The sequence below is a fragment of the Pontibacter sp. 13R65 genome, assembly GCF_047525655.1.
GTDB lineage: Bacteria > Bacteroidota > Bacteroidia > Cytophagales > Hymenobacteraceae > Pontibacter.
This window is the reverse complement of the sequence record NZ_JBLIQL010000008.1, coordinates 115,343-173,013: the sequence shown is the minus strand read 5'-3', so window position 1 is coordinate 173,013 and position 57,671 is coordinate 115,343. Positions and strand designations below refer to the sequence as shown.

Here is a 57,671-nt window from a genome sequence, read left to right as displayed (position 1 = left end):
TGTCGCTGGGGTGTTTGCTCTTGAGGTCCTTTATGTTTAATTCGTTGTAGAGCGTTCTCATACTTTGCTGCGCCAAATTGAAAGTAAAACTTGAATTTAATATGAAACAGTCTAACAGTTTCGTTGTTGCCTGCTCACTTTAAACTGTTGTAACTAAGGCCTTTGTTTATCGCTAGTTAAGGTTTAATCATAATACTAAACCTATCCAGGGTTTCTGCTGGTAAATCCAGCTGTTCCTATTGCTGTCGGCCAAGATATCGAGCCCTACTGTTAGACCAATAGAAATATTGTTGATTCCTAAGTTCGGTGTTTCAGGATTGTAAATTTTTGCTCAAATGTAAGTAGTTTGTAACTCCTGTACTTTGGAAAAGGCTTTTGAGTTATTCATATGCGTTTTTCTTAGCCAAGCGAATAATTATTCTAATGAAAACAGCCTTCCGGAGGCAAAACTAAGAATTTCAGACTTTGGCCTTGTTCCGTTTTTCACCTGCTCCCCTCTAGCTATCTCTTGTAGTTTGGCTGCTACCTTTTTTAAAAGAACAGGCTATTTTAAATTAAAAGATATGCACATCAACTTACAATAAATAAGAAAGGGAGCTTTAGGTTAAAAACCTCTTGCTCCCTTTCTTATTTATTGTAAGTTGATTACCAGTATATAATGCTTCATGTCTTCCTGTAAAACCTGATAGCCAGTTGCAATTATTCTAATGAAAATGCTCTTCCGGAGCCATATTTAAACAAAGTAGCTACAAAGGCAGCCTTTTTAGTAATAGACTTTAGTTGGCCAATTAAGAAATTAAAAGCTGGCTCTTAATGCGTAAGCCTGGCGCATTTTACTGATCAGGCGTTCAGACTCCTGGAAATTTAAAGTTTGTTGCCCATCAGAAAAGGCTTCTTCGGGTTTCTGGTGTGTTTCATAAATTACGCCATCGGCTCCCGCCATTACGGCAGCCAGCGACATGTCATCTACAAAATCGCGCAACCCAATACCATGCGATGGGTCTACAATTACCGGCAGGTGCGTTTTTGCCTTTAACACCGGAACAGCATTTAGGTCTAATACATTGCGGTAGGCATTTTCATAAGAGCGGATGCCGCGCTCACAGAGCATAATCTTTTCGTTGCCGTTAGAGAAAATGTATTCTGCCGCCTGAAGCAGCTCTTCTAAAGTGCCGGAGATCCCTCTTTTTAGCAGCACTGGTTTCTGCGCCTCGCCTAAGGCATCGAGCAGGTTAAAGTTCTGGCTGTTGCGTGCTCCCACCTGAAACACATCTACATAATCGGCCATTTCTTGAATTTGCGAAACCTGCATGACTTCTGTTATAATTTTGATGCCGTTCTCGCTGCAGATCTGGTGGAACATGCGCAGACCTTCCAGGCCCATGCCCCTGAATGCATAAGGTGAACTTCGTGGTTTAAAAACGCCGCCACGCATGATTTTCACGTTGTTAGCTTTCAGGTGCTCAACCACAAGTTCAATCTGTCGCTCACTCTCGATAGAGCAAGGGCCAGCCATAATACTAAACTGCCCCTCTCCTATTACAACACCATCACCTAAGTCTATTTGCGTAGCAGAGACGCGCCATTTGCGCGAGATGAGTTTATACTCATCCGAAACGCGGTGAATATCTGCTACTCCTGGCAATTGGCCGATCGTACGGATATCGAAGTCCTTTTTGCCGATAGCAACCAGATAATCTCCTTCCTGTGTTTTTACTTCATTGGCTTTGTAACCAATCGCTTTTACCTGCTTCAGAATAGCTTCTTTCAGGTGGTCTGGCAGCCCTTGCTGTAATTGAATGATCATGGTTTAATTTCTGATGCTTTGAACAAATGAGCTGATTTTTTGCTTCAGTTCTCCTTCCTGACCCAGCGCCTTGATAAAGGCACTACCTATAATAGCGCCTCTGGCGTGGTTACAGGCGCTCGAGAATGTCTCGAAGTTATGAATGCCGAAGCCGATCATGCCCGGGTTGCGAAGCCCCATGGTAGACACACGCTGAAAATAATCGGTGTTGGCTACTGCTTTACCTGTGGTGTTACCTGTAGTTGAGGCCGAAGAAACCATGTATACAAAACCGTTGGTGTGGCTGTCTATTTCTCTTATGCGATGCTCCGGAGTCTGTGGCGTTACCAGGAATATTTTACTTAGCCCGTTTTCCTCAAAAATTTCCTTATACTCCCGTACATAATCCGAAAGCGGCAGGTCTGGCAGAATAACACCGTCTATGCCTACTTCCTTTGCCTTCTGGCAAAATCTTTCCACTCCATATTGCATAACAGGATTCAGGTAACCCATGAGCACCAGCGGAATCTGGGTGTGCTGGCGTATGTCCTGTAGTTGCTCAAACAGCTTTGGAATAGTCATGCCATTTTTAAGGGCAATCTCGCTGCTCTGCTGAATGGTGGGGCCATCGGCTAGCGGGTCAGAAAAGGGCATGCCTACTTCTATTAAGTCGACACCGTTTTTCTCCAGTTCCAGAATTATGGAAACAGTATCATTCAGGTTGGGGTAACCGGCAGTAAAGTAAACGGAGAGCAGCCCCTGCTGCTTTTCTGCGAATAGCTTCTTTATTCTATTCTCCATCGAAGTGAAATCTTTTTAAATAAGTTGCTAAATCTTTATCGCCACGACCAGAAAGGTTTAGTACCACAACTTCGTCGGGCTTGGCGTTAATGCGGTCCAGTGCAGCCAGGGCATGAGCACTTTCCAGGGCCGGAATAATGCCCTCGAGCTGCGTTAGCTCAAGCACTGCCTGTAGTGCCTCCTCGTCTGTGATGCTTTTAAAGATGGCGCGACCGGACTGGTGCAGGTGGGCGTGCAGCGGACCTACTCCTGGGTAATCGAGTCCGGCAGAAATAGAATATGGCTCTACCACTTGCCCGTCTTCGGTCTGCATGAGCAGCGTGCGGCTTCCGTGGATTACGCCTTCTTTGCCTAATACAGAAGTGGCTGCCGATTCGCCTGAATCTACTCCCATACCAGCTGCCTCTACGGCCACCAGTTTAACTTCTTCTCTGTCGAGGTAGTGGTAGAAGGCGCCGGCTGCATTGCTGCCACCACCCACACAGGCAACTACATAATCCGGGTAGTCGCGGCCTTCTTTCTCTTGCAGCTGCGCCATCATCTCCTCCGAAATAACAGCCTGAAAACGCGCTACCATGTCGGGGTAAGGGTGCGGGCCAACCACAGAACCTATAATATAATAAGTGTCCTCAGGGTTGTTAATCCAGTCGCGGATAGCCTCGTTTGTTGCGTCTTTCAAGGTGCGGCTACCACTTACAGCTGACACTACTGTGGCACCTAACATCTTCATACGGGCTACATTAGGAGCCTGACGCTCAATGTCTACTTCACCCATATATACTATACACTGCATACCCATAAGGGCACAAACTGTAGCTGTAGCCACTCCATGCTGCCCGGCTCCTGTCTCAGCGATAATTCTTTTCTTACCCAGGCGCTTAGCCAGCAGGATTTGCCCCATGGTATTGTTAATTTTATGGGCACCTGTATGGTTCAGATCCTCGCGCTTCAGGTAAATGCGGGTGTTGTATTTCTCAGAAAGACGTTTGGCAAAGTATAAGGGCGTGGGCCGGCCCACGTAATCTTTGAGCAAGCTTTGCAGTTCTTCCTGAAACGCTGGTTCGTAGATTATCTTAAGATAATTCTGGCGCAGTTCCTCCACATTTGGGTATAGCATCTCGGGCACGTAAGCACCTCCAAATTTGCCGTAAAAACCGTTTTCGTCTATTGAATATTTCATATGGTCTTTCCTCATTAATTAGATATTAATTTTCAGGTGCTGGCCTTGCTTCGTTTCGCTAACCATGGCAACTACATCAGGAGCTATTCCCTTTGCATCACTTCATACTCCTGATTGGGCTTTCTAGCAGTTAATTTCTAATTTTTAAATTCCTTAAATAATTGCCTGAGCTTCTCTACATCTTTTAATCCTGGTTGCAGTTCGAAGCCACTGTTTACATCCAGCGCAAAGGGTTTTTTACTTATGTCTTTTATGTGGCTAATATTTTCAAGATTTAAACCACCGCTTAAAAAGTAGGGCTTGTTGAGGTGGTAGTGCTCCAGCATGCGCCAATCGAACGTTATACCATTGCCACCATACTGCGTGCCTTTGGTGTCGAAAAGGAAATAGTCGCAGCTTTTCTCATATAGGTCGAGCACTTCGAACTTAGAGTTTTCGTCTACCGAAAATGCTTTTACTACCTCTACTCCTGCTTGTTGTAGCTCAGCGCATTGTGCAGGTGTTTCATTCCCATGGAGTTGCACCAGGTTTAGCTGCAGTTCCGTTATCAGTGATTTTATGGTATTAGTCTGCTCATTTACAAATACCCCCACTTTTTTAGTAGTGGCAGGCAACTCCTGTACAAAATGCAGATCGGCGGCAGCTCCGGCAAAACGTTTAGAGCCTTGGTAAAATATAAACCCCAGGAAATCGGGAGCGAGCGCAGCTACCTGCTGCACGTTCTCCGGCTCGCGCATGCCACAAACTTTAATTAGCATAAGGCAACAGGCTTTTGCTCCAGCAGCGATCTGTACTCACGAATAAATGCAGCGGCTGCCTGTTCTGGTCTGCTGTTGGTCATAAACGTTTCGCCGATCAGGAAGCCATTAAAGCCAGCCGCTTTCAGCTCGATCAAGGTTTTTGGATTGCTGATGCCACTCTCCGATATCTTGGTAATACCGGTCGGTATGTGCGGCGCTATGTCGTAGGAAGCCGCTACATCTGTTTTAAAGTCTTTGAGATTCCGGTTGTTTACTCCCACTACCGTCACATTTTCATTTAAAGAAGCGTCCAACTCTTCTTTATCCCGCACTTCGAGTAATACTTCAAGGCCAAGAGAGCGTGCAAAAGCTGCGAGGCTCTTCAGTCTGGCTGGCTCCAAAGCAGCTGCAATAAGTAATATAGCGTCCGCACCAATTGATTTGGCTTCAATTATCTGGTATTCATCTACCGTGAAATCTTTGCGCAAAATGGGGCAGTAATTAAACTTACGGGCTGTCATCAGGTCCTCGTTCTTGCCTCCAAAATAAGGTGTATCGGTTAAGACAGAAAGCGCGGAAGCGCCTGCCTGCATATATCCAATGGAAGTGCGTTCAACCTGTGCGTACGGGTTAATATCTCCTTTTGAGGGTGAGCGGCGTTTAAACTCTGCAATGATGCCACTTTTATCGGGGCGTAGCAGGTAATGGTCCAGAGAAATACAAGGCGTTTCGAAATAGAGGCTCTTCTCGAGCAACTTCACAGGAAATAGCTCTTTTCTCTCAGCTACCTCCTGGTATTTAAAATTGATAATTTCTTCAAGAACGTTCATTCCTTAATAGATTTTAGATGATAGACTTTCGAGGTTAGATTCTTTTAGTTGACTTTGGGCTTAAATAAAATCTAAGACCTTACTATCTAACACTTACTACTTCTGAATTATCTTTTACCAGATTTTTAAACAGAGCATAAGCAGATCCGGATTCAAGTGTTTCTTTTGCTATTCCGGCTGCGTCTTTAAAGCTGAGCTCGGGTTTTGCGCACTGTAAGGCAACACCTGCATTGGCAGCCACCACGGCATTTTGAGCTGCTGTTCCTTCTCCTTTGATTACCTTCAGGAAAATTTCCGCAGATCCGGCTACATCGTTCCCTCCCATAATCTGGTTGTGCTGCAGGGTTGGCAGACCTAAAGCATCGGCATCGAGCAGCAGTTCGCTTTTATCAGATATCAGTTTAAAAGGGCTAGTCAGGGAAACTTCGTCGTAACCATCGAGGGTATGAACAATGCTATACTGTACATCTGTTTGTTGGTACAGGTAGCCATACATGCGGGCCAGCTCCAGGCTGAACACGCCTACCATCTGCCGTTTCGGGAATGCAGGGTTGACCATAGGTCCCAGCATGTTAAAAAATGTCTTTACACCCAGTTCTTTGCGAATGGAGCCGACGCTTTTCATGGCCGGGTGAAACAACGGTGCGTGCAAAAAGCATATGTTATGTTTTTCGATGCTACGCTCTAATTCGCCGTGGTCGGTGGTGAATTTTATTCCCAGTGCCTCCAGCACGTTAGAAGACCCGCAAGCAGAAGACACCCCATAATTTCCATGTTTTGCCACGGCCACCCCATTGGCAGCTACCACAAAAGAGGAAATAGTAGATATATTGAAGGTGTCTTTGCCATCGCCTCCTGTACCACAAAGGTCTATTGGGTTATAAGCGTCAAGGTTAACGCGATTGCACAACTCCAGCAAAGCATCCCGGAAACCCTCCAATTCTTCTACAGTAATACTGCGCATCATATAAACCGTCAGGAAGCTGGAAATCTGATTCTGGTTATACATGCCAGCCGTTATATTCACAAGCACCTCCCGCGCCTGCTCTTTCGTCAGTGTTTTGTGCTCGAATAGATGATTAAGTATTTCTTTCATATTTTTTGAGATTGTAGATGCTAGACTTCTTCCTTTAAGAAAGATAAACATCTAAATTCTAACATCTTGTGGCTAAAATCTAGCATCTAATTTTCTAACCAGTTCCTGATAATTTCTTTGCCGTGCTCAGTAAGTACTGACTCCGGGTGAAACTGCACTCCCCGTACATCATACTCCCGGTGACGCAGCGCCATAATATTGCCGGTTTCGTCTACGGCAGTGGCTTCGAGGCAATCAGGCAGTTGGGCTTCTACTAACCAGGAATGATACCTGCCGGTGTTAAACGAGGCAGGGAGGCTTTGGAACAGGGGTTCTTCTTTGCACGAAACCATGACCTGCGTAGAAACGCCGTGCCATACCTCATTGCTGTTAAACAGCTTACCTCCATATACCTCACCTATTGCCTGATGCCCCAGGCATACACCAAAAAGGCTTTTTGTGGCGCCATAAGTGCGGATAACGTCTTTCAAAATGCCTGCTTCGTCTGGAATGCCAGGCCCGGGCGACAGCATAATTTTGTCGTAGGTGCCAACTTCTTCCAGCGAAATTTTGTCGTTTCGGTGAACGGTTACCTCTGCTCCCAGCTCCTGCAGGATGTGCACCAAATTATAGGTAAACGAGTCGTAATTATCTATTACAAGAACTTTCATATGCGGTTAATTAATCTCCTGGGCAATTTGTAACGCTTTTCGCAGGGCCATTAGTTTATTATCTACCTCTTGCAGCTCATTTTCTGGCGATGAGGCCGCCACGATACCTGCACCAGCCTGATAATATAATTTGTAGTTCTGGCTCAGAAAAGACCTGATCATAATGGCGCTGTTGAAATTGCCATTGAAATCAAGGAAGCCAATGCAGCCGCCATAAAAGGCGCGATTAGTTGTTTCGTAACGGTCTATCAGTTGCATGGCCATGTGCTTGGGAGCACCAGAAAGTGTGCCGGCAGGAAACGTACTGGCCACCATTTGCAGCGAATCGGTGTGTGGGTGCAGCTTGCCAGAAACTTTTGAAACCAGGTGAATCACATGGGAATAGTATTGAACTTCGCGGAAGGTCTCTACCTGCACTTCAGACCCGTTTCTGCTTAGGTCGTTGCGAGCCAGATCTACAAGCATGACGTGCTCTGAATTCTCTTTAGGGTCTGCCAGAAGCTTCTCGGCCAAGGCTGCATCAGCAGCATCGTCGCCGGTTCTGCGGAAAGTACCGGCAATCGGGAAAATACTGGCCTTCCGGTCTTTAATCACCAGCTGAGCCTCTGGCGACGAACCAAATATTTTAAAACTGCCGTAATCGAAATAAAATAAATAAGGAGAAGGGTTTACAGAGCGCAGGGCGCGGTATACATTGAACTCATCGCCTTTGAAAGCCTGGGCAAAGCGCCTGGAAAGCACCAGCTGGAAAACGTCGCCTCTGAAGCAGTGCTGCTTTGCCTTTGCCACGTTCGCCAAAAAACCTTCTCTGCTAATATTGTGTTCTTCTTCGCCAGCTGTGCGGAAAGTAAAACTTGGTATGTTCAGGCTATTCAACAGAGCCTCCAACTGGGCTATACCGTCTTCTTCATCAGGGTTATAATTATGTGAAAATATAAAAGCCTCGTTCGTAAAATGGTTGATGGCGATGATGTAGCGGTAAGCTGCATAATAGAGCTCTGGAATCTGCAGGCGGTCCGGGCGTTGCTTTATCTCCAGATCCTCATAATAACGGACCGCATCGTAGCTCATGTAGCCAAACAAGCCGTTATGAATAAAGCTGAAGCCTACCTGTTCTTCCACTTCAAAGAGGTGCGAAAAGGCAGCTAGCTGAGCTGGCACATTTACTTTCGGCGTTATTTGCGTCTGGCGCTCCGAACCATCCGGAAATTTTTCAGTTATCACCTCATGCTCTACTTTGATACTGGCCATAGGGCCGCAGCAAATATAAGAGAAGCTGTTCTCGGCACCATGATAATCAGAGCTTTCCAACAAAATGCTATTGGGGTACTGGTCTCTCAGCTTCAGGTACACGCTTACGGGCGTGAGAGTATCAGCTAATAGACGCTTGTGTTTAGTAAAAATCTTGAATTTTTTCATGTGCTTATTTGGAAAAGAAAAGGCCTGCTATTCGTGTGAACAGCAGGCCTATAAACCTTTGGGTTGTGCTAAATCTTATGAGTTATGATCCATAGCAAGGCTGTTCACGAAGTTTATGTCCACGTGCCACCACCATGCTGTATGAAGATTCTGATTTACCATGATTTCTTGTTAAGGATATCCTTACTGAAAGCAAATGTATAAGTATACGACTATACTTGCAAAACTTTTCTAAAAAATAATTTTACAAAAAAATAGATATCTGCCTTAACTATCCTTCAACAGCCGACAGTTAAAAATCAAATTATTCTAATGAAAATGGTCTTCCATAGGCACTTGAGTTAAATTTTGCTTAAGGGTTAAAACCTGATTTCTTTGTTCTGCACCAGGTACTCCTCCTGGTCTCCGATTAACTGGATCAGGTGCGAGTAAAAACCTATGCAATCATCAAACACCGACAAAGACAACCTTTCGTTTACGTTATGCACTCGGGTGGCATCATCTGCGGTAACCACCTGGGGAGCAAACCGGTAAATATTCTTGGTGAGGTTGGCATAATGCTGAGCGTCTGTTCCTCCAGGGAAAAGTGCCGGCACAATTAAGGCATCCGGAAACAAAGCGGTAATGGTTTGAGAAAGAGCCTCATAAATCCATCCATTGGTGCTGGCAACAGGCGATGGTGCCGAAAAACTGCCATAAGTGCTTACCTGCACCCGCTTGTCGTTTATGGCCTCTACAATATGCGCCCGCACACTTTCTTCTGTATCTCCGGTAAGTAGGCGAACATTCACAATGGCCGTGGCTACTCTTGGCAGCACATTATCCTTCTCTCCTGCCTGAATTACAGTTGTAGAAGCTTTGGTCCGGATGAGGGCGTCCGTTGCCATATTCTTGGCCAGCTCTTTTTTTATTTTTCCTTTAAATACACCGTAGTGCCTCATGGCGAACTTGGTTTTACCACCTAACTGGTTAGCAAGTATACTGAGTGTTTCTTTTGTAGTAGGTGTAATGCGAGCTTTAAAGGGTTTGTTATTAATATTAACCACTGCTTGGCTTAAAATAGAAACAGGTGTTTCAGCTGGAGGTATAGAAGAGTGTCCGCCATCGCCATTTACTGTCAGCTTAAGGTTAAGACCACCTTTAGAGGCTGTGCCAATAAATGCGATCGGATCACTTATACCCGGAAACATTCCCTTTGTAACGGCTAGACCTTCATCAAAAACAGCTTCCAATTCGCCATAGCGCTCTTTCAAAATGGCGCTCATACCACCCGCTCCTTCTGTTCCGCCAATTTCTTCATCGTGCCCAAAAGCCAGCAAGATAGTCCGCTCTGGCATAAAACCATTAAGCAAGAGTTGTTCTACTGCCTCCATAATAGCCACAACCCTATATTTATCATCTAATGTGCCGCGGCCCCAGATATAGCCATCCGCTACTTTACCAGAATAAGCTTCCTGCTCCCACTCGCCTTCCGTTATTTCCTCCACCGGTACTACATCCAGGTGAGCGCTAAGCAATATCGGTTTCAGAGCAGGGTTTGTTCCTTTCCAGGTATAGAGCAGGCTGTATTGGTTTACTACTTCTTTTACGAGCCGCTCATGAAGTTCTGTAAAAACCGTTTCGAAGTATTTGTGCAGAGCTATAAACTCATCAGCAAATGCTAAGGGATCATCAGTATCGGAAACTGTTTTAAATTGTATTGCTCCCGACAACTTTTCGACTGCCTGCGGGTATTTAGGTGCAGCTCTTACTACAGAAGAGTCAGATATGGTGCCAGCACGCAAGCCAATACTTTTACTTTGTAAAGGCAAAAGAAAGCACAGCAGCATGAAAAGAATTGGGTGTGGAAAAACTTGTTTTTTCATTGGGAATGAATATAACAAAAAATTGGCTAAAGTGAAATCAGAAGATAGGAAAGCAAAAATTAGAAAATAAAGGTCTTTAAAAAATCCAAAACCTTGCGTTAGTATCAGGGATTTAGTTGAAACCCATGTCCATAGTCTTATTTTGCAGTAGCCTGTTTTAACAAAATTGAATTATTTAAGTTCCAATGACTAAAATTATTGTTTTTTCTGTTTTTTTAGCGTTATGGTTATTACTTTTACCTCCATCGTATTTAATGAAAGCTCTGTAAAAGCTGATGAGAAACGAATTATTATTTAGAGAACCATATATTGCCATAGAATATAACGAGATTGATGACTGGATTTATGTCAACTGGCGTGGATTTGTCAATTATGAAACCGTTACGGCCGGATGTGAAAAAATATTATTTTTCATGAAAGAGCGTGGCTGCTCTAAAGTTTTGAATGACAATACCAACGTAGAAGGGATTTGGTCTACTGCATCTAAATGGGTTGGCCAGGATTGGTTTCCACGTATGAAAAATGCCGGACTTCTCTATTTTGCCTGGGTGTATTCTGCCAGCACCTTTAGCAGGCTCTCCACAGATAAAGCACTTAAAAACACTGAAGATTTAAAGTACATTCAAACTTTTGATAGCCTGGATGCGGCCTGCGACTGGTTGCGCTCCGTGTAATCCTCTATTAAGTTAGAACAAAAGAGGCTGCTCCACAAATTGGAGCAGCCTCTTTTGTTTCAGAAGTAATAGGCTTTATAGTGAGCCTTTCGTGCTGGGAATAGAATTGTCTGTAGGGTTACGCTGCACCGCCATTTTAATGGCTTTGGCAAATGCTTTGTAAATTGCTTCTATTTTATGGTGCTCATTTTGGCCTTCGGCTTTAATATTCAGGTTAGACTTGGAGGTATCGCTAAACGATTTGAAAAAATGGAAAAACATTTCAGTTGGCATGTCTCCTACCATTTCACGCTTAAAGTCCGCATCCCACATAATCCAGGGGCGGCCACTAAAGTCGATGGCAACCTGAGCCAGCACATCGTCCATAGGGAGCAGAAAGCCATACCGATTGATGCCTTTTTTCTCGCCAAGCGCCTGCAGAAAGGCCTCACCCAGGGCTAACCCTGTGTCTTCTATGGTATGGTGTTCGTCTATGTGTAAATCTCCGTTTACTTTTACCGCCAAATCCACTTTGCCGTGTTTGGCCAATTGCTCCAACATGTGGTCGAAAAACCCAAGGCCAGTGTGGATGTCCATTTTACCGGTTCCATCCAGGTTCAGATCTATAGAAATATCTGTTTCGGAAGTTTGCCGGCGAATGCTAGCCCTACGCTCCGGTAATTTTAGGTAAAGGTAAATATCATCCCAGTTGTTGGTGCTGAAGTCTGCTTCTCCAGCGGGTTCTTCTCCAATAAAAATGGATTTGGCTCCCAGGTTTTTGGCTAATGTGATGTCTGTTAGTCTGTCTCCTATCACAAATGAGTTGGCAAGGTCGTACTCACCTTTCAGGTAATGCTTCATCATTCCAACACCTGGCTTCCGTGTATCAAGCCCTTCGTGCTCAAAGCTTCGGTCTATCAGCACCTCCGAAAAAAGAATCCCTTCACTCTCCAGGATCTCCATCATTTTATTTTGGTAGGGCCAGAAGGTTTCCTCCGGATAAGAATCAGTACCCAGGCCGTCCTGGTTAGTCACCATCACAAATTCATAATCCAGCTCCTGATACAACTTTACCAGGTTAGAGATAACTTTAGGAATAAAGGCAAATTTCTCAAAAGAATCTACCTGAAAGTCCGTTTTAGGCTCAACCAATATGGTGCCGTCACGATCTATAAAAAGTGCTTTTTTCATTTTTTAGGAGATGCTAGTTAATGATTTTGTGATGTTGACTTTCGATCTATTGGAAAAAACCCAAGATCCTATTTACATCATTTATCTATTACCCGCGCGCTGAATTAATTTCTAAATGTATAATCTAACCACTATAATCTAAAAGAAGCAATTGTTTCCAGCAGCTTCTGGTTTTCTTCCAAAGTGCCAACCGATATACGAAGGCAACCTTCACAACCTGGCAAACTAGACCTGTTTCGTACCACTATGCCATTTTCTACCAAATAGTTATACAGGCCATTGGCATCTGTTACTTTAACCAATAGAAAATTAGCGTCAGATGGATAAACATGTAAGACAGCCTCCAGACGAGGCAGCGCGTGTTGCAAAAGCTCCCGTTCCTGCACAATTTCCTCAATCATGTAACGGAGGTCTTCTGATTTTTCAAGCGCCGCCAGTGCCAGCTCCTGCGTCGCCTCGTTTATGTTATATGGCGGTTTAATTTTGTCGAGCAGCTGAATCAGTTGTTCAGAGGCAAAAGCCAAGCCGAGGCGCAGACCAGCCATGCCCCATGCTTTGGAGAAAGTCTGCAGCACCAGCAGGTTCGGGAATTCATCTAAACGGGCTGTCCAGCTAGGGCTGTCACAAAAATCAATATAGGCCTCATCTACTACCACTACTCCGCTAAAACCTTTTAATATGGCTTCGATGCTCTCCGGGTTTATAAGGTTAGCAGTGGGATTATTGGGTGAGCAGATAAAGATCAGCTTGGTGTTGGGTTTTACCTGTGCCAGCACCTCTTCTACAGGCACCTGAAAATCAGCGGTAAGTTGCACGGCGTCTAATTGCACGTCGTTCAGGTTTGCTGATACTTCATACATGCCATAAGTAGGCGGAAGATGCAGCATAACATCCTGACCAGGCGTACACAGCATGCGGAACAGCAAGTCTATGGCCTCGTCGCTGCCGTTGCCTAAGAAGATCTGGCTTGGCCTTACCTCCTTTAGCTGGGCAATTTTCTGCTTCAGCTTCTTTTGGTGCGGATCAGGGTAGCGGTTATAATTATTCCCAGCCAGACTGCCAATATTGTTCTCATTAGCATCAATAAATATACTGGCAGCTCCTTTAAATTCATCGCGAGCCGAAGAATAAGCTTTCATCTTCAGCACATTTGGCCGAACAAGCGACTCCAGGTTAAACATGGTTTATCTCCTTTAATCTTATACTTACTGCATTTTTGTGTGCCTGCAAGCCTTCTGCTTCTGCCATTACTTCTATGGTTGATCCTATATTTTGCAAACCGGCAGGCGTAATGTATTGAAAAGTGATCTTTTTGACGAAACTATCTAAGGAAACGCCACTATAGGCACGGGCATAACCGTTTGTAGGTAAGGTATGGTTAGTGCCGGAGGCATAATCACCGGCAGATTCGGGGCTGTAGTTGCCCAGGAAAACAGAACCTGCGTTTGTTATCAGATCCAAAACCTCATCAAAATTTCTAATAGAGAGGATCAGGTGCTCTGGCGCGTAAAGATTTGAAAAAGCCAGCATATCATCTACTGAGTGAAGCACAATGCCTATGCTATTAGATAATGCTTTGTCAGCAAACCCCTTGCGTGGTAAAATATCGAGTTGTGCTTTCAGCTCCACCTCTACCTGATCGAGCAAAGCAGCCGATGTTGTAAGCAGTACAACTTGCGAATCACCACCGTGTTCAGCCTGCGACAATAGGTCAGCGGCCACAAAAGCAGGGTTGGCGGATTCATCGGCAATAACTAAAACTTCGGATGGTCCGGCTGGTAAATCTATTGCTACACCGTATTTGTTTACCAGTTGCTTGGCCACGGTTACGTATTGGTTACCCGGGCCAAAAATTTTATCCACGGCGGGTACACTTTCTGTTCCGAATGCCATGGCGGCAATCGCCTGAGCGCCTCCGGCCTTTACCACTTTAGTAATGCCCAAAACATTGGCCACATAAAGTATGGCCGGGTGTATAGAGCCATCAGCTGAAGGAGGTGTGCAAAGCACTATTTCGCGACAACCCGCTATGCGTGCTGGTACCCCTAGCATCAGCAAGGTAGAGAACAAAGGGGCGGTGCCTCCCGGTATATAAAGCCCTACTTTTTCGATAGCAACACTTTTCCTCCAGCAGGTAACACCTGGCATTGTTTCTGTTTGCTTAACTGGCTCTGCCTGTGCCGTATGGAAGAGTTGTATGTTGCTGTAGGCTTGTAAGATAGCTTCTTTTAATTCAATAGAAACTTTTGAATCTGATGCTTTTATTTCTTCGGCTGAGACCAGAAGGTTTTCTATAGTTACCTTATCGAATTTCTCCGCTAGCTCCCGTAAAGCAGCATCACCTTTTTCCTGTACGAGGTTAAATGTCTCTTTAATGCCGGGCTCCAGTTCTTCCAGGTTTTTGGTTGGTCTTGTAGTAAGATCAGCCCATGCATTCTGTGCCGGGTTTAAAATCTTTCGCATCATACAATCATTTTTTCGATCGGCACCACCAGTATTCCCTGCGCTCCTGCTTCTTTTAACTTCTCTATAATTTCCCAGAAATCATCTTCGTTCACCACCGAGTGTAGAGAACTCCAACCCTCTTCGGCCAGTGGCATTACGGTAGGGGCCTTAATGCCAGGCAGCAATTGGCTTACCGACTCCACCTGGTCGTTTGGCACGTTAAGTACTATATACTTGGCTCTTTGCGCCCGCTGTACGGCGTGTACTCTAAACAGCAACTTCTCTAGTATCTGCTTCTTCTCTTCGTTTAAGTTACTGTTGGCAATCAGCACAGCCTGAGAGCTAAACACGCGTTCTACTTCGCGTAAGCCATTGCTGATAAGCGTACTGCCTGAACTTACAATATCGCAAATGGCCTCTGCCAAACCAATGCTTGGTGCTATCTCTACAGAGCCGCTAATGGTGTGAATCTGTGCCTTAACTCCATGCTTGTCGAGGTATGTCTGCAGCAGGTTCGGATAAGAGGTGGCGATGTTTTTTCCTTCCAGGTCGGCAATGGAGCTATATTCATCAGCTTTTGGAACTGCTAGCGATAAGCGGCATTTGGAGAAGCCGAGTTTCTCTACAGTAAGTTCCTCTTTACCTTCCTCTACTAATACGTTCTCGCCTACAATGCCTATGTCGGCTACTCCATCGGCTACGTAGCCCGGAATATCGTCGTCGCGGAGAAAAAGTATTTCTAATGGAAAGTTAGTAGACTCGGTTTTCAGTTTTAAAGAGCTGCTGATAAAAGAGATTCCACATTCACGGATCAGGTTGAGCGAATCGTCGCTAAGCCTGCCAGACTTTTGGATAGCTATTCGAAGCATTTTTTTGAGAGAATTTTAAGTACAAAAATAAAAACCACCTTGCTTTCTGCAAAGTAGAATAACGGCTTAAAAGCCTGAAGGGGCGATATATTGACTTTATTCCTCTTACGAGGAATGATGGAAGTGATGATGAAACGCAACGGAACCACAAGCAGCAGGCGCTGCGGCATGTATAAGGGCTATATAGGTAGTGGTGTTGCTCATATGCGCTGCAAAAGTAACAGGAAATTTGAGAAATGAAAATAATTTTATTCTTCTATTGCATTTTTCAACATAAAGGTAATCATGCCATAATGTTTTGGCAATAATTACCAGGGTTTGTTTGTGCCTCACTAACCGCTAGTTTAAAGGCTTTTAGTTAATATTTGCCGATAGATTATATGTTAGAATATGTAATTTATTGATTATTATTCTTTTATAAGTTCTGCTTCAGGCACCACTACTGTCGGAACACGATTTTGAAAATTTATTTCCATAACTTTGCTTTATAGTTTCTTAAGTAAATTTATCTGGCATAATTTTTTCAGTTTGTTGAAAGAGAACTCAGTGGATTGATTAGAAAATGACAAAGCACCTCTTAAGCCTATTTATTCTGTTTCTTTCTGTTTTAGGAAGTGTACCAGCTACTGCCCAGTTAAAACTTCCACAGGCAAGTCCGGAGGCATTTGTAAAGCAAACGATAGGTTTAACTGAAATTTCTATTCAATATCATTCTCCCAGCGTGCGAGGACGTAAAATATTCGGAAATTTGGTTCCTTACGGTCAGCTGTGGCGTGCAGGTGCCAACGAAGCAACTCTCATTAAGTTTGCCGATGATGTGTACCTCAACCACGAGCGTGTCCCCGCCGGCACCTACTCCTTCTTTATATTACCCGAAAACGAGACAGATTGGAATATTGTGCTGAACAAAGACACCACTCTTTGGGGATTGGAAGGGTACAGCGAATTAAATGATGTTGCCTATCTGCGTGTAACACCCCAGAAAGTTGATCACTTTGAAACCATGCAATTTCAATTTTCTGATATTGGAGTCAACAAAGGGAAACTGCACATGGTATGGGAGAACTCCAAAGTTACTTTAGAGATTGAAACAGAAGTAGAAAAGAAAGCACTTGCTAATATCAGGCAAGCATTAAAAGAAGCCAATTCTGATGACTGGTTTATATGGGCTCAAAGTGCCGAATATATGATACCCCGGAAAGAGCATCATGAAGAGGCCCTGAAGTGGATTAACAAATCCATTTCAGTCAAAGAAAACTTCTACAACAATTGGGTGAAGGCACGGCTTTATGCTCAAAACCAGGAATTTCAGGAGGCTGCTAACCTCACCGCCAAAGCCATGCAATTAGGTAATACTGAGCCAGAAGCGTATAAAGTATATGCCAAAGAAATAGAGGCGGCCTATACAATCTGGAAAAAAAGGCGGTTTTAAAAACGGGTTCTTACCATTCTTTTTACCACTACCTTTTCCTCTTAACAAGAATATTCTATCCATTAGCCTTTGTGCCAAAAACCTATTTTGTGCTCCGAAAGGTCCTTTTTATTAGAATAATTGAGTGGTGGGTAGCTGATTGGTAATGGCTGATGAATAATAGCCTTACCTACCTCGCTGCGTATTCAGTTATTGCAAAAGTATGGCAGAAGCAGAAGGAATAAAGCGATTACTTAAGAAAGCCGGGCTCCCTAATAGCTTCTGGTATCTAAAAACTTCAAAATACCTCTGGAAGGCCTTTTTCATTAGCGGAATTTTCGCTTCATCCAAAAATTAACGCTACTGCAGCAGCTACACTTCTTAGAATTTGTATCTTTCGTTTTCTGATACAACCGCAACTACATGTACTAATCTTTATGAAAAAACTAATTCTCACAGGGCTTACTGCTGCAATTCTCTTTTCCTGCTCCAGTCAGAAGACCGAGACAGCTACAACCACCATTGGAGCAGATATAACTAACCTACAAGAGGAGGCTCAACTGTTTCTGGATGAATACTCCGCTACTTACCAGCAATTGTATACGGCCTCTGCTGAAGCCGAGTGGGCTTCAAACATTAAAATAGTGGAAGGTGACTCCACCAATGCGATAGCGACCCGAAAAGCCAACGAGGCCTTCGCAGCCTTTACGGGTAGTACTGAAAACATAAAACAGGCACGTCAACTGCTGGAGCAAAAAGAAGAACTCAGCGGGCTGCAGATAAAGCAGCTGGAGCAAGTGCTATATGCAGCAGCCAACAATCCGCAAACAGTCCCGGAAATAGTGAAAGCACGCATAAAGGCAGAAACGGATCAAACTGAAAAGCTCTATGGTTTCGACTACAAATTGATTGGAAATTCAGTAACGACCAATGACCTGGATAAGGTTCTCCGGACCGAAAAAAATGTAAAGAAGCGTTTAATAGCCTGGCAGTCCAGCAAGGAAGTTGGCAAAGGCTTGCGCGAAGGTATTCTCAACCTTAGAGATTTGCGCAATCAAACCGTTCAAAGCCTGGGCTACGACGACTATTTTACTTACCAGGCCTCTGACTATGACTTAAGCAGAGAAGAAATGATGGAGCTGATGCAGCAGCTGAATGCAGAGCTTCTGCCTCTTTACAGGGAACTACACACCTATGCCCGCTATGAGCTGGCCAAGCAGTACGGTGTTAAAGATGTTCCGGATATGCTGCCGGCCCACTGGCTCCCGAACCGATGGGGACAAGATTGGAGCGCTATGGTAGAAGTAAAAGGCCTCGACCTGGATGGTGCCTTAAAACTGAAAGGCGACAAATGGCTGGTTGAGCAGGCGGAGCGGTTCTACACCAGCCTCGGTTTCCCTAGTTTACCGACTTCTTTTTACGAAAAATCTAGCCTGTATCCATTGCCTGCTTCGGCCAACTACAAAAAGAACAACCATGCCTCTGCCTGGCACATGGACCTCGAGAAAGATGTGCGAAGCCTGATGAGTGTGGAGCCCAATGCCGATTGGTACGAAACTACTCACCACGAATTAGGCCACATCTACTATTACATGACCTACACAAACCCTGATGTGCCGGTGCTGTTGCGAGCCGGTGCGAACAGGGCCTACCACGAGGCCGTTGGTAGCTTAATGGGTCTGGCAGCTATGCAAAAGCCTTTTCTGGCTGAACTAAACCTGGTTGATGCGAATACTAAAACAGATGAGATCCAAACCCTGCTCAAAGAAGCGCTAAGTTATGTCGTGTTTATTCCTTTTGCCTCAGGAGTTATGAGTGAGTGGGAACACGACTTTTATGCTAAAAATCTTCCGGCGGAAGAATTAAATAAACGTTGGTGGGAGCTGACCCGCAAATATCAAGGTATGGTGCCTCCATCAGAAAGAGACGAGACGTTCACCGATGCCACCACCAAAACGCACATCAATGACGATGCGGCCCAATATTATGATTACGCCTTATCCTACGTCATATTATTTCAGTTACACGATCACATAGCCAAAAACATTCTGAAGCAGGATCCGCACGCTACCAACTATTACGGCAGCAAAGAAGTAGGTGCGTTTTTAAAGAGCATCATGTACCCGGGTGCCAGTGCAGACTGGCGCCAAATGCTAAAAGATAAAACAGGTGAAGAACTTAGCGCGAGAGCCATGGTAGCTTATTTCCAACCGCTAATGGATTACCTGAAAGAGCAGAACAAAGGCCGGAAATATACGATGTAGCAGAGTTTATAACATAAAATAAAAGGAGCATAAGTTAAACCTTGTGCTCCTTTTATTTTAATTCTATTTCTACTAAAATAAGGTTTCTTTGAGTTGGTTTATTTTACTAATGATGAATCTACAATTTTATTATTGATTGAAACTCTTAATTGCCAAACAAGTCAGATGACAGGTACCTGTCGCCCCTGTCGCAGATAATGCAAACTATGACGCCTTCTTCCAGAGATTCCATTAGTTTTAAGGCGGCAGCCACAGCACCTCCACTACTCATGCCTGCAAAAACGCCTTCTTCGCGCGCCAACCTACGTGTCATAGCAGTAGCTTCAGCCTGCGATACATCAATTACACTATCTACTCGTTCCCGCTCAAATATTTTAGGTAAATATTCATCCGGCCACCTTCTGATACCTGGAATTTGAGACCCCTCCAGAGGCTGCGTTCCTACTATCTGTACTTGTTCGTTTTGCTCCTTCAGGTACCGCGAAACACCCATTATGGTACCTGTCGTACCCATAGAAGATACAAAGTGTGTGATGGTCCCTTGGGTTTCGCTCCAGATCTCGGGACCGGTGGAGTTATAGTGGGCAAGGTAATTATCTGGGTTAGCAAATTGATTCAGCATAAGGTAACCTCCTTCTTCTACCCTGGCATGCACATAATCTATGGCAGCTTCCATAGATCCTTCGGCAGGAGTTAATATAACCTTTGCGCCAAAAGCTTCCATTGTTAGAACCCGCTCTCGTGTGGCATTGGCAGGCATTACCAATTCTATTTCAACACCGAAGATGCGGGCAATCATTGCCAAAGCAATTCCAGTATTGCCACTGGTTGCTTCTATAAGTTTCATGCCTGGCTTTAGTTCTCCACGGTCAAGGGCTCCTTTAATCATGCCATAAGCAGCCCTGTCTTTTACACTGCCACCAGGATTGTTTCCTTCCAACTTAGCCAAAAGTTTAACCTTAGGCTTTGGTGATATTGTTTTAAGTTCTATCAGAGGCGTATTGCCAATAAAATCTAATAAAGTGGCCATGTCTGGTTGGTTAGTTGCGGATATTTATGCCCAAATTAAACACTGGGATAAACTACAGTTTTAGATCTAAAAATGACTGAAGCAGGCAGTGCTGCTTTTCTCTAGTAAGGCGGCTGTTCTGCGGGTATTTTAACGATACAGAATCAGGTTGCTTCTGAAGTCACTTACCTCTACACCATTTACCATCACTCCTTCAATGGCAGTGGTAGCAGGGCAACACTCACTGGAAGAATTAGCAGTTGCCTTCACTTCTATTTGATCCCGCTGCCCTAGTGCTTCTACGTAATAGACTGAAACGTTCGGCACCAAGGGTAATACAGCTTTTTCCGATTCGAACCTTATCGGAATTCTTTCCCTGGAACCGTCCTCAAAATAAAACGCCTCTATTTCGGCATTCGTAATTTGCGGATCACGTCCAAAAATCAAATCGTTACCATTTTCGCCTGATCTAACGGAAAAAGATATAAATTCCTCTGTTAAGCAGTCTATGTCATCGCATGAATCCGAGCAGGCAAATAACACAAGACTGAAAAATAGCAGGTAAATGTTTTTTAAATAGTTTCTCATTTTATTCATACAACGGTGTCAGTCGTCTATTAGAGGGGCCAAAATAACAAACCTTTGGCATATTAGCAGTATGCTGCTCCTATTTTAGCGTTTTAAGTACCCCAATCATGTCTGATGATTTCCCTTCACTTTTTCAGCTCGCTTCATCCATATAATAAAGAGATAAATATAGCATTCCTCTTTGGCCCTGATATTACGGTAGGTTCCGTTTATACGGAGACATAAAGCAATAAGCAGGTCTCATCTCCTTGTAGCTTGTACGGCAATTTTTGAAGCAGGTGAGCAAAGCTCGCTACACTGTCGCTTATCAGGATGTTTCTAACACCAATGCCTTACTGGATAATGCTTTTATTTATTTTGAGGATCTTCTTAGGGCATCGAAAGGCGAGCTTTGCAGAGAATTAGGAGTGGATGCACTAGTATCTGGTAAAACAACGATGTCGAAATCAATGTCTGACGGGGCCGCCATTGCTGTAGGTTTACTATTAGGTATGGGGTTCTACCAACTCTGGGAGCACTTCTATAACAGTACATGAAGGCAAAAGAGGAAACTTATGTGGAAATATGGCTATACAGCCACCATCAGCGTAGGCAGCAGCAGACAATCTCTTTCGAACGCTCTTATGAAGTACTCATCAAAAAACTTCCCATACAAAAAATCTTTAATTTAAACCATAGCAGGTAACTTCAGTTCACATTTCCTATCTTGATAAAGCAAAAAAGCCTGTGTCAAGACAGGCTTTTTTAAAACGACCGGCCACAGCATGAGCTATGGCCGGATTTATTTTATACACTGTATACTTTCCTTATTTGCGTACCCGGCGAAAAGTTTCGCTAAAGCGAAAAACTTAAAACAGCCTTAAAAGTTAAAAAGCAAACCCTACTGAGGCTTTGATCACGCTATTGTAGGTTTTAAAAGTAGCAGCATTGTCTACAGGACTTAGTCCAAAGTCATACCCGGCACTCAGGTTAAACCCGCTGTTAAAGCGGTAACCTACCCCACCAGATAAAGCAAAATCAATTTCGCGCATGCCGCTTTTCATGTCCCACTCTGTATTGATTAAATTAACACCAAGAGCACCAGCTCTTGCACGCATTTTGTTCGAAAGTAAATAAGATACTTGCGGACCAGCAAAAATATGGAAGCCATCTCCTACATATACTTTAGCCAGAATGGGTAAGTCCAGGTATTCTGCTTTGTTTGTGAGGGTGCCACGAACATTAAGAAAATCAGTCAGTTCAAAAGGCAAGGTCCCAGTTAGTCTGGTGCCCTTTTGTGAGTACTGAAGACCTGGTTCTATTTCAAACCCTGGTGCTATAGGTATGGTGACAAAAACTCCGGCGTGAAACCCTTCCCGCATCTGCTGCGAGACGGCGCCATCGGTAAAATCCAAAATATTGTTAGCGCTTTTTACACTTTCTCCTTGCCAGTTAGCAAGGTTTAAACCAGCTTTAATTCCAAAGCGAACCGGGCTTTGTTGCTGCGCGAGCACATCTGATGCCGAAAAGCCAAGCACCAGGGCCACTAATATGAATATCTTCTTCATTTTTCCTCTCCATTAAATATTACAATTATCTTGTAACCGCGCAGTTGTGAATATCTTAAACAAAACCGTGCCAGAAATATACAGCAGAGATGCAGGCAGGATCAATAACATGTGTAACTGGCTGATTAATAAATATTTATATATTTGTGTATTTTTTCTTCTTTTGTTTAAGGAGAACCTGCTCCTTTTTATTTGAAGTATTATGGTTGGCAATGAAGCTGGCAGGATTACCTTTGCAACCTATATACAAAAAGTAAAAGCATTACAAAACGCATGACAGACAAAAAACAGGTACAGCTGAAGAGGCTGGCAATCCACCGGGTTGGGAATAAGGCGAAAGAGGAAGGCGTTATCATATCGAAAGATTTAATTGACCTGCGGGATGAGGAGCTAAATAACCTGCTGTTAGGCTATTTCCTGTCTCCTTTTAAACAAGAGGAGTTTTTTAGGTTTACGCATAGCTCGGACCTTACCCTTAATGAAATGTTTGCCTACGCCACCCTTATATTCGGCAAGCCTGAAAGTTTTCATGAATACTCTGTCCACATACTGCATCACCTTTATGAGCAGTCGGATCATCCGAAGGTGAAGAGCGGAGAATTATATATCGCACATTTTTCCGGGTGCGGTATAGACGAGACAACTGTAGACGCAATCGGCATTTTTAAATCGGAGAACAAAGATACCTTTCTAACTTTCAAGGACGAGGAGGAGGATCTGGCAATGCATTACCACTCTGGTGTGAATATCAAGAGTGTAGACAAAGGCTGTATGATTTTTAATATCGAAGCCGAAGATGGTTACCGGGTAAAACTGGTTGATGCCAACAGCACCGATGCCGTCTTCTGGAAAGAAGATTTTTTGAATGTAACAGAGGTCAAAGACACCAATTTTACCACCAAAACTTACCTAAACCTTTGTAAAGATTTTTCGGAGGAGGTTTTTGCTCAGAAAGACAGCAAAAAAGAGCAGATCGATTTTATAAATCGCTCAGTAGACTATTTTTCGAAAAACGAAACCTTTGACCTGGAGGAGTTTACAAGCAGCGTTATAGACGAACCAGAGTCAGCGGAGCGTTTTAAAAATTATTCTCAAAGCTTTGCCGAAGAGCGTGGCATTCAACACTTCGATGACTTTACTATAAATAAAGCTACTGTGCGAAATATGAAACGCAAGTTTAAGAATTTTATTAAGCTAGACACGCAAATAGAGATTAAGCTAAGTGGTTACAATCCGGAGCAGAGTGAGCAATACATGGAACGAGGATTTGACGATGATAGAGGCATGCATTTTTATAAGGTTTACTTCCATAGTGAGTCCTAATGCAGATAAAGGAAACCACAAAGAGTAAGCATTTGTTTTGGTGCAAGGCTTCTGCAAGACCGGAATGATTCTTGTTTAGCCAATCAGAAGAACAGACATTATATGAAATACTTCCTATTATCAATCCTATTAGCGGTTGCGGCACCTGGTGCCTATTCCCAAACTGGTGGTTCAATACCAAAAACTACTCAGGCAGGAACAAAAACGCTGGAACAGCGCGCGCAGGAAATTACAGCCAGCATGGCAAAGCACCTGGGGCTATTACCGGAGCAGGTTAAAAAGGTGGGTAACATTAACCTGACCAGTATGCAACACGCCGAGGCTGCCAAAAAGCAATATAAGGATAACCCTAAAATGCTGATGCAGCAGATGGACATGATTGCACAAACCAGGCTCTCCCAAATAAAAGAAGCCCTTACTCCAATGCAGTTTGCGCAATATCAGCAGCGACGCGAAGAGAAAATGGGTGTTCCAAAAGAGGCCCAGAGCCTTCCTTCCTCCGGACAACCTGGCGGGTATCAGGATCAGCATTAGTTGAGTAGATATATACTTTACCAACAGGCAACGCAAATACAGAGGCTAAACAGAATTACTCTAATCAAAAAGGCCTTCTAGTGGCATTTCTGAGTTTACAATAGTAAGGGGCATATTTATAAAAAAGACAGAGGCAGGATCTATTTTCCCGTCTCTGCCTTTTTTATTCTATTCCTATTAACCGCTAATTGCGGCAAGACTTAATTGTTAAGTACTACAACTTAACTTCTTTAAAGCAAATTCTATTCTGCCACCACTACTTTTTGCAGTAGACTAGGTGCAGTTTCTTTTATTTGACTTTGGCTTATGGCTGCGCTTGTTTCTTTTTTCTGAGCCTCCAGGCGCTGATGGTCTGTTACGATAGCTCCTGGTGGTTTAAAGAGTATCTGGAAAATTTCTTTAGAATTTCGCGCATGTTTCAGGTCCTGCCAGATAGCTTGGTATTCATGAAAAACAAGGTACACGGGGTTGTACGAGGTAACTTGTGTGGTAAGTCCATATATAGGCTCCTCCTCTTCTGCCTGGAAGGTGCCAAAGAGCCTATCCCAGATAATGAGCGTTGAACCATAATTTTTGTCGATATATTTCGGATTGGAGCCATGGTGAGCCCTGTGGTGCGAAGGTGTAACAAAAAGGTACTCAATGGGTGCTGGCATCTTGCGAATTAGCTCCGTATGGATCCAGAACTGGTACAATACTGCTATTTGATGGCAAACAAAAAAAGTAAAAGGGTCGATGCCTAGCAGCGGCACAGGAATAAAAAACACGAACTTGATCTGGTTGGTCCAGCCGGTGCGGAAAGAAACAGAAAAGTTCATCTTCTGGGAAGAGTGATGGGTAACATGTGTTGCCCACCAAAACCTTTGCTCATGCGCAATGCGGTGCGCCCAATACCTGCAGAAATCCACGGCTATAAAACAAACTATATACCCCCACCAAACCCGCGGCATGGCCCAGGGCACCATGTTGTAAATGTACATGGCAATGGAGAACAGGAAAATCTTGAGTGTTCCTCCTATTACTGCGTTTACACCTCCAATAGTAAGTGCTGCAAGAAAATCTTTGTTATGGTAATAGTTTTTCTTTTTGTAAATGCCCACCAGCCATTCTGCCACCACCGAAATGATAATAAGTGGAGCGGCATAGTGCATGATGGTTAAATCATTCAGCCCCTCTAGTTGATCAAACGTAATTATCTCCTTGTTCATTAAATATAGATTTCGCTATTTTTACTTCTTTAGTCAAACGGGGATATGCCCAAAGGGTTAAACAAGCAGCGTATTTAGGTAAAAATAGATCGCCACTGGCAGCTTTGAATTAAATCTACTCTCAAAAAGTGCCTATAGTTACAATTTTAGGTGTGGTTTAGCGAATCTTTGTAATTATCCTCTTGGTTTTTTTCGTTTATTGATGAATAGTTAATTTTGTTAAAAGAAGAAAGATGAACATCAGAAAGAAAGTAAAAGCTATTCTTCCGCTGGAGGCAGGCCGGTTTGTAGCCCTTGATGTTTTTGTTAAGGCAGCCGAAAAAGAAAAATGGAGTGAGCAGGAAGTACAGTATGTAATAGATGAGGTTGTTGAAGCTGCTAATGACGCGGAAGGTCTGGAAGTTCTGCAATCCTACACTGTTTAGGAGATTGCTTAGCAAAAGCAAGGCCGACCCATATCAGAATATCAGGTCGGCCTTGCCTCGTTTTTATCTTGATTGTGAAGCTAGAGAATTAATTAGTGAGAATTAACATAGGTAGATCGTTATTTCTTGATGTAACGGAGCTTATTTTTCCGTTTAACCCTCTGCCTCATTAGAGGCAATAAATTTTGAAATTTGAACATTGTTCCACTTTCCAATTATTTCGTCTTTGCGCCCTACCAAGATATCGATTCTATTACGAAGGCGCCTGTGCATGGTATCACGCACAATATAGAGGCCATCTAGTTCTTCAGAAATACCCGAAACAACAAGCGAGTCTCCATAATTAATTTCTCCTCCCCAACGGGTGTGCAAGTCCCTGGATACTGCTATCCATCGATGTTTCTTAGGATTTTTCTCATTGATTTTGGAGCCGTCTGCGGTAATAAAGGGGGTTTCGTCGGTTTGACCTGGCTCTGGAAAGTAAACAGTGGCGGTTACTGTAAGTGGTTCAGCACTCGAAACAGGTTCTTGTTCCTGTTTCTGTTCCTGATTTATTTCGGGATTCGGAATGGCAAAAATTGTAGTTTGTTTATTTTTGTCAGGCTGAGGTGTCTCTGCTTTGCTGACTGAAAATTCTTCATCCAAAACCAAGAAAATGGAGAGTGCTACAGCTAGTAATTTGTACCTTATCATAAGCATTCTTTTTGTTATACATCGGTTTTCTAATAGTAAATGGCTTTAACGTTAGTTTAGGAAGATGGTTGTCGGACCATGTTTTAATAGCAGCAAAGCCCTTATATTGGATGAAACTGATTTTTAATGCTTTTTAATTTGAAAAGCTTAAATAATACTAAGAAAAATCTAATAAAAATTTTTAGATAAAAGCATCATAAATAATTTCTTCCATGATCCTGTTCTAGACCCCGGGAAGACTTAATAATTCAAAATTGTTTAAACATAAATGGCTTTATTAGCATCTTAATGGAGAAAAATTTAAATTATTTTATTTGAAAATGCCGCTTACTTTTGTTTTTACCTAATGAGGAATTTGCACTTATTTTAGTAGGGGATTCGGTGCTGAGGAATTTTTAAGGTAGGAGAAGGAGCAATATAGGATGCTCAAAAGTGAGACTATTTTTAATAGTAAAATTACAGGGCAAATACTCTAAAACTTTAGTTAAAAGAGCCTTAAAGAAAAAAGGCCAGCTAGGAAACTCCTCATTTTTCTCTTGAATATTGGAAAGTCAAAAAAATAGTTATGGTGTGAAAGTTATTCTATAAAACTGTGTTCTGATTTTTATTTGTCTTCAGATAAATTTCACGTTCATGTTTAAAAGCAATGTGCCCTTGTTTTCTCCTCTTCCAGGTTTAATTGCTTCAGGAGTTTTGTCTAGTATGGAAGTACTTATCGTAAATGACATAAACCAGAAATATTGCCAAACTTACTCCTCCTACCCACAAAAGTCCAGACTTCAGACTGTCGCTGTTTTCGCCTAGCCAGGCTAATAAAACTGTTAACGGTATAATACCAGCCAACGTGGCACCCATAAACTTCAGGTATCCCATTCGGGCCAGGCCAGCTACAAAACTAACTGCATCATTAGAGAGTATGGGTGAGATTCTCGCTATTACCACGGCCCATATGCCATATTCGTCAACAAAGCCTGCTACTTTACGCTCCGCTTTGTGGCCAATTAGTCTGCTCACTCCTGCCTCGCCCAAGCTTTGGCCAATTAGGTAACCCACGGTTGCCGCTACCGAAACCGCTGTGACAGCCAGTATTGAGCCCCAGAAAGGCCCGTATGCTATAATTGCAACCAGCATAAGAGCCACTACATTTACCACCAACAAGAACATTTGAGCCACCATAGCTCCTATAAGAAAAAAGGGTCCCCAGAACCCGAACTGGCTTACCCATTCCGAAATCTTTTTTTCGTCTCCGCTGGTTAATACTTCCCAGGCTCTTTTTGTCTCTTGCTGAAAGCCAGGAAAAATAAAATAACACGCCACCAGTGCCAATATAATAGCACCTGTAAGGTAAAGAGGCCACTTACTTTGCTTGATATCAGTAGTGCTAGGGATGGTTTGTTCTTCTCTCATTTTTGACAGAACTAGTTGTTTGAACACTAGACGTAAAAAAAGAGTCTGAAGTTGGCGTCTCTACCATGCCGGATTGTTGGTTCAATACATACTTGTGGTAGTATCTGGCGTCAGGTGCAGGTAAACTAATGCTATAATGCACCCTAACACTGGCTGGGGCTGCCTGGTAGGTGCCACTAAGATGTTGCTGCTGCAATAATTGCTGGTTTGGTGTGAGCGGTTCGGGTTCTTCTTCGCTTACCTCCTGTTGTACCGGGTTACCACTTCCAAAAACTAGTGTTGCCACCAATCCTGCCAGTATGCCCCCAATATGGCCCTCCCAGGAGATGCGCTCCTCGTTCGGGAACAGGCCATACAAAAAGCCACTGTATAAAAACAGTATGGCTAAAGACACAGCCAGAGCACCTCGGTCGCGCCGGATCATGCCCAGGAAAAACAGGTAACCAACCATGGCATACACCACACCACTTGCTCCAATATGGTAAGATGACCTGCCAATAAACCAGGTTAGCAAGCCACTACCTGCATAACATAAAGAAATTACCTGCAGCGCCACCCTACTGTGCAGAAATATTATAAAACCAGACAGTAACACCAACGGGAACGAATTTGAAAGCAGGTGCGGCACCCCGCTGTGTATCAGCGGACTAGTTACTACGCCAATTAACCCGAAAAACCTACGGGGTAGCACGCCAAGCCAAACCAAGTTTGCCTCAGTCAGGAACTCCATCAATTTAATTAGCCAGAGTAGCGCCACAAACAGCGCACCGGGCAGAAAACTGTTGGCAAAGCGATCACTTTCCTCCTGTAATGATTTCATATGGGCTAAAGATAGTGGGCTATTTACGTATGTCACAGTCCTAGGTGAGTTAAAGTTTAATTTTCTTCGCTTAGATCCTAAAGCCATTCACAGGCCAAAAAGGACTCGACTGTAAAGAAAAAAACTAATTCACACACCTTCAACCCTGCAGGAAGGTGATACTAAATGCAATTTTTTGGATAAAGTGTTTATGCAGGATAGCCATATAAGTTGCATTAAATGAAGTGTTTAAACCCTATATCGATTTTCATATAAAACACCTCCGAAAGGCCATTTTCATTTAAATAATTTGTATTTGGCAAGCCCCGTTAGTAGCAGCCGGGAACTAATGGCATTTATAAGGAAAGTCAAGAACCCTTGGCATTAAACCGGCTCTCTGTTTTACGGATCTTGTTCGTCCAATAATTTTTTTAATAACTGATGGAGGTTACCTAAAAGTTTAAAGCAGCCAAAAACCTACTGTAGCAATAATGCTCGCTACAGCATAGTCTTGTAATTGGTGCAGCAAAAGTTGCCTTGCCAGCAAGAGTATCGACGAATATTTGAAAGAAGCCAGCTTTATCTTATTTTAGGATAATGAATTATTCGTTGCTCACCAAAATAGCGGCCCCCGCAGGCCTTTTGCTCCTGGCCCCCCTGATGTTTAGGCTAAACCTAACACGGTTTACAGCTAGTGGTGGGCCTGTTTCTGCTGCGCAGAGGGTTTGGTGGGCCTATCTGGTGTATGTGTATTTGTTTCTGTCGCCGTTGCTGGCATTTGATCTTGCTCTCCCCGCCTTAACCCTTACCTGCATCCGGTACTTCAGTATTCTTATTTATTTCAGGGCTGCACTACAGTGTTTTTTTATTTTCAGACTCAAAAAGTGGTCGCCTTTGCTCGGCTTTTGTTATAATATTTTTTGCCTTTTCCAGTTAAGCTACATTTTGGCTGAATATTCGGGCAGTTCTGTGCCTGAACAAAGCCCTTACCATTCCTCCAGCCTTTTTCTGCTACTGCTCGTGAATTGCCTGGTGGTAGACAGTGTGTATGCTCTTCTTAAATTTCGGGTCGGTTACCTTGATACCCGACTGCTTAAAGCCCTTAATTCCTTATCGCTGGCGGGTTTGTTCCTCCTGCTGCTAAGCTTCTATTTAATTTAAACAATCTGGCCTGCTCAAATCCCAACATCAGGTTTAGACGCGCGTATGAGAGAGAAGGTCGCTTTAATTGTACGTCCTGCCTTTTCTTTTCCAGTTGCGCCCCGGATCTCTTTCCTCCACGTAACCTGTAGCCTTCTTGCTTAAGCTACAGGTTAAAACATATCGATGTAATGACCTTATAGTAAGATGTTTACCTGTTTTGTTTAACAAGTTTGAGGCTTTTAAATATGAGTGTCCGACTTATAACCAGCCTGATTTATTTCTCACTTGTAGCGTTACAAACCGTTCCTGGCTTTGCTACCCAAATACTACTACCCATGGATGGTGCTCAAAAAGATCATCTGAAATCATACGGGGTCGCTTTCTGGGTGCTGGAGCAGCAACAGGAAGTAGACTGGCTTCTTAATTACCGAGGAGGAAGCTTCGCCTTTCGACATGCCGATCCTTATGAGAAAGAACTTTTGGCTCGGGGGGTTACGTATCAGGTGCTGTCTGATGCCGAGTACCACCACATTGTAGCTGAATTAGCGCACCCAGAAGTTAATATGGATGTGATGAAGCTGGAAAAGGTGCCTAAAATTGCGGTGTATTCTCCTCCTATGGCAGAATTTGGCGACGACGCCGTGACATTGGTCTTAACCTATGCCGAAATTCCGTACGACCTGGTTTTCGACGAAGAAGTGCTGGAGCAGAAACTGCTGGAATATGACTGGCTCCACCTGCACCACGAAGATTTTACAGGGCAGTATGGCCGATCTATTGGCCGACGAAGAGGCAGAGATAAATACCTGATGGAACAACAGGAGGCACAGCGGCTGGTAAACAAGTACGGGTACGAAAAGGTATCGCAAATGAAATTAGGAGTTGCCACCCGCATTAAAGAATTTGTTTCTGCTGGAGGTTTTATGTTTGCCATGTGTTCCGCCACCGACACCTACGACATTGCTCTGGCAGCTGAAGGAGTGGACATTGTAGACGAGCTCTACGATGGAGATGGCATAGACCCACAGGCGCAGGAGAAGCTGGACTTCAGCAAAACTTTTGCGTTCCACAACTTTATAATAAGCCAGAACAGTTATGACCGGGGTTTCTCAAATATCGATAATCAACGTTGGGAGCGGAACCTGGAGGAGGAAAACGATTTTTTTTCCATCTTTACCTTCTCCGCAAAATGGGACCCCATCCCAACCATGCTCACGCAAAATCATGTAAAAACTATAAAAGGCTTTATGGGCCAGACAACTGCCTTCAAAAAAGAATGTGTAAAGCCAGAGGTTAACATCATGGGCGAAACGCAGGAGGCAAATGAGGTGCGGTATATGAACGGAACAGTCGGAAAAGGAACCTGGACATTTTACGGCGGCCATGATCCGGAGGCTTACCAGGCTAGAGGCAGCCATTTTCCTACAGATCTCAGCCTCTACCCCAACTCCCCCGGCTATCGCCTGATCCTGAACAATATTTTGTTTCCTGCCGCCAAAAAGAAAAAGCCCAAAACCTAGCCCTTACTAGCCCTTAAGTAGATAGAAAAAGAAACATGAGAAATTGCCTCTGGAAGGTGAATTTTATTAGAAGAATTCAAGTTACAAAATGCTTAATGATTGATAACATGCAGATTTGTAATTAATTTCAATAACTTAAAATACACAAGGTTACACATAATGTATTAAACAAAAAGTTTACCATAATTTTATCAGAAATGATCTACAGTGGCAGAAAAAATGCCTTTTCCTATCCCGGTACGGTTTTGTTTTCATTTAATTATCTTTGGAAATTGTCAGACTCTGCTGCCGCTATGATGTACAAGGAAAAACGTACGCCTCTCTACCTCCTTATCTTTACTTGCCTGCTCCTGCCCTCGTGCATTATTCAGCGAATAGACCGTACGCCCTTCCAACAAGCACCTTATTACCAGCAAACGTTAGAGCAACTGCAAGCGGCCCCTCCCACTATTTCCGAGGAGGATACACTGGAGGTGGGTTGGGCCAAAGTAAATATAACTCCACCACTTAAAACGCCACTAGCTGGCTATGGTAAAAGGCGTGGAATGAAGTATACTGCCATTCACGATTCTGTGTACGTTCGTACTTTTGCCTTCCGAAATGGCAGCAACCAAGCCTACTTTGTAGCTCTGGATATGTTAATCACACCAATGGCAGTAGCGGCCGCTCTTGAAAAAGAGTACCCGCGGCTAGGACTGAAACCGGAGCAAGTGTACCTTTCCGCCACCCATACCCATACCAGCTTTGGCGGTTGGGGTAAAAAGCTCATGGGGAGGTTAATGGCTGGTAAATACAAAAAGCAAGTTGTAGAAAACACCGTGAGTCATATTTTGCAAAGTATGAAGCTGGCACAGGCGCGACAGGAACCTACCCGCTTTAGCTACGAAGAGGTCTCTGTTTCCAGCTTGGTCGGAAACCGGCTTACAGGTAATCCAGCCGTGCTCGATACAACCCTTCGGTTCCTTCAATTTAAGCAAAAGGGTGGCGCAACAGCTGTATTATGTACTTTCTCGGCGCATCCAACTATTCTTCCTTCCATGCAGCCCATCTTATCCCGAGATTATCCTGGCCCATTAGTAGACTCTTTAGAAACAAAGGTAGATTTTGCCGCCTTCTCAGCCGGCGCTGTAGCCAGCCACCAAACCAGAGCACCTTACGGCGATACTTTTAACAGCACGGCGGCAGTAGGAAAGAAACTAGCAGGTAAAATTCTCAGCCGCTTGAATTTTGCCTGCACCACTTATCACACAAGGCTGGCTTTTGCCAGAGTGCCCTTGCATCTTCCTAAACCACAGTGGCGCTCAAGCACTACACACCGTTTTGCACCCGCATTGTTTAATATTGTATTCGGGAATTACCCCGCCTTTGTAAACAGCCTTCAAATTGGTCCAGTGGTGCTACTAGGAGTTCCTGCTGATTATTCCGGAGAGTATATGGAAACGTTAGAAGCTACCGCACAAGAGCAAAACCAGCAGGTGCTGCTCACCGGCTTTAATGGCGGCTACCTCGGCTACCTTACTCCGGAAGAACATTACGACGTAAAAAAGTACGAAACCCGAGTGATGAACTTTTATGGACCTTTTAGCGGCACCTTCCTCACCGACATTCTATTACGGCTATTGCAGCAGCATAAGCAGGCTATGCCAGCACAACCTTAAGGCATATTAAGCACCTGAATGTTTCTAATGAAAAAGGCCTTCCAGAGCAATATTTTTGGTCTATGATCCAAGGTTTGGTGCATTAGCAATAAGCTGCTGCATAATTTGAAGCACTGAAGGACGTTAGGATCAGTGGGTAAACATGTTTTACCTTTGTATCCTTAATCAACTCTTTCACTTGAACCTATCCTGATGAAGAAACACTTATCTTACTTGGTATCTATTTTAGTCACGGCGGCCTTTGTGTCCTCCTGTAAAGATTGCACCGATCCTGTTATTACGCCTTTAGAGCAGACAGACGTAGAGTGGTTAGCTTACAACGAACTTGATTCGGTGCACTTTAAGACCGAGAAAAATGAGATAGTAACCTTTAAGAAAGTAACAGCAAGAGCCGATAATATAGTTGGAGAAGGATCGCAGGTTGGTGATGACTGCATAGCAAGCATGGACACGCAGGCACTAATTATGCTTTCTTCTGAGTCTGGTCAACACCCGGTAATAGGAACTTCTGTTCTCCGACGCCCGAACAAACTGTTTGTTAGAATAATGGTATCGCCTCAGGATTCCGGATTTGAGATCAATCAGGATTTTCCTACTTATCCTTCTCTGCAGGTAGGCGATTTCGTGCATCAGGATGTCTATGAATTAAAGCAGGACAGTACACGAGCCTTAAGTATCAAGCAATTGCTTTATAACAAAAACAGAGGCATTTTGCGCGTGGAGTACTACAATGGCAGGTATTACGAGGTAATATAAAATCCTATTGCTGAGTAATTTAAATATACTATTTGGCACTTTCAATTTAAAAGCCTCTGGTCTGACCATATATGGTCAGACCAGAGGCTTTTCTCTTAAGCTTTAAACTTTCACTTTTTCTCTGGATTCGGTATTGAGCTCTGTTAACACCTCCAAAGCTTTATTCACGTGTTCCAGTGGCTTCGTGCTCGAGTCAAAAACATAGCGCACCACTCCTTTCTTATCGATGATGTAGGTAGCACGCCCCGGCATAATTCCGAGAAAACGTGGTACACCGTACAAATTCCGTACGCTGCCGCCTTTGTCGCTGAGGAGCACAAATGGCAGGTGATGCGATTTTTCAAAACGTTGGTGGGTATCTAAACTATCGGAACTGACTCCTACCACCTCAGCTCCATGCTCCCTGAATACCTCGTACTGGTCCCGGAACTTGCAAGCCTGCTTGGTACAAACTGCTGTATTATCTTTTGGATAAAAATAAAGGACAACGTTTTTTCCCTTCAAAGTCTCACAAAGTCTGAAAAAGCCACCATCCTGACGCTGCAATTCGAAATCAGGGGCTTTATCGCCAACTTTCACTATCTCACTCATGTTTAATCTTCCGTCTGAAGTATAAAATCCGAAACGATATGTTGCAAATAATTTACAAACTTAAGTACAAACATTTAAAAAAGTAAACAAGTGCCCTATTTGTTTTATTAATTAGTCAATGACCTAAAGTTGCTTAAAATCTGGCTGTCGTTGGAGCTGATTAGAGTTACATTCTCCTGTGTAATATTGAAAAGAATCTATATTTTGAAATATTATTAATTTATGATCTGGCTTTGTTGTTACTATTTTTAATTTGGTAATCAGGAACCAAACATTACGAAAAGATGGACACGAAAATAGGGACTTTTGCAGTTGTGAGGGCAGCATTTTGAATGGAAAAAGCTAATTATAAGGTTTTTGCAGGCATAGGTGTTTCTGCCTTGGCTTACCTGGCTATCGGTTATTTCACACTGTATCTATCGTACCCGCACATGATGGTATGGTATGGAGTAACCTTTTTTGCATACCTGTTTCTGGTGCAGCAAAAGATGAACATCTGGTTAGGCATAGCAGCAGCAGTTGGGTTCAGGCTTTTATTACTTTTAGCAGCGGCCTCTCCAGGTACCGGCGAGGCCGGATATTGGTGGCACCTGCCGCAAAACCTTACCAACCTGCTACTGTTGCGGGTGGTATGGATCCTCTGCGACTTAGCCACCATGCTATTACTCCTTCGGCTTCTCCGTAAAATGGGGCTTCCAGCTAAAAATGTTCTGTATTACGGTCTCAATCCACTGGTATTGCTGGAGGTGTCGCTGCGTTTGCACCTTTACACCTTGTTTGTTCTTTTTCTAATTCTGTCTTTGTACTTTTTATATTACCAGCGCATATTCTTTTCTGGAGCGGCATTTGGTTTAGCAATTGGACTGATGGGGTTACCATTCCTCTTTCTGCCCCTTTTTGCTAGGAGAATTGGACTTAGGCGATTTGTTATTTTCCTAGGCGCCTTCGCATGTGTTGTTTGGAGTGTCTTCTATTTAACAAGTTCGCAACCTGATTTACAGTATTTGGCTTTGGGCATTATCCATTCTTTGCAGCAAGCACCTTTCAATGCCAGTTTTTACATACTGCTCCGCGGGCTTTTCCTAGCCCTTGCCGGTTATGTAGAAGCTGGTTTGCTAACTTACCTGGTGTTGGGTTTAATTGCTGCAGTGGCCCTTTTTCTGGCCTTTTTCCGTAACCCGAATTCAGTTCGAAGAATGGCAGGTTACATGGCGGTAGTATACACTTTTTACCTGCTATTGAGTCCGGCGGTATATGGCTGGCAGCTGTTGCCTCTGCTGGCGCTCACCAGCCTCAGTCATTTCAGGTATGCGGTGGCATGGTCTGGATTAGCTTTTTTAAGTTATGACCCCGGCTTTCAGAGCCAGAGCTTTGCATTATTGGCAGTAGAATATGCTGTTGTAATAGCCTGGCTGGTTGTAGAACTTTATTTTTACCGGCAGCGGCACATGTTGCACAATCTTCAAAAACAGAAGCTAGGATAAAAATGGCTGCTTTTACCAGTGAAGCGCTGCAGCTTATGTTGCTTCTTTTACTCTCCTATATCAAGTAGTGGTTGAAGTAAAAAATCGTTCAGGGGTTTAACTGTTCGAAAGGCATCCAGAACAGTATCCATAAAGTTGGAGCTGAGAACTTCCTGGTCAGTTAGCATTTTCACAGCATTCCAGCTTTTGAAACGAAGGTAGGTAATCGCCGGATTGTCTTTATCGTACCCTTTTGGGGTGGTTTTAAGTTGCTCTCCCGACAACTCCGGAAAATGCTTTTTGAAGTCGATGCTCTCTACAATTCCCTTAAAAGTGTCGAGGTTATAATCGATTTCTTGCCGTACTGCTTTTAAGTCCTCTGCCGGAGGCATCCATAAACCACCTGCCACAAAAGATTGATTGTTAGCCGCCAGGTGCAGGTAGTAACCAGGTTTAGTAGACTTGCGACCACCTTCTGCAATGAACGCTCCAAAATGATCTTTATAAGGTCGCTTGTCATGAGAGAAGCGCACGTCGCGGTAAATCCTGAAAACCAAATCTTTGCCTTGCTGACCATAAGCTATTGGTTCAAATACTTGCATATTCTCCAGCAGCTCCTCCAAAAATAAAATAAAGTCTTTTCGGGCAGCCTCGTAAGCAGGTTTATGTTCGGCAAACCATTCGCGGCTATTGTACTCCTTGAGTGAGCTTAAAAATTCGAGGGTGTTTTTTTGTATTGTAGCAGCCATTTAAGTTGTATTCTCCAATTTTTACTGCTGCTTTACGACAACCTTGCTTAATGTGTGGCAACAGCAGCAGTTTTTATGTGTGCAGATTTATAAAGTAATTATTGTAATAATATTGCCCTTCCGGAGGTAAAAAGAACGCTGAAGATGCATAGCAGTTCTTAACTATTAAAAGCACTACTTCAACAGGTCTGGAGGCAGAAGCTTCATTGTTTTTACTAATCAACAAGGTGATCTGTCTTTCCTAATTAATACAAGCTATTTAGCCAGATTTTAGCTGTACCCCAGTAGTTTGTAAACTAAAAAACCAGCTATTTCATGAATTAGCAAATGCCAGTCAGAAAAGGCCAGGATGCTAGGAATAAACAATTCATCTGGAGTGAAGCGAGGATCATCAGCAAAAAAATCGGTGGAATAAGGTGTTGTTTGAAGGCCTGCTTTCTCAAAGCAACCTACAGATCGCCTCATATGATAAGCAGAAGTAACCAGCAGAAGCTTTTGAAGCTCAGGGTGCTGCTGTAGCAAATTGGCCGTATTGGCAGCATTCTCGCGTGTATTACGGCTTCTTGTTTCAAGTATAATATGTTCAGGAGACACACCGGAAAGCACTAGCAAGGCCTGCAGATGCTCTGCCTCCGATTCGCCTGCTTCACCCGATACAGTAGCACTTCCTCCTGATAAAATAAAATACTTGACTTTACCCAGACGGTATAGCTGCAACGGATGTAAAAAACGATCTGCCCCTCTCCTGGTGTGCACCCTATCAGTTATGCTTGCGGAACTGGTGGTAATTCCGCCCAAAATGATGGCCGCATCGTACTGTTCCACCTCGTCCACTGGCAAGGCATCAACCTCCCAGGCACGCCAAGCCATATTTGATAAAAAAGGATTAGAAAACAGCAGCAACAACGATACGGAAGCCAAGAGGCAACCTCTGCTCCATCTCACTGATTTCAGAAACAATGCCAACAGCAGCAGGAACAGTACCCACAATAAAGGCATCAGGAAATAATGCAGTAGTTTCGAAAACAGGAAAAACATGCAGAACAAGTCAGAAATTATACCAGAGCAGCTTGGCTCACAAGTTTGTTACTGGCAAACAAGCCAAAGCAATTACGTGCAACCAGTTTTGTTACCGCAGCAAGTTAAAGAGGTAATCTAAGAAATAACAACAACACCTGATTTTTTATGCTCAGCACTGCATTTGGTTGACAGGAGAAAGTAGGAAGCCGCTAGCTGTTTGTTTGGCGATCTAATGCATGATCTTTTCACCATATGGATTCTCCCTAAGTCCAAACTGCTTATTTCAGCCTCTGGGAGGGCAATTTCATTTAAATAATTTGAAAATTTCATGGTGAAATAATCAATAGCACCACCTCCAGTTTTAGAAGTACATTCTGCTTGTAAGGGCTAATCATGTGAAGGGGCTTACTGATTTAACACCCTAGAAGAACCGCCTGATGACCCAGAGAATCAGAGAGAACAGGATACTAAATAGTAACATACTGGTGATAGGAGCAAAAAAACGAAAATTCTTCCGCTCCACATTTATGTCGCCTGGTAATTGGCCAAACCAATTGAATTTATCACCTGCAAGCCAGATAACAAGTCCTATTACTACGATTACCACTCCAATAAGCACAACTGCTTTTCCTACTGATGGCATATAAGTGAATATTTTAAAAACCAATACGAAGGCCTACAGAAAGATTAATAATGTCGTGTGGCCGCAACCCTTTTTCCTTTATAAGCGAGGTTAGTACCAGATCGTATGTTCCAATTTCGCTATAGAGACTAATTGCTTTTACCTGTTTTGTCTGGTCTTTAAAACGAAAATCAAAGGAGGGTCCGGCATAACCCAAAATCCTTAACCTGGTTGACCACCAATAATATCCATCAGGATATATCTCGTCCCACTTTAAGCTATACTGGTCTCCAAAATGGTAACTTAGGCCAATGCCTACACGAAGCGGTGTTATTGTATGACCGCCTTTTACAGATATCCGAAAAGGTTGGTAAAAGGGTTTCAGAGTAAGCAGGTATTGATTTTGGTCTCCCTGATATTTTGGTACAAATCCTGCCAGAAGTTCGGCTGCTACTCTCCTGTTGTAGCTAGTGTAATGAGGGCCTACAGCCACCATGCCCATGTTGCCGGCAAACTGAATAACCGCTCCATCGGGTATATACCAGGCCGATCTGAATCTTTCGCGGCTGTAGTCATCCTGGTCCTGCGCATGGGAAGCAGAAGCTCCTATGAGGAAATAAAGCAGTATGAATAGAATATGTTTACGCATTTGGCTTCTGCCTAAAAGGTGATGCGGTCTAATTTAAAGGTATTATCAGTTACCTCCAGCACCAGGTACTCTCGCTGGTTGGTAGCCCCTACGTTCACATGATCTACGCCATCTTCCTCTAATTTATAGTAATCAAATGAATGGTTATGCCCATGAATTGATAAACTGACCTCATATTTATTAAGGAGGCGTTGGTACTCGTCCTTGTTTTGCTCTCCAAATTCATAGCTAGTTGGTGGAATATGCGACACGACAAAAATATGGTTGTAGGCTGGTCTATCCTGTAACTGCTCCTCCAGCCAAACCAAGTCAGGAGCTTTTTTTTCAAACTCCAGGTAATTGGTGTTTAAGAATATGAACTTAGCACTGGCTACTGTAAAGCTAAAGTCAAAGTCGCCGAACATGGCTTTATAAACCTGCTGGCCATTGCCCACCGCATCGTGGTTGCCCACAACGGCTACGTAGGGTACCTTTAGCCGGTCAAGGCTTTTATGAATCCAACGAAACTCCTGTAGTAGACCATAATCCGTAATATCGCCTCCATGAAGCACAAATGCTATATCATCTCGTCTGTTCATATGATTTACCATGTCGTCGTTATCGGCATAGAAGCCCTGCGTATCGGCAGTAAGTGCAATTCGAAGAGTGTCGGAGGCAGTAAAGGGAAGTGACTGTATGCGGGCAATGTTTCTTTCATTTATTTTCCGTTCTTCCGGCGCAAGGCGGACCTCATAGGGGCTGTACTCAAAAATATCGCAACTGGCCAGGGTCAGGAGCAGAACAGGCAGCAAAAACCAATTTGCTGCGCCATTAGGGTACTTATTTTTCATAGTGTGGATGCAGGCGTGGTAAGTAGTATATTCAATATACTCTGATCATAATTATTAAGTTTCTGTTCAAAAATAACACTAAAATGGTTGGCGTGAAACTTGAATTTGCGCCATAAAACCTCAGTCAGGAATTTTTAAAACCTTAGCCTTACCTGAACCTGGCCTTCTATCTAATTCCAGTTATCAAATTTCCTCCACTTCTGTACCATTATTTCCTTTCGTGTTTGACTTAGGTTTACACTCGGAAATCAGAACTTTTAAAATTAAATTTGTATGTTCTGTAAAGCCTAAATACCGGAAATTTGAAAGTTTGTATAGCTGAAAAACCAAGTGTTGCCCGAGAGATTGCCCAGGTTATAGGTGCAAAAGCCAGAAAAGACGGATACTTTGAGGGCAATGGCTACCAGGTTACCTGGACCTTTGGGCATTTCTGCCAGCTCCGCGAACCCGATGATTATCGGCCTGAATGGAAACGTTGGAGCCTGTACGACCTGCCCATGCTGCCTGAGCGGTATGGCATTAAGCTCATGAAAGACAAAGGCATAGAGCAACAATTTAAAGTAATAAAGAAACTGCTGGAGCAGGCCGACGAAGTAATAAACTGTGGTGACGCTGGTCAAGAAGGTGAAGTGATTCAGCGTTGGGTACTTACTGAAGCAAAATACCGCAAGCCTTTTAAGCGTTTGTGGATTTCGTCCCTGACCGAGGATGCCATTCGGGAAGGTTTTGCGCGGCTCCGGGAAGGAACAGAGTTTGATCTGTTGTACCAGGCCGGCAAGAGCCGCGCCATCGGAGATTGGTTGCTCGGATTGAATGCCACACGCCTGTTTACACTTAAATATGCGCAAGGCAGGCAAACCCTTTCTATTGGCCGGGTTCAGACGCCAACATTGGCCATGCTCGTGAACCGGCACCACGAAATCCAGAATTTTGTGCCACAGCCTTACTGGGAGCTGAAAACGATTTACCGCGATACTACCTTCTCCAGCACCAACGGCCGATTTCAAAAGGAAGAGGAGGCACAGCAAATTTTGGCCGCAATACAGGAGGAAGAACTAACTATTACAGACGTTGAAATTAAGAAAGGAACGGAAAGCCCTCCCAAACTTTTTGACCTGACCTCTCTGCAAATTGAATGTAACAATAAACTTGGTCTCTCTGCCGACGAAACACTGAAGACAGTGCAAAGCCTTTATGAGAAGAAGGTAGTTTCGTACCCTCGTGTCGATACTGTCTTTCTTCCAGACGATATTTATCCTAAAATACCTGGGATCTTACAAGGACTCTCAGATTACCGAAACGAAGTGGCGCCCCTTCTGTCTTCTAAAATCAGAAAATCGAAGAAGGTATTTAACAATAATAAAGTGACCGACCACCACGCCATTATACCAACAGGTGCAGCGGCAGGAACCCTTTACGACAGAGAAGCTAAGGTTTACGATATCATTACCCGCCGCTTTTTAGCTGCCTTTTACCCTGATTGTATTGTGAGCAATACCACAGTGTTAGCTGACTCGGCTGGTTATGCCTTTAGGGTAAAAGGAAAGCAAATTCTAGAGCCGGGATGGCGTGTTATTTATGGTGCCGACGATACTAAGCCGGAACCCCTTGCCAAAGAGGGCGAGGCTAAGGAAGAAGAAGAGACAGCCGGTGTGCTTCCTCACTTCGAAAAAGGAGAGCATGGTCCGCACGCGCCCCTGCTCGATAAGAAAATGACAAGTCCGCCAAAGGAATATACGGAGGCAACGCTGCTACGTGCCATGGAAACAGCTGGCCGACAAGTAGAGGACGATGAACTGAAAGAAGCCTTAAAGGAAAATGGTATAGGGCGCCCTTCTACCCGAGCCGCCATTATTGAAACGCTCTTTAAGCGTCAATACATCCGGAAAGAAAAAAAGAAAATTATTCCTACCCAGATGGGTATTGATTTGATTGGTGTTATTCCGAATCAAACTTTAAAATCGGCGGAGATGACGGGGCAATGGGAGCAAAAACTACGTCAGATTGAAAATGGCACCTTCGCCTCGGATGCTTTTCTGCATGAGCTGCAACAATTTGTAGTGTCTTTGGTTCAGGAGGTAAAATATGACAAGGCTACAGTAACATTGGAGCCTCAGGCTCCAACACCTGCTCCCAAAACTAATAAAGCAGCAGAAGGTGGCAGTACTCCTAAGTCCAAAGCAGCTAAAGCAGCTGCAACGGCAGGTCTGGGTACCTGCCCAGCCTGTAAAGAGGGGCATGTTGTAAAAGGCTCTAAAGCATACGGCTGCATCAGGTTTAGAGAAGGCTGCCGGTTTCTTGTTCCGATGGAGCACCATGGAAAACACTTAACAGAAAAGCAAGTTACTGCTCTACTGACCAAAGGGAAAACCGGTGTCATCAAAGGATTCAAAGACGAAACAGGAGATCGGTTTAATGCTAACTTAGTTTTAGGCAGTTCTTTTGAAATTATACTAGAGAAAGCAGATGCCATGGAAGCGCCCGATCCTTTTGCCCAATGTCCGAGATGCCGGCAAGGGAAAATGCTGAAAGGAAAAACCGCCTATGGTTGCAGCCGTTTCCGTGAAGGCTGCCATTTTATGGTTCCATTTCAGATGGGTAATAAGCAGCTGTCTGAAAAACAATTTGCAACACTCCTGCTAAAAGGGACCACCAGTGTTATAAAAGGTTTTGTGTCGGAGAAAACTGGACAATCATTTGACGCTGCTCTTACTATTAACGAGCAAGGTAAAGTCGTTTTTAAATTAGGTTAGTAAGTAGATATTGACTAGTTAAGGTAATATCAAGGCAATAACAACTATTCCTTGCGGGAAATTCTTCTAATGAAAATGGGCTCCCGGAGGCTTTTAACATGTTTTAGGCACTTGGTGTTTGGATGGTAAATGCTCTTTTTTCTGGCTTCTACAAAGCTTGGTGCTGCCAGATCCTTATAGGAGCTGTACACGGGGCAAAGTCTTAGCAGCTTTTTACTCTGAAAAGCATTAATACATTTAATAATTAGCAATCAACAACTATCAATCAGCACCCAAATTATTCTAATGAAAACACCCTTCCGGAGGTGTTGAGAATTTGCTAGGGCATAGGCTGTAAGGTGGTACAGCACTCAATTATGGCCTTCAAACTAAAGAAGCAAACTAATATGGTTGCTTTTTTAGTTTGAAGGCCATGGTTATCAATTATTGATTTTAAAGACTACTTCTTTAGTAGCTAGATTAGACCGGCCATCCTTGGCACTTATTTCTAAGGTATAGGTGCCAGGAATAAATGAATTTTGAGCAACCACTGTGTCCAGCTCCAATACTTTTTTATTGGGCTGTAAGCTAAAGCGTACGAAGTCAAGTTCTCCTTGGCTTCCTTTTACCAGCACAAGCAGCTCTTTAATATCATCTTTGTCTACTACAGTAACTTGTAAAGGCAAACCTTGGTCAGTAGAAAAGCTACGGTTACTAGTTGGTGACAATATCTTTATATCAGGCTTAGACCCATCAGGTGCTTTGCTATCTTCAAAAATATCTTCACAGGAACTTAACATCGCAGTGGCGCAAAACATTGCCACCAATCCTTTTAATCTCATATGCTAAAAAATATAAATATTTAGTAAGTCGTAGGGCTGCTGAAAACCATATCAAAATTATAAATCTGATAAGATTATTACCTCTTCTTAAAGTGAGGAGCAGCAGAAGCCATATTTTAAAGTTGCAACATTTGGTTTAGGAAATTCATTCAAAAGCATGGTAAACTAAAGCAGAATAGCTTTTGCCGGTATTTCATATTAATCGATGCAAGTTGGGGAACTTAGCACACTTACTTGTTACTGATCCAATAAAATGTATCAAACCTGCTCCTTTTATGTATTAGCAGTCTCTTAAAATTAGAATGTCAAGATTATGTCATTCAAAGAATTACAAACCCTGGTACCTCCATGTTAAACTTTTAGCAAATATATGTTTCTGCTATGAATATACAATCAATACCAACCCTTCTATGTCATTATTTCATTATGTCAGCCGCTTGTCAGGAAAGGGTAGATAAATAACTTTAAGAATTTTACACCGTAAAAAAACATGTCGTAAGTCGAGAAATTTACGGCATTTTGTTCAGTACAATTTTTCAAACCAAAACAAATACCTATGAGAAGCTATGAAGATTCGGGTTATAACCCGTATAATGAAAACACAAGATCTCAAAGCAGAGGATCTGCCAGGAATTACTATTCTGATGAGTTTGATTTGACCAATGGCCGAATTCGTAACGCCCACCGAAGCTCAGAAGACAGAAGCGGCTCAAGCAATATGGGGGGAGGTCGTGATCACCATGCCTCTTCAGGCTACGGCGGCACTTCTACTTATGGAAGATCAGCTGGCAACACCTCTGGCAATTATAATCAAGGCTCCCGCTCCGGTTCTTCTAACTATGGTGATTCAAATTACGGTGGTTCTAACTACGGCAGCAGCAATTATGGTAATAGTAGTGGCTATGGCTCAGGCAGCAGCAGCCGTAACTATGGCTCAAATCAGGATAATAATTGGAGTTCTAACCGATATGATTCTGACCGGGACAGCAACCGAAACAGCTGGGACCGTGCTGGAGATAGCATAGAGAATACCTGGGATAGAACTAAAAATAAAGTGTCGAATGCCTGGGATAGAATGACAGACGACGACGATAATAACTATAACAGAAACTCTTATAACCGTGGCTCCTACAATTCTGGCTCAAGTGGTATGGGTTCAGGCAGCATGGGTTCAGGTAGTATGGGGTCTAGCTATGGTAACCGATATGGTTCCGGCTCCTCTTTAGGAAACGACAGAAGTTATGGTAACTCTGGTTCCTACGGAAGTAGCAACTATGGATCAAGTTCAGGCTCTGGCTCTAGTAGCAGGTATTTAGACGACAGCAACAGAAGCTGGGATCGTAACAGAAGTAACAGCGACTGGGATAGAAACAGACATCACGACGAGGATCGAGGATTCTTTGATCGAGCAGGCGACGAGTTAAAGTCGTGGTTTGGAGATGAGGAAGCTGAAAGAAGAAGAAGAATGGATGAAATGCGTGACCGGGATCATGATAATGACTCAGGCTCCTACAGATCTAACAGAACTTCTGGCTCTACCTACAGCGGTCCTCCATACTCTTATGGATCTTCCTCAAGAAGAGATTATGAATGGTAAATTTTAAAATAATAAGGGTAGATTTAATTGTTCTGCCAATTTATATAAAAGAGAATAACTAAAAAGAAAGGCCAGCTGCATTTGCAGCTGGCCTTTCTTTTTAGTTAAATATAACATTTCCGCACTTGCAATTTTTAATTTAAAGATATATTTGCTTAATAACTGATTAGATCTCTTCTTATTTTTAATAAGTACTTCACCTAGTTTTAAATATAATTATTAATAAATTTTAATCACCCTTTAATTTTCACGCTAGTCATGTCTTTAAATTGCTAATTATTTTAATATACCCCCTTGTATATATACCTGTTCTTTACAAGTCTTAATCTTTTGTAATATACTCTAAGGCTGTAATTTAAAAAGGGCCACCAATAATAGTAAATAGAATAAGACATTAAAATCTCCCTCTATTATTTTTAATTGGATTTTAACATCATTTTAACTGCGGTTTAATTGTAAAGTACTCTATTTGTATCATAGCTTCATTGTGCTACCTAAATTTATCTGCTGTGAAAAAAATAGTTATACCTACGGATCTAACCGTTCAGTCACTGAACCTAATAAAATATGGTGTTCAAGTATTTAAGGGAGAAGAGTGTCAGATTTTTCTGCTTCACCTTATCCCCCTCCCTGATTCCATTCCTGAGCTTTTGATGCTGCCTCGGGAAGAAGAGCGCCTTGAAAAAATCAACACGCCCTTTCAAAAGACGCTGGAGCGAATAAAGAAAACTTTTGCTGTAGAAATCAGCAGCCTCAACGTCATACATCTTTATGGCGATAGCCCCTTAAAAATTCGCAATTTTATAGACAACAACAGCATCGATCTGATATTAAGTCCGGTTAGCGGGTCTAAAAATCCAGACACAGAGGGGCTAGCTTCGTTTAGCAACCTCATCAAAGACGTTTCTTGCCCGGTGTTATATGTACCCGATAATATGGAGGCCTGTAGCTTCAGAAAAATTGCTTATGTGCTCGACACAGATGATAAATATACTCTTCTGCTAGATGATCTGCTGTTGAACCTGGCTTCCACTAAAAATTACTATGTGACCTTCCTCGTCATTTTTAAGCCAGGCACAAACATGGATCGGCTGGAATACGTGCTCAACAAGGTGTATATGAACGAAAAGTTGAAAGAGATAAATTGCTCTGTGCACCTGATTCAGGAAAGTGATTTTACGGGAGGAGTGTACACCTTTGTAGAAGAATTTAAGGTAGACCTTCTGGTAACAGGTCGTAAAAAGAGCTTATTCGGCAATATTTTTACGCGAAAAAGAATATCCAGCGATGTTGCCAAACATACCAGGGTTCCTTTTCTGACAATTACCTAAGAATTTCAATGCTTAGTCTTCCTTTATACCCAGGCAAATTCTTCTCAAACTCTTAATGCTAAGGTTTAACGCGAAATAGTAAGGAAAAAATTGTTGCCTGGTATTTCAATACAAGTGCTCCACAAATCGAGACAGTTTATGGGTTTTATAACAAGAGAAAACTATGCTACTGAAGAAAAATATTCCAATTAAATATATTTTTGGGAAGGTAAAATATGAGATCATATTTGTAGCTATTTATGCCTCTGCCATTGGCATTTGGGATAAATACTACAACGACTTTAATATTTCTATTCCTTTAAGTGTCCCCATGGTCTTAGGTACAGTTCTGTCGCTATTGCTGGCGTTCAAATCCAATCAAGCTTACGATCGTTGGTGGGAAGCCAGGATAGTATGGGGCGCTATTGTAAATGACTCCCGCACGCTTGTCAGGCAATTACTTAGCTTTATGGCAGACCCGTATGTTTCTGTAAATGTAAAGCAGTTTCAGGATAAGTTCACGAACCGCCAAATTGCGTGGTGCTACAGCCTGGGACAAGCATTGAGAAATAAACCAGCTATGGAAGGGCTAAATAAATTCTTGTCTCCCGAAGAGTTAGCTTTCGTAAGTCGACACGATAATGTGCCAAATGCCTTGCTGCAGCTGCACGGCCGCGACCTAAAGCTACTCCTGGAGGATGGCCAAATAAACAGGTACCAGCAAGTAGAAATGGAAGACACTTTAACCAGACTTTGCGATTCTATGGGTAAATGTGAGCGAATCAAAAATACTGTGTTCCCTGTTACTTACAGCTTATATATCCACTTCTCCTTGTTTATATTCGTGTTGCTGCTACCGTTTGCTCTTCTGGATTCATTTGGCATTTTGGAGATTCCTATGGTTATAACCATTGCCTTGTCATTTTTCCTTATAGAAAAAATGGCTATTCATCTACAGGATCCTTTCGAAAATAAACCAACTGATACCCCCGTTACTGCTATTGCCAGAACTATCGAAAGGAACTTGCGCCAGATGATCAATGATTCTAAAGTGCCGGAAAAACTTCAGCCAAGCGGCTATTTTGTTTTGTAGCAGTACCTTTTTTAGTGACCCTTAAGTTTGAGTGTTTCCTAAGTGAGTGAAGCGGAGAACCGGATATTCTGGTTTTCCGCTTTTCTTTTTAGCATTAGGTGCAAGGAGGTTGATTGTCTTTTCTTATTTCAGGACGTTTGGTTGTGGTAGCTATTCCACCCTGGCTAAACACTCAAATAAACAGCTTTTTACCCTAGTTATTACCTTGTATTGCCAAAAAAAGGCCAAAAGAGACAGCGTGTTACAAGATTTTAAGATGATTTAGAAAAATATAAAAGGTCCCGGCAATTACGCCGGGACCTTTTATATCTAACCAATAGAAAAAATTTATTATCTGTTATTCCGCATAATTGTAAATATGCTCAAATTGCTTAAATGAATCTACTTGCACCTCCAGGTCCTTTAAATAGCCTTCTTTTAGGTCATACACTAAGCCGTACAGCTTTGGCGGATTTTCTGTTTGCATTGCATTTTGAATAATGGATGTTTTTGAAAGGTTGTGTACCTGCTCAATTACATTTAATTCCACAATACGACGGTGACGGGCTGTTTCATCTTTAATTTCCATAATCTCCTGCTCATGCAGTCTGATCACGTCCTTGATATTACGGAGCCAGTTGTCTATAAGTCCAAATTGCTGATTACCTGCAGCGGCAGCTACACCTCCGCAGCCATAATGGCCACAAACAATCACTACTTTAACTTTTAACACCTCAACAGCATATTGTAATACAGACAGCAGGTTTACATCAGTATGTACCACCATATTGGCTATATTCCGGTGCACAAACATTTCACCCGGTCCTGTACCAGATATTTCATTGGCAGGTACGCGGCTATCAGAGCAACCAATAAACAAATATCGAGGCTCCTGCCCTTTCGCAAGCTTATTAAAATATTCCGGGTCATCAGATATTTTCTGCGTAACCCACTCTTTGTTATTTTTTAATATTCTATCCATGATAAGTTTTTATATAAACTATAAGCTTGCTTGCGATTAGTGCATTTCAGTAACCTGAACGTCATCAACCTTTATTACCTCAACAAATATATTTCGCTCGGGAGCTGATTTTTTAAAATTCTGAATGGCTTCCAGCACATCATAATCTATGTACTCTGAATTAGCACCGTCAATAATAACATGGCTGTCGTTTGGCAGTTTTTCGAGCGTAAGAATGATACTTGCCTTGTTAAGGAAAGACACGTGCTCACTTAATTTGATGCGTATTACTTCTTTGTTCTTATGCTCCTCTTTGTGGAAGAAGTATGGGGAGATGTAATTTGCTTTCAGGATGTAGAAAATACCGATTGAGAGGCCAACAAAGATTCCGATTAGTAAGTCTGTGAACAGAATGGCCAATACGGTTACTATAAATGGAATAAACTGTTCATGCCCAAGCTTGAATTGATTTATATACAGCAGAGGCTTTGTAAGCTTATAACCTACTACTAATAAAACGGCCGCGAGTGCAGAAAGTGGGATTTGGTTAATAAAACCAGCTAAGAGTAAAACAGATAGTGCTAAGAACAAGCCATGCACAAAGGCTGACACTTTTGTTTGAGCACCTGCAGCCAGGTTAGTAGAACCTCTCACAATTACCGCTGTCATTGGCAAGCCACCAAGTAAACCAGCTACTATATTACCAACACCCTGGGCTTTTAATTCGCGGTTATTTGGAGTGCGACGCTTGTGCGGATCAAGTTTGTCTATGGCTTCTACACTTAGCAATGTTTCTAAACTAGCTACTATAGCAATTGTAAAAGCTACCACATACAGAGACGGATTTGACAATTGCTCGAAGCTCATAAATGTAAGTTCATCAACTAAACCGCCAAAACCATTGATGATAGGTAGATTAACAAGGTGAGTAGAGGAAACCGCCAGTTCGGGAACAAATTGAAGGAACAGGGCATTAACTCCGATAGATACTAATACAGCAATTAGCGCACCTGGAACAAAGCTTAAAATTTTATGACTTTTAATTTTAGGATTATCCCAAAGCAAAATGATGGCAATTGCAATACATCCAATTAATAAAGCACCCAGCTGAATTTTAGAAAAAGCGTAGCCAATTTCAGAGAAAGTATTACGACCATCAGGTTGGAAAAACGCCATTTCACCAAAGAAATCATCGTCTGCCCCCATAAAATGTGGGATTTGCTTTAAAATGAGGATAAGTCCTATGGCAGCCAGCATTCCTTTGATGACAGATGAAGGGAAGTAAAGGCCAATAACACCAGCTTTTACAAAACCGAGAATTAGCTGTAGCACACCAGCTAATACTACGGCTAGCAAAAACGACTCGTAAGAGCCCAAGGTAGCTATACCATTTAATACAATTACAGTAAGTCCGGCAGCCGGCCCACTTACGCTGAGTTGGGAGCCACTTAGCCAGCTCACCAAAACACCTCCTACAATACCGGTAACAATACCTGCAAAAAGTGGAGCGCCGGAAGCTAGCGATATACCTAAGCAAAGTGGCAAGGCTACAAAGAAAACTACAAGTCCGGAAGGAATGTCTTTTGCCAAGTGCGCCAGGTAATTTGGTCTATTAGGGTTGTTGTCCATGAAAATTAAAATATGTAAAATTTATAATCTTAAAATACAAAAAATCGACTTGTAAAAATCTTTTGTAGGATAAAATCAAAAATAATTTCTGAACATTAAATCGAAATTAAAAAGATATTAAAACGAGATTAAAATCAAGCTTTGTTAGGAATAAAGCCGTAAGCTTGTGGCAACGAAATGGTTACTTCAGTGCCTAAATTAATTTCGGAGGCGACTTTGATATACCCCATATGAAGTTTCAGTATACGCTCTGTTAGGGGCAGCCCAATGCCATGGCCGGTAATGCTCCGGACATTGCCAGCTCTGAAAAAAGGAACGAAAACGTGTTTTAGATCTGCAGCTGCAATACCTAAACCTTCATCTTTAACTTTGAGCAATACGTCAGTCTTGGTAACAGATATAAGAACCATTACATGGTGGCCTTCTGGCGAAAATTTAACAGCATTTTCAAGCACATTTACAAAGGCTATAAGTAAAAGAGCTTCATTTCCTTTGACTATAAGGCGGTCCTCTTCTTCGGGGAAATTATTAAAACTTATGTCAAACCTTGCCTGGGGGTTACGTTTCATAGCCTGGTCTCGTGCCTGCCAAACCAGTTCATCGAGCCGTAAAAAGCTTTTCTTAATTTTAGAAGGATCTATACTGGCCTGAGCAATTTGCAGCAGACCATTAGATAGTTCAGTTAAAAGACGGGCATCTTCCAGAATAGAGCGGAGTACACGCTTATATTCTTCCGGCTCACGATCGCTCATCATGGCAACCTCCAACTCCCCTATCATAGTGGTAAGGGGTGTTCTGAGTTCGTGTGAAGCATTGGCTACAAAAGTACGTTGCATGTCAAAAGCCAGTTCGAGCCTGTTCAGCATGTTATTGAACGTTTGTGCCAGTTGCGATACTTCATCCTTACCATCGGCATTGCTAAGGCGCGTATTCAATTCCGAGGCGCTTATCTTTTCCACCTCACTTACTACTTTGGTAATAGGCCGCAAAGCTTCTTTTGCAAAGGCCCATCCAGCCAGCAGTACAACCACCAGCGAACCAAACCATCCTCCGATTAAGATGTATTTAAGATACTGCATTTTCAGGAGATTGTAAGCATCTACAGAGGAGGCGATTACTATAAAATCTCCCTGATTGTCGGAGTAGGTAATACCTACCAGTTGACGAGCCCCCTCCTCATAGTTAAACTTTCCTCTGGCTAAGATCTTCGAAAGGATATCGGGAGTTATGTCTATTTCCTCCTTCCCATCTGAAAAAACAAGCTCTCCAGAATCTCTGAACACACGCACAGCTTCATAGGGTAAAACCTGGTAATAACTAATCTGATTTTGCTGACGTGTCTTCTGGTCTACCTCATCTGCCTCCAATACATACCTGGCAATAACATAAGCCCGTCGTTCTATTCTGTTAAAAAAGTCGTCTTTGCGGTAAAGAGAGTTAAAATAATAGATTACCAGCGAAAACAGCAGCAGAATAAGAGCAAAAATGGTGGCAAACTGTAAAGTCAATTTAGTCCGAATGGTCATACGGTATTCTCGTCTTTAAGCACGTAACCCATGCCTACTAGGGTATGTATAAGCTTGGATGAAAAATTTTTGTCGATTTTCTTTCTTAAGAAGTTAATGTAGACATCAATCACATTGCTTCCGGTGTCAAAGGAGGTTTCCCAAACGTTCTCTACAATATCTACACGCGATACAACGCGGCCTTTGTTCCGTAGCAAGTAGTACAAAAGCGAAAACTCTCGGGCTGTTAAAGTAATTTGCTGGCCCGCTCTTGTCACTGTCTTCTTCACCATATCCATTTCCAAGTCGCTTAGTACCAGCTTTTCGCTCGGAACCACGTCGGTTGATCGCCGTGTGAGGGCGCGTATCCGGGCCAGCAGCTCTTTAAATTCGAATGGTTTCGTAAGGTAATCATCTGCACCAGCATCCAGACCAACAATTTTATCATCCGTTGTGCCGAGGGCTGTGAGCATCAAAATGGAAACTACTGTGTTTTGCTTTCTTATTTGACGGCAGATATCCAGTCCACTTGCATTTGGCAAAATAATATCCAGAATCACCAGATCATAGTCGTGTTGCAACGCAAGCTTTACTCCAAAAAAACCGTCATAAGCAAGGTCTACTTCGTAAGATTGTTCTTCAAGTCCTTTCTTTATAAATGATGCTACTTTTGGTTCATCCTCTATCAGCAATATTTTCATTTAGTTTTAATTGATTTAATGTGTAAAGAAATTGAAATGGCTTTCTATTAAAATACTACTACCATTTTTATAAGTATCGGAATAAAAAAAACGTCTGATGCTATTGTGCTGGAAAATTTACCCTTTAATAATTTCTTACAGCTTAGAAATTCCTTGTTTCAGCCAATTGTTTATGCGCTCTAATTTGTTTGTTTAAGAAGCAGGGCTTAAAAAAGTTTTAAAATATTTAAACATTGCCTATAATCCGCGAAGAATATGTCAAAGTTCCTAAGTGTAACGGTGGTGATGGTAGCTTAATATAATAGTACATCTTTCTTTAGTTTAACAAGTAAGAAGAAACTGCAGCATTTCGGCATAATGATAAGGCTTTCTACCTCAGCAGGTTCATTAACCAAATACAAAGTTTAACTGTACGAAGGTGTTCCTGCTGCTTAAGTACATGCAGAAGCTTTCCGCATGCAGCATGTTGCTCATCCATGTAAAATAGCTAAAATAAGGGTAATAGAAAATTGTTAGGCTATTGTGGAGATCAGGAGAAGGGAAACAAACCATTGCCTAACCAGGAGAAACCTCGAGATTGGGAGAAATATAGTACTCTTTTTTAAAAAACAACCGTAGGCAAGGAAGTGCTTAGATCACCTTGCCTACGGTCTTAATTTATTGCATCGCCTGTTACTTTAGCTCAAAGAAATTATCAACTGTATATTCTGTTTAAATTTAATTAAGGCTGGGAATTGAAGCCCAACTGTCTATCGCTTTATCAGACATAATAATACTCTATAATCCTATCCATTTTCAAAAGGCTTAGTATTGATTAAGGGCTACTGCTTGTTTTATAAGCTCATCAAAATAAGCCTGATCAATATCATCTAGAGTTCTTAAGATAATATGAGGATAACTACCATTTCTGGTCACGAGCCGTTTGGCAGGATCTGGCAGTTCTTCACCTTTAAAAAAACCTAAGTGCAGGCAGCTGCGTGAGGAAGCGAAATAACAAACTGGTCCGTAAAAAAAATAACATGGATTGTCCCACCGAAAGTTTTCTTCTAAGTGTGGCACTGCATGTTGAATAATGCGTCTCAGTTCGACGGCTAATCTCTGCTTGTCTGGAGGCAAGGTATTCAGGTAAATATCTACCTGATTTGGAGTGGTCTTGGTTCTCATATGCTTTATATGCTTGGCATAAATGAAACTTAATGAATGTATAAATATAAAAATTTGCTAATATTTAGCAAACTCTATTTTTCCAACAGCACTTGTTTTCTGCATTTAAACTAAGTTGAAAAGCATTAAATAACTAACGCTCATTTTTTTAAGTACCACACCAGTATTCAAAAAATTTGATTTTTACCAAAAAATAATTGCCCTTCCAGAGCTTTAATGAGAATTCCTCATTAAAGCTCTGGAAGGGCAATTTCATTAGAATTACTTAGTGCAAAACCCAATCCTGCTCATTGCTACACTACTAACTCTCGAGCCTTAAACAAGTTGTTGAGCAGAAGCAGAAAGCCGCTTAACGCCCCTGCAGTATTTCCAGGCGTTGGAGTAATTTATCCTCTAAATCAAAAAGGTCGCAATATCCTTTTGTTAACAGTTCCGGTCCTTGTCTTCCCTCCAGGTACACACTAGGAAAACGGGTGGCCCCCATGCTTTCCACTAACTGAAACTCCTGCTCTATCTGGTCCATAATTTCTTCAGATTCATACAGCGTGTAGAACAAGTTCTCAGAAATCCCGAACAACCGGACCACTTTTACAAGATTTTCAGGTTGAGTAACATCCAGGCCATCTGCAAAAAAGGCCGAGTGTAAGGCCCGAAGCACCTCTAAAGTAAGGACAGGTCTTAGTAGTCGTACAGAAAGCAATGCCCGGCATACTGGCTCAGTGCGGTATACAAAATTCTTGTTCAGGAAGAATCTATAATCGAATGGAAGTTTTGAACGTTGTTGTACTCTATGCCAACTGACAGCCATGCGCTCTTTTTCGTTAGGTTGCAAAGGCTGAGTAGCGTAGGCCTCCATGTCGCCAATCAGTACTTTAACATGAAGCCTCCCGTGCCAAAGTGCTTTAAGCCGGCGTATAGTAGCCGTAAAGCCATAACACCACGGACACATGGGATTGGTAACATAAAGTATGGTAGGATTTATCGGAACCATCATCATTGAAGTCATATTAGTACTACCTGTTTATCGTAGAGAATAGTCTTTAGGTTAAATAAAATCCTGATACTACGATGTCTTAAACAGGAAACAGTTAATAGCTTCTTCTTTTGTTGAAAATTTATATTAGCATAACATTCTCATTTACAAGCTTTAAACACCAGTGGCTTTATTTATAAATTTAGGTATATATCATTTTAACAGACATGCCGCCGTCTATAATCAAACTTTGGCCGGTAATAAAGCCAGCCTTGTCGGAGCAAAGGAATAGGGCTGCTTCTGCAATATCTGAGGGCTCCCCTACCCGGCCCACCGGGTGTTGAGACTTATCTAGCTGGCTGTGCTGTGGTTCTGCTTTTTTGCTTTTCTTTTGCCAAGGGCCTGTCTCTATCCAACCGGGTGCAATAGCATTTACCCTTATCAAAGGCGCGGTCAGGCTAATGGCCAGAGAGTGTGTCAGGGCCTCCAGACCACCCTTCGCTGCAGAATAAGGAAACGTATTCGGTTCTGACATAAAGGCGCGGGTGGAGCTAATGTTGAGGATGCAGGGATTTGCAGCTTTTCTTAATAAAGTCAAGGCGAATTTAGCACAAAGAACCGGCCCCCTAAGGTTTACTGCCAGCACCTGATCAAACACAGACATTTCCATTTCCTCCAATGATGCTACAGTTGGGTTGGCAATGCCTGCATTGTTAATCAGCGCGTCCAGCTGCTGGTGCTGCTCCTCAACTTGCTGAAAAAGAATTTTTACCTGGCTTTCATCTGCTACATTACAAGCTATAAAACTGGCCTCCAGATTTTGCTCCTGCAGCATCCTTACTGCCTCTTCCCCAGCTTCTTTATCCTGGTCTGCTAAAATTACTTTCGCTCCTGCCTTAGCGAATGCTAGGGCTAAACCCAATCCAATGCCCTGTGCGCCACCTGTTATTAGAATACTTCTTCCTTTGTAATACTCTTCCATAAGTTTGATAGTATTTAGTAAGTTCTTCCATTTATACTTGAGTTTAGTAAGATAGGACCAACCTTTGTCTTATTAACAAGAAGAAGACAGTAAATGAAGGGTATAATACACACTTCTAAATGTATATTACGTATAGAACAGAAAAGACTAATGATGCTTTATTGTATGGAAAGGGTGATTCCCAATATAGGTTTTTGGCCGGTACAACTAAGTTGAACCTATTTTAAATTAGTATTGCACGAGTTAAGTTGTGTTGTAATTACCATGTAAATTTATTGTTATTCGAGCAGCAAGTTTTATTCGATCGCTGCGCCAGCACCTGCTGCCTGCCTAGGAATCTAAAATCATTTCATGGGTAGTTTAAATTAAATATAATCTCCTCTGATGATAAGAAAATATACGAACGCTAGTTAATTGGTATATAAATGATGTTTTTACTGATAAAATTCAGAAATAATCAACAGAAGTATTCAAAAGACTTGAGAATACGCATATTTTTCTTCAATATAGCAGGAGCAAACTTATTCAACACCCCCTACAATGATTAAATATTCTGGCCAGACTCGCATACTGGTAGCTGTTGACTGCATTATTTTTGGTTTCGATGGTGAAAACTATAAACTATTGTTAGTGCAGCGCGGCTTTGCACCCGAAAGAGCTAAGTGGAGCTTAATGGGCGGCTTTATAAGACCTGAGGAAACGTTGGAGCAGGCGGCTAACAGGATCTTAAAACAACTTACCGGCCTCGAAAACGTGTATATGGAGCAGTTGCAGGCATTTAGCAATCCAAAACGGGACCCGGTGGAAAGAACTATTGCCGTGGCTTTTTTTGCCCTCATAGACATTCATAAATATGAGAAACAATTGAGCAAAGAATATCATGCGGAGTGGTTCCCTATAAAAGAAATGCCCAACTTAATCTTCGACCATGAAAAGATGGTGGAGATGGCCAAAAACAGCCTTCGCTACAAAGCCGCTTTTCACCCAATTTTGTTCGAGCTCCTGCCAGAAAAGTTTACTATCCCGCAATTGCAAGCGCTCTATGAAGGGCTTTACGACACTACTTTAGACAAGAGAAACTTCAGTAGAAAACTATTATCTACGGGGCTGCTTATAAAACAAACAGATAAAGACAAGGAAAGCTCTAAAAAAGGAGCCTTCTACTATAAGTTGGATCAAAGCAAGTATCTGGATGATTTTCAAGCGTTTCTGAATTTTATTCCCAAACCTGATAAATTTCTGATTAACGAAACTTCATTAAACTAATTTTTATTAGCTGACCCAAGCTTTTTTTTAAAATCTTTAAGTGTTAATTTGACACAAATTTAAAACATTATAGCCTTGAACAAAGATTCTTATGTTATCGGAGTAGACTACGGTTCAGATTCTGTGCGCTCCGTATTGGTTAATGCTGCCAACGGGCAGGAGCTTTCAGCGTCCGTGTATTATTACCCACGCTGGAAAGCAGGCGAATTTTCTGTACCCGCCGATAATCAGTTCCGCCAGCACCCCCTGGATTATGTGGAAGGATTGGAATATACTATCAAAGAATGTCTGGCAAAAGCAGGTGATCCTGCCATAGCAAAAGCTGTAAAAGGCATTTCGGTAGATACAACGGGTTCCACTCCCGTGGCTGTAGACAAAACAGGTACTCCCCTGTCGCTGCTCCCCGGCTTTGAAGAAAACCCGAATGCTATGTTTGTGCTCTGGAAAGACCATACCGGCGTAAACGAAGCCGCAGAAATAAACCAGCACGCTACAAAGTTCGACACTAATTATCTGCAGTTTGTTGGCGGCATTTACTCTTCAGAATGGTTCTGGTCTAAGCTGTTGCATATCCTGCGTGCCGACGAAAAGGTTCGTGGCGCCATATACTCATGGGTGGAACACTGCGACTGGGTTCCCTTCCTCTTAACAGGAGGCAACGATGTGTCTAAGATGAAAAGAAGCGTATGCGCTGCCGGCCATAAGGCACTTTGGGCAGCCGAATTCGGCGGACTTCCTCCGGAAGAATTCTTTTCCTCACTCGACCCGCTTCTGAAAGGTTTCCGCGACAGATTATTTGAAGACACTTATTCTTCGGATGTAGCGGCTGGCAACTTGAGCCAGGAATGGGCTGAGCGCTTAGGCCTAACTACAGATGTAGTGGTAGGTGTTGGCGCTTTTGATGCTCATATGGGTGCTGTTGGCGGACAAATTGAGCCTTATTATGTAAGTAAAGTAATGGGTACTTCTACCTGCGACATGGTAGTAGCCCCTAACCAAGAATTTGGTGATACTTTGGTGAAAGGAATTTGTGGCCAGGTTCCAGGCTCTGTTATTCCTGGCATGATAGGACTGGAAGCAGGCCAATCTGCTTTCGGCGATACCTATGCTTGGTTTAAGCGCATCATGATGTGGCCTTTACAAAATTTACTGGCAAATTCTAAGGTGTTAGATGAAGCCACTGCCAAAGCGCTTACAGAAGAG

53 protein-coding genes (2 of these 53 running past the window's edge) are annotated in these 57,671 nt (G+C 42.7%); 18 read left to right on the top strand and 35 right to left on the bottom strand.

Features of this window, described 5'->3' with window-relative positions:
- From mgtE to ACMA1I_RS12085, 10 genes are all read right to left on the bottom strand, one after another.
- Window positions 1–61, bottom strand: partial view of a magnesium transporter gene (gene mgtE / locus ACMA1I_RS12130; protein WP_337068605.1) — the 5' portion only. 1,283 nt of this gene lie to the left of the window's left edge; only the first 61 of its 1,344 coding nucleotides appear in the window; its start codon is at window positions 59–61; its stop codon lies beyond the left edge, outside the window.
- 735 nt (window positions 62–796) lie between these two features.
- Window positions 797–1,807 carry a bifunctional 3-deoxy-7-phosphoheptulonate synthase/chorismate mutase gene (locus ACMA1I_RS12125; protein WP_337068604.1) on the bottom strand — a complete coding sequence of 337 codons (1,011 nt, stop codon included), beginning with the start codon at window positions 1,805–1,807 and terminating at the stop codon, window positions 797–799.
- Between the two features lie 3 nt (window positions 1,808–1,810).
- The gene (gene trpA, locus ACMA1I_RS12120; RefSeq protein ID WP_337068603.1) at window positions 1,811–2,587 is read right to left on the bottom strand and encodes a tryptophan synthase subunit alpha; all 777 of its coding nucleotides are present in this window, start codon (window positions 2,585–2,587) and stop codon (window positions 1,811–1,813) included.
- On the bottom strand, window positions 2,577–3,767 hold the full coding sequence (gene trpB / locus ACMA1I_RS12115; RefSeq protein WP_337068602.1) for a tryptophan synthase subunit beta: 1,191 nt from the start codon (window positions 3,765–3,767) through the stop codon (window positions 2,577–2,579). The genes trpA and trpB overlap by 11 nt, the downstream gene beginning before the upstream one ends.
- Window positions 3,768–3,904: 137 nt before the next feature.
- Window positions 3,905–4,525 carry a phosphoribosylanthranilate isomerase gene (locus ACMA1I_RS12110; RefSeq protein ID WP_337068601.1) on the bottom strand — a complete coding sequence of 207 codons (621 nt, stop codon included), beginning with the start codon at window positions 4,523–4,525 and terminating at the stop codon, window positions 3,905–3,907.
- Entirely contained in the window at window positions 4,519–5,337 is an 819-nt protein-coding gene (trpC, locus tag ACMA1I_RS12105; protein ID WP_337068600.1) for an indole-3-glycerol phosphate synthase TrpC, read from the bottom strand. Before trpC ends, ACMA1I_RS12110 begins: the two co-directional genes overlap by 7 nt.
- A gap of 82 nt (window positions 5,338–5,419) precedes the next feature.
- Window positions 5,420–6,433, bottom strand: coding sequence for an anthranilate phosphoribosyltransferase (gene trpD, locus ACMA1I_RS12100; RefSeq protein WP_337068599.1), 1,014 nt, complete (start codon window positions 6,431–6,433; stop codon window positions 5,420–5,422).
- Window positions 6,434–6,519: 86 nt separating this feature from the next.
- The gene (locus tag ACMA1I_RS12095) at window positions 6,520–7,083 is read right to left on the bottom strand and encodes an aminodeoxychorismate/anthranilate synthase component II (RefSeq protein ID WP_337068598.1); all 564 of its coding nucleotides are present in this window, start codon (window positions 7,081–7,083) and stop codon (window positions 6,520–6,522) included.
- 6 nt (window positions 7,084–7,089) lie between these two features.
- Window positions 7,090–8,502 carry an anthranilate synthase component I family protein gene (locus ACMA1I_RS12090; RefSeq protein ID WP_337068597.1) on the bottom strand — a complete coding sequence of 471 codons (1,413 nt, stop codon included), beginning with the start codon at window positions 8,500–8,502 and terminating at the stop codon, window positions 7,090–7,092.
- Window positions 8,503–8,861: 359 nt separating this feature from the next.
- On the bottom strand, window positions 8,862–10,367 hold the full coding sequence (locus ACMA1I_RS12085; protein ID WP_337068596.1) for a M20/M25/M40 family metallo-hydrolase: 1,506 nt from the start codon (window positions 10,365–10,367) through the stop codon (window positions 8,862–8,864).
- Window positions 10,368–10,642: 275 nt separating this feature from the next.
- Here ACMA1I_RS12085 and ACMA1I_RS12080 point away from each other — a divergent pair, with 275 nt between their 5' ends.
- Window positions 10,643–11,041, top strand: a complete 399-nt coding sequence (locus ACMA1I_RS12080) for a hypothetical protein (protein ID WP_337068594.1) — start codon at window positions 10,643–10,645, stop codon at window positions 11,039–11,041.
- Between the two features lie 75 nt (window positions 11,042–11,116).
- Here the strand turns inward: ACMA1I_RS12080 and hisB are convergent, their stop codons facing one another.
- From hisB to hisG, 4 genes are all read right to left on the bottom strand, one after another.
- Window positions 11,117–12,211, bottom strand: a complete 1,095-nt coding sequence (gene hisB / locus ACMA1I_RS12075; RefSeq protein WP_337068593.1) for a bifunctional histidinol-phosphatase/imidazoleglycerol-phosphate dehydratase HisB — start codon at window positions 12,209–12,211, stop codon at window positions 11,117–11,119.
- Window positions 12,212–12,342: 131 nt separating this feature from the next.
- Window positions 12,343–13,392: a histidinol-phosphate transaminase gene (gene hisC / locus ACMA1I_RS12070; protein WP_337068592.1), complete on the bottom strand. Its 1,050-nt coding sequence runs from the start codon at window positions 13,390–13,392 to the stop codon at window positions 12,343–12,345.
- Complete coding sequence (hisD, locus tag ACMA1I_RS12065; protein WP_337068661.1) at window positions 13,385–14,674, bottom strand: histidinol dehydrogenase; 1,290 nt, start codon at window positions 14,672–14,674, stop codon at window positions 13,385–13,387. The genes hisC and hisD overlap by 8 nt, the downstream gene beginning before the upstream one ends.
- Window positions 14,674–15,525 (bottom strand): ATP phosphoribosyltransferase, encoded by an 852-nt coding sequence (gene hisG, locus ACMA1I_RS12060; RefSeq protein WP_337068591.1) that lies wholly within the window; start codon window positions 15,523–15,525, stop codon window positions 14,674–14,676. The genes hisD and hisG overlap by 1 nt, the downstream gene beginning before the upstream one ends.
- A 562-nt stretch (window positions 15,526–16,087) precedes the next feature.
- On the opposite strand from hisG, the gene ACMA1I_RS12055 reads away from it, so the two are divergent.
- Both ACMA1I_RS12055 and ACMA1I_RS12050 read left to right on the top strand, forming a co-directional pair.
- Window positions 16,088–16,957 (top strand): DUF2911 domain-containing protein, encoded by an 870-nt coding sequence (locus ACMA1I_RS12055; RefSeq protein ID WP_337068590.1) that lies wholly within the window; start codon window positions 16,088–16,090, stop codon window positions 16,955–16,957.
- A gap of 416 nt (window positions 16,958–17,373) precedes the next feature.
- The gene (locus ACMA1I_RS12050) at window positions 17,374–19,200 is read left to right on the top strand and encodes a M2 family metallopeptidase (protein ID WP_337068589.1); all 1,827 of its coding nucleotides are present in this window, start codon (window positions 17,374–17,376) and stop codon (window positions 19,198–19,200) included.
- A 145-nt stretch (window positions 19,201–19,345) separates the two neighbouring features.
- Here the strand turns inward: ACMA1I_RS12050 and cysM are convergent, their stop codons facing one another.
- The gene (gene cysM, locus ACMA1I_RS12045; protein WP_337068588.1) at window positions 19,346–20,230 is read right to left on the bottom strand and encodes a cysteine synthase CysM; all 885 of its coding nucleotides are present in this window, start codon (window positions 20,228–20,230) and stop codon (window positions 19,346–19,348) included.
- A gap of 129 nt (window positions 20,231–20,359) precedes the next feature.
- Complete coding sequence (locus ACMA1I_RS12040; protein ID WP_337068587.1) at window positions 20,360–20,797, bottom strand: hypothetical protein; 438 nt, start codon at window positions 20,795–20,797, stop codon at window positions 20,360–20,362.
- A 278-nt stretch (window positions 20,798–21,075) separates the two neighbouring features.
- Here ACMA1I_RS12040 and ACMA1I_RS12035 point away from each other — a divergent pair, with 278 nt between their 5' ends.
- The gene (locus ACMA1I_RS12035) at window positions 21,076–21,333 is read left to right on the top strand and encodes a hypothetical protein (RefSeq protein WP_414703906.1); all 258 of its coding nucleotides are present in this window, start codon (window positions 21,076–21,078) and stop codon (window positions 21,331–21,333) included.
- 330 nt (window positions 21,334–21,663) lie between these two features.
- On the opposite strand, the gene ACMA1I_RS12030 is transcribed toward ACMA1I_RS12035, so the two are convergent.
- The gene (locus ACMA1I_RS12030) at window positions 21,664–22,344 is read right to left on the bottom strand and encodes a porin family protein (protein ID WP_337068586.1); all 681 of its coding nucleotides are present in this window, start codon (window positions 22,342–22,344) and stop codon (window positions 21,664–21,666) included.
- 273 nt (window positions 22,345–22,617) lie between these two features.
- Between ACMA1I_RS12030 and ACMA1I_RS12025 the strand changes: the two genes are divergently transcribed.
- Window positions 22,618–23,667, top strand: coding sequence for a nucleoid-associated protein (locus ACMA1I_RS12025; RefSeq protein ID WP_337068585.1), 1,050 nt, complete (start codon window positions 22,618–22,620; stop codon window positions 23,665–23,667).
- A 102-nt stretch (window positions 23,668–23,769) separates the two neighbouring features.
- Complete coding sequence (locus ACMA1I_RS12020; protein WP_337068584.1) at window positions 23,770–24,201, top strand: hypothetical protein; 432 nt, start codon at window positions 23,770–23,772, stop codon at window positions 24,199–24,201.
- Between the two features lie 242 nt (window positions 24,202–24,443).
- Here the strand turns inward: ACMA1I_RS12020 and ACMA1I_RS12015 are convergent, their stop codons facing one another.
- Window positions 24,444–25,409 (bottom strand): sterol desaturase family protein, encoded by a 966-nt coding sequence (locus ACMA1I_RS12015; protein ID WP_337068583.1) that lies wholly within the window; start codon window positions 25,407–25,409, stop codon window positions 24,444–24,446.
- A gap of 233 nt (window positions 25,410–25,642) precedes the next feature.
- On the opposite strand from ACMA1I_RS12015, the gene ACMA1I_RS12010 reads away from it, so the two are divergent.
- Window positions 25,643–25,834: a hypothetical protein gene (locus ACMA1I_RS12010; RefSeq protein WP_337068582.1), complete on the top strand. Its 192-nt coding sequence runs from the start codon at window positions 25,643–25,645 to the stop codon at window positions 25,832–25,834.
- A 153-nt stretch (window positions 25,835–25,987) separates the two neighbouring features.
- Here ACMA1I_RS12010 and ACMA1I_RS12005 read toward each other — a convergent pair whose 3' ends face one another.
- The 3 genes from ACMA1I_RS12005 to ACMA1I_RS11995 form a co-directional block, all read right to left on the bottom strand.
- Window positions 25,988–26,527: a hypothetical protein gene (locus tag ACMA1I_RS12005; protein ID WP_337068581.1), complete on the bottom strand. Its 540-nt coding sequence runs from the start codon at window positions 26,525–26,527 to the stop codon at window positions 25,988–25,990.
- Between the two features lie 684 nt (window positions 26,528–27,211).
- Window positions 27,212–27,934, bottom strand: a complete 723-nt coding sequence (locus tag ACMA1I_RS12000) for a TVP38/TMEM64 family protein (protein ID WP_337068580.1) — start codon at window positions 27,932–27,934, stop codon at window positions 27,212–27,214.
- Window positions 27,909–28,754: a rhomboid family intramembrane serine protease gene (locus tag ACMA1I_RS11995; RefSeq protein WP_337068579.1), complete on the bottom strand. Its 846-nt coding sequence runs from the start codon at window positions 28,752–28,754 to the stop codon at window positions 27,909–27,911. Before ACMA1I_RS11995 ends, ACMA1I_RS12000 begins: the two co-directional genes overlap by 26 nt.
- Before the next feature lie 576 nt (window positions 28,755–29,330).
- Here ACMA1I_RS11995 and ACMA1I_RS11990 point away from each other — a divergent pair.
- From ACMA1I_RS11990 to ACMA1I_RS11975, 4 genes are all read left to right on the top strand, one after another.
- The gene (locus tag ACMA1I_RS11990) at window positions 29,331–29,894 is read left to right on the top strand and encodes a hypothetical protein (protein WP_337068578.1); all 564 of its coding nucleotides are present in this window, start codon (window positions 29,331–29,333) and stop codon (window positions 29,892–29,894) included.
- A 227-nt stretch (window positions 29,895–30,121) separates the two neighbouring features.
- Window positions 30,122–31,396 carry an asparagine synthetase B gene (locus ACMA1I_RS11985; protein ID WP_337068577.1) on the top strand — a complete coding sequence of 425 codons (1,275 nt, stop codon included), beginning with the start codon at window positions 30,122–30,124 and terminating at the stop codon, window positions 31,394–31,396.
- Between the two features lie 293 nt (window positions 31,397–31,689).
- Complete coding sequence (locus ACMA1I_RS11980; RefSeq protein ID WP_337068576.1) at window positions 31,690–33,054, top strand: neutral/alkaline non-lysosomal ceramidase N-terminal domain-containing protein; 1,365 nt, start codon at window positions 31,690–31,692, stop codon at window positions 33,052–33,054.
- Window positions 33,055–33,246: 192 nt separating this feature from the next.
- Window positions 33,247–33,810 (top strand): hypothetical protein, encoded by a 564-nt coding sequence (locus ACMA1I_RS11975; protein WP_337068575.1) that lies wholly within the window; start codon window positions 33,247–33,249, stop codon window positions 33,808–33,810.
- Window positions 33,811–33,912: 102 nt separating this feature from the next.
- Here ACMA1I_RS11975 and ACMA1I_RS11970 read toward each other — a convergent pair whose 3' ends face one another.
- On the bottom strand, window positions 33,913–34,401 hold the full coding sequence (locus ACMA1I_RS11970; RefSeq protein WP_337068574.1) for a peroxiredoxin: 489 nt from the start codon (window positions 34,399–34,401) through the stop codon (window positions 33,913–33,915).
- Between the two features lie 332 nt (window positions 34,402–34,733).
- Between ACMA1I_RS11970 and ACMA1I_RS11965 the strand changes: the two genes are divergently transcribed.
- Entirely contained in the window at window positions 34,734–35,885 is a 1,152-nt protein-coding gene (locus ACMA1I_RS11965) for a hypothetical protein (RefSeq protein WP_337068573.1), read from the top strand.
- Window positions 35,886–35,932: 47 nt separating this feature from the next.
- Here ACMA1I_RS11965 and ACMA1I_RS11960 read toward each other — a convergent pair whose 3' ends face one another.
- The 5 genes from ACMA1I_RS11960 to ACMA1I_RS11940 form a co-directional block, all read right to left on the bottom strand.
- Window positions 35,933–36,613, bottom strand: a complete 681-nt coding sequence (locus ACMA1I_RS11960; protein WP_337068572.1) for a DUF2461 domain-containing protein — start codon at window positions 36,611–36,613, stop codon at window positions 35,933–35,935.
- A gap of 270 nt (window positions 36,614–36,883) precedes the next feature.
- Entirely contained in the window at window positions 36,884–37,651 is a 768-nt protein-coding gene (locus tag ACMA1I_RS11955; RefSeq protein ID WP_337068571.1) for a YdcF family protein, read from the bottom strand.
- 403 nt (window positions 37,652–38,054) lie between these two features.
- Window positions 38,055–38,276, bottom strand: a complete 222-nt coding sequence (locus ACMA1I_RS11950; RefSeq protein ID WP_337068570.1) for a DUF2905 domain-containing protein — start codon at window positions 38,274–38,276, stop codon at window positions 38,055–38,057.
- A 13-nt stretch (window positions 38,277–38,289) separates the two neighbouring features.
- The gene (locus tag ACMA1I_RS11945; RefSeq protein ID WP_337068569.1) at window positions 38,290–38,904 is read right to left on the bottom strand and encodes a hypothetical protein; all 615 of its coding nucleotides are present in this window, start codon (window positions 38,902–38,904) and stop codon (window positions 38,290–38,292) included.
- An 11-nt stretch (window positions 38,905–38,915) separates the two neighbouring features.
- Window positions 38,916–39,734, bottom strand: a complete 819-nt coding sequence (locus tag ACMA1I_RS11940; protein ID WP_337068568.1) for a metallophosphoesterase family protein — start codon at window positions 39,732–39,734, stop codon at window positions 38,916–38,918.
- A 302-nt stretch (window positions 39,735–40,036) separates the two neighbouring features.
- Between ACMA1I_RS11940 and ACMA1I_RS11935 the strand changes: the two genes are divergently transcribed.
- On the top strand, window positions 40,037–42,487 hold the full coding sequence (locus tag ACMA1I_RS11935; protein WP_337068567.1) for a DNA topoisomerase 3: 2,451 nt from the start codon (window positions 40,037–40,039) through the stop codon (window positions 42,485–42,487).
- Between the two features lie 419 nt (window positions 42,488–42,906).
- Here the strand turns inward: ACMA1I_RS11935 and ACMA1I_RS11930 are convergent, their stop codons facing one another.
- The gene (locus ACMA1I_RS11930) at window positions 42,907–43,308 is read right to left on the bottom strand and encodes a hypothetical protein (RefSeq protein WP_337068566.1); all 402 of its coding nucleotides are present in this window, start codon (window positions 43,306–43,308) and stop codon (window positions 42,907–42,909) included.
- Between the two features lie 556 nt (window positions 43,309–43,864).
- Between ACMA1I_RS11930 and ACMA1I_RS11925 the strand changes: the two genes are divergently transcribed.
- The 3 genes from ACMA1I_RS11925 to ACMA1I_RS11915 all read left to right on the top strand — a co-directional run bounded on the left by ACMA1I_RS11925 (window position 43,865) and on the right by ACMA1I_RS11915 (window position 47,308).
- Window positions 43,865–44,905, top strand: coding sequence for an SWFGD domain-containing protein (locus ACMA1I_RS11925; RefSeq protein ID WP_337068565.1), 1,041 nt, complete (start codon window positions 43,865–43,867; stop codon window positions 44,903–44,905).
- A gap of 509 nt (window positions 44,906–45,414) precedes the next feature.
- Window positions 45,415–46,236: a universal stress protein gene (locus ACMA1I_RS11920; protein ID WP_337068564.1), complete on the top strand. Its 822-nt coding sequence runs from the start codon at window positions 45,415–45,417 to the stop codon at window positions 46,234–46,236.
- A gap of 163 nt (window positions 46,237–46,399) precedes the next feature.
- A complete protein-coding gene (locus ACMA1I_RS11915; protein ID WP_337068563.1) occupies window positions 46,400–47,308 on the top strand; it encodes a bestrophin family protein in 909 nt (302 codons plus the stop codon).
- A gap of 337 nt (window positions 47,309–47,645) precedes the next feature.
- Here the strand turns inward: ACMA1I_RS11915 and ACMA1I_RS11910 are convergent, their stop codons facing one another.
- From ACMA1I_RS11910 to ACMA1I_RS11880, 7 genes are all read right to left on the bottom strand, one after another.
- Window positions 47,646–48,269, bottom strand: coding sequence for a carbonic anhydrase (locus ACMA1I_RS11910; protein ID WP_337068562.1), 624 nt, complete (start codon window positions 48,267–48,269; stop codon window positions 47,646–47,648).
- 36 nt (window positions 48,270–48,305) lie between these two features.
- Window positions 48,306–49,877 (bottom strand): SulP family inorganic anion transporter, encoded by a 1,572-nt coding sequence (locus tag ACMA1I_RS11905; RefSeq protein ID WP_337068561.1) that lies wholly within the window; start codon window positions 49,875–49,877, stop codon window positions 48,306–48,308.
- Between the two features lie 134 nt (window positions 49,878–50,011).
- Window positions 50,012–51,403, bottom strand: a complete 1,392-nt coding sequence (locus ACMA1I_RS11900; protein ID WP_337068560.1) for a HAMP domain-containing sensor histidine kinase — start codon at window positions 51,401–51,403, stop codon at window positions 50,012–50,014.
- On the bottom strand, window positions 51,400–52,083 hold the full coding sequence (locus ACMA1I_RS11895) for a response regulator transcription factor (protein WP_337068559.1): 684 nt from the start codon (window positions 52,081–52,083) through the stop codon (window positions 51,400–51,402). The genes ACMA1I_RS11900 and ACMA1I_RS11895 overlap by 4 nt, the downstream gene beginning before the upstream one ends.
- Before the next feature lie 804 nt (window positions 52,084–52,887).
- A complete protein-coding gene (locus tag ACMA1I_RS11890) occupies window positions 52,888–53,247 on the bottom strand; it encodes a DUF1801 domain-containing protein (RefSeq protein WP_337068558.1) in 360 nt (119 codons plus the stop codon).
- 349 nt (window positions 53,248–53,596) lie between these two features.
- Window positions 53,597–54,253, bottom strand: a complete 657-nt coding sequence (locus ACMA1I_RS11885; RefSeq protein WP_337068557.1) for a DsbA family protein — start codon at window positions 54,251–54,253, stop codon at window positions 53,597–53,599.
- A gap of 169 nt (window positions 54,254–54,422) precedes the next feature.
- Complete coding sequence (locus ACMA1I_RS11880; RefSeq protein WP_337068556.1) at window positions 54,423–55,202, bottom strand: glucose 1-dehydrogenase; 780 nt, start codon at window positions 55,200–55,202, stop codon at window positions 54,423–54,425.
- 540 nt (window positions 55,203–55,742) lie between these two features.
- On the opposite strand from ACMA1I_RS11880, the gene ACMA1I_RS11875 reads away from it, so the two are divergent.
- Both ACMA1I_RS11875 and ACMA1I_RS11870 read left to right on the top strand, forming a co-directional pair.
- Window positions 55,743–56,468, top strand: a complete 726-nt coding sequence (locus tag ACMA1I_RS11875) for an NUDIX hydrolase (protein WP_337068555.1) — start codon at window positions 55,743–55,745, stop codon at window positions 56,466–56,468.
- 75 nt (window positions 56,469–56,543) lie between these two features.
- Window positions 56,544–57,671 carry the 5' portion of a ribulokinase gene (locus ACMA1I_RS11870; RefSeq protein WP_337068554.1) on the top strand. The gene runs 597 nt beyond the window's last position, so only the first 1,128 of its 1,725 coding nucleotides appear in the window; it begins with the start codon at window positions 56,544–56,546; the stop codon falls past the right edge of the window.

Coding starts and splice junctions, on each gene's coding strand:
- ACMA1I_RS12125 (WP_337068604.1), bottom strand. CDS start 1,807: ATGATCATTCAATTACAGCAAGGGCTGCCAGACCACCTGAAAGAAGCT.
- trpA (WP_337068603.1), bottom strand. CDS start 2,587: ATGGAGAATAGAATAAAGAAGCTATTCGCAGAAAAGCAGCAGGGGCTG.
- trpB (WP_337068602.1), bottom strand. CDS start 3,767: ATGAAATATTCAATAGACGAAAACGGTTTTTACGGCAAATTTGGAGGT.
- ACMA1I_RS12110 (WP_337068601.1), bottom strand. CDS start 4,525: ATGCTAATTAAAGTTTGTGGCATGCGCGAGCCGGAGAACGTGCAGCAG.
- trpC (WP_337068600.1), bottom strand. CDS start 5,337: ATGAACGTTCTTGAAGAAATTATCAATTTTAAATACCAGGAGGTAGCT.
- trpD (WP_337068599.1), bottom strand. CDS start 6,433: ATGAAAGAAATACTTAATCATCTATTCGAGCACAAAACACTGACGAAA.
- ACMA1I_RS12095 (WP_337068598.1), bottom strand. CDS start 7,083: ATGAAAGTTCTTGTAATAGATAATTACGACTCGTTTACCTATAATTTG.
- ACMA1I_RS12090 (WP_337068597.1), bottom strand. CDS start 8,502: ATGAAAAAATTCAAGATTTTTACTAAACACAAGCGTCTATTAGCTGAT.
- ACMA1I_RS12085 (WP_337068596.1), bottom strand. CDS start 10,367: ATGAAAAAACAAGTTTTTCCACACCCAATTCTTTTCATGCTGCTGTGC.
- ACMA1I_RS12080 (WP_337068594.1), top strand. CDS start 10,643: ATGAGAAACGAATTATTATTTAGAGAACCATATATTGCCATAGAATAT.
- hisB (WP_337068593.1), bottom strand. CDS start 12,211: ATGAAAAAAGCACTTTTTATAGATCGTGACGGCACCATATTGGTTGAG.
- hisC (WP_337068592.1), bottom strand. CDS start 13,392: ATGTTTAACCTGGAGTCGCTTGTTCGGCCAAATGTGCTGAAGATGAAA.
- hisD (WP_337068661.1), bottom strand. CDS start 14,674: ATGCGAAAGATTTTAAACCCGGCACAGAATGCATGGGCTGATCTTACT.
- hisG (WP_337068591.1), bottom strand. CDS start 15,525: ATGCTTCGAATAGCTATCCAAAAGTCTGGCAGGCTTAGCGACGATTCG.
- ACMA1I_RS12055 (WP_337068590.1), top strand. CDS start 16,088: ATGACAAAGCACCTCTTAAGCCTATTTATTCTGTTTCTTTCTGTTTTA.
- ACMA1I_RS12050 (WP_337068589.1), top strand. CDS start 17,374: ATGAAAAAACTAATTCTCACAGGGCTTACTGCTGCAATTCTCTTTTCC.
- cysM (WP_337068588.1), bottom strand. CDS start 20,230: ATGGCCACTTTATTAGATTTTATTGGCAATACGCCTCTGATAGAACTT.
- ACMA1I_RS12040 (WP_337068587.1), bottom strand. CDS start 20,797: ATGAGAAACTATTTAAAAAACATTTACCTGCTATTTTTCAGTCTTGTG.
- ACMA1I_RS12030 (WP_337068586.1), bottom strand. CDS start 22,344: ATGAAGAAGATATTCATATTAGTGGCCCTGGTGCTTGGCTTTTCGGCA.
- ACMA1I_RS12025 (WP_337068585.1), top strand. CDS start 22,618: ATGACAGACAAAAAACAGGTACAGCTGAAGAGGCTGGCAATCCACCGG.
- ACMA1I_RS12020 (WP_337068584.1), top strand. CDS start 23,770: ATGAAATACTTCCTATTATCAATCCTATTAGCGGTTGCGGCACCTGGT.
- ACMA1I_RS12015 (WP_337068583.1), bottom strand. CDS start 25,409: ATGAACAAGGAGATAATTACGTTTGATCAACTAGAGGGGCTGAATGAT.
- ACMA1I_RS12010 (WP_337068582.1), top strand. CDS start 25,643: ATGAACATCAGAAAGAAAGTAAAAGCTATTCTTCCGCTGGAGGCAGGC.
- ACMA1I_RS12005 (WP_337068581.1), bottom strand. CDS start 26,527: ATGATAAGGTACAAATTACTAGCTGTAGCACTCTCCATTTTCTTGGTT.
- ACMA1I_RS12000 (WP_337068580.1), bottom strand. CDS start 27,934: ATGAGAGAAGAACAAACCATCCCTAGCACTACTGATATCAAGCAAAGT.
- ACMA1I_RS11995 (WP_337068579.1), bottom strand. CDS start 28,754: ATGAAATCATTACAGGAGGAAAGTGATCGCTTTGCCAACAGTTTTCTG.
- ACMA1I_RS11990 (WP_337068578.1), top strand. CDS start 29,331: ATGAATTATTCGTTGCTCACCAAAATAGCGGCCCCCGCAGGCCTTTTG.
- ACMA1I_RS11985 (WP_337068577.1), top strand. CDS start 30,122: ATGAGTGTCCGACTTATAACCAGCCTGATTTATTTCTCACTTGTAGCG.
- ACMA1I_RS11980 (WP_337068576.1), top strand. CDS start 31,690: ATGATGTACAAGGAAAAACGTACGCCTCTCTACCTCCTTATCTTTACT.
- ACMA1I_RS11975 (WP_337068575.1), top strand. CDS start 33,247: ATGAAGAAACACTTATCTTACTTGGTATCTATTTTAGTCACGGCGGCC.
- ACMA1I_RS11970 (WP_337068574.1), bottom strand. CDS start 34,401: ATGAGTGAGATAGTGAAAGTTGGCGATAAAGCCCCTGATTTCGAATTG.
- ACMA1I_RS11965 (WP_337068573.1), top strand. CDS start 34,734: ATGGAAAAAGCTAATTATAAGGTTTTTGCAGGCATAGGTGTTTCTGCC.
- ACMA1I_RS11960 (WP_337068572.1), bottom strand. CDS start 36,613: ATGGCTGCTACAATACAAAAAAACACCCTCGAATTTTTAAGCTCACTC.
- ACMA1I_RS11955 (WP_337068571.1), bottom strand. CDS start 37,651: ATGTTTTTCCTGTTTTCGAAACTACTGCATTATTTCCTGATGCCTTTA.
- ACMA1I_RS11950 (WP_337068570.1), bottom strand. CDS start 38,276: ATGCCATCAGTAGGAAAAGCAGTTGTGCTTATTGGAGTGGTAATCGTA.
- ACMA1I_RS11945 (WP_337068569.1), bottom strand. CDS start 38,904: ATGCGTAAACATATTCTATTCATACTGCTTTATTTCCTCATAGGAGCT.
- ACMA1I_RS11940 (WP_337068568.1), bottom strand. CDS start 39,734: ATGAAAAATAAGTACCCTAATGGCGCAGCAAATTGGTTTTTGCTGCCT.
- ACMA1I_RS11930 (WP_337068566.1), bottom strand. CDS start 43,308: ATGAGATTAAAAGGATTGGTGGCAATGTTTTGCGCCACTGCGATGTTA.
- ACMA1I_RS11925 (WP_337068565.1), top strand. CDS start 43,865: ATGAGAAGCTATGAAGATTCGGGTTATAACCCGTATAATGAAAACACA.
- ACMA1I_RS11915 (WP_337068563.1), top strand. CDS start 46,400: ATGCTACTGAAGAAAAATATTCCAATTAAATATATTTTTGGGAAGGTA.
- ACMA1I_RS11910 (WP_337068562.1), bottom strand. CDS start 48,269: ATGGATAGAATATTAAAAAATAACAAAGAGTGGGTTACGCAGAAAATA.
- ACMA1I_RS11905 (WP_337068561.1), bottom strand. CDS start 49,877: ATGGACAACAACCCTAATAGACCAAATTACCTGGCGCACTTGGCAAAA.
- ACMA1I_RS11900 (WP_337068560.1), bottom strand. CDS start 51,403: ATGACCATTCGGACTAAATTGACTTTACAGTTTGCCACCATTTTTGCT.
- ACMA1I_RS11895 (WP_337068559.1), bottom strand. CDS start 52,083: ATGAAAATATTGCTGATAGAGGATGAACCAAAAGTAGCATCATTTATA.
- ACMA1I_RS11890 (WP_337068558.1), bottom strand. CDS start 53,247: ATGAGAACCAAGACCACTCCAAATCAGGTAGATATTTACCTGAATACC.
- ACMA1I_RS11885 (WP_337068557.1), bottom strand. CDS start 54,253: ATGACTTCAATGATGATGGTTCCGATAAATCCTACCATACTTTATGTT.
- ACMA1I_RS11880 (WP_337068556.1), bottom strand. CDS start 55,202: ATGGAAGAGTATTACAAAGGAAGAAGTATTCTAATAACAGGTGGCGCA.
- ACMA1I_RS11875 (WP_337068555.1), top strand. CDS start 55,743: ATGATTAAATATTCTGGCCAGACTCGCATACTGGTAGCTGTTGACTGC.